This window comes from Flavimobilis sp. BM9, assembly GCF_058313055.1.
Genome location: NZ_JBZEMO010000003.1, coordinates 1 through 57671, shown reverse-complemented (window position 1 = coordinate 57671; position 57671 = coordinate 1). Strand labels below are relative to the sequence as shown.

Below are 57671 nucleotides of genomic sequence, written 5' to 3'. Positions count from 1 at the left end.
CGACTGGAAGCTCGACCTCCAGGACCCGGTCCGCCGGGACTTCGTCAACAAGGAGCAGTTCGAGGCGCTCCTGTCCGCGAAGGGCATCGGCAACGACGACACGGTCGTCCTCTACGGCGGCAACAACAACTGGTTCGCGGCCTACGCGTTCTGGTACTTCAAGCTCTACGGCCACCAGGACGTGCGGCTGATCGACGGCGGCCGCAAGAAGTGGGAGCTCGACGGCCGCCCGCTCAGCAGCGCCACCGTCACCCGGCCCGCCACGACGTACACCGCGACCGAGCAGGACCAGAGCCTGCGCGCCTTCCGCGACGAGGTCGTCGCGTCGATCGGCACGAAGAACCTCGTCGACGTCCGCTCGCCCGAGGAGTTCGCCGGCAAGATCCTCGGGCCGGCACACCTGCCACAGGAGCACTCGCAGCGTGGCGGCCACGTCCCCGGGGCGATCAACATCCCGTGGTCCAAGGCCGCGAACGACGACGGCACCTTCCGCAGCGACGAGGAGCTCGCTGCCCTCTACGGCTCGGCCGGCCTCGACACCGACCGCCCGACGATCGCGTACTGCCGCATCGGTGAGCGCTCGAGCCACACGTGGTTCGTCCTCTCCCAGCTCCTCGGGCAGAAGGACGTCAAGAACTACGACGGCTCGTGGGTCGAGTACGGCTCGCTCGTCGGCGTCCCGATCGAGGTCCCCGCGGCGGTCTGACCGCCCTCACCCACCTCCAGGAGGAGTCATGAGCACGTGCGGTGCACCCGCCCAGGGGGGCGACGTCGTCGTCGCGCCGGGCGCCACGGTCGTCGACGGCGTCGTCGCCCGCGAGGGCGAGCCGGTCCCGGGGGCGTACGTCCGTCTGCACGACGCCGACGGAGAGTTCACAGCCGAGGTCGTCACGGGCCCGGGGGGCGAGTTCGTCTTCTACGCGCGCCCGGCGCGCTGGGAGCTGCGGGTGCTGACCCGCACGGGCTCCACGTCACAGCACGTCGAGGCCGCGGTCGGCCGCACGAGCGTGACGCTCACCGTCTGACGGGCGGCGGGCCGCTCGATCGTCAGGGGACGACGAGCGGGCACACAGGGAACGACGAAGGTCCGCGACAGGTGTCGCGGACCTTTGTCGTGTCGTCGTGGGGCGTACGGGTCAGTAGACCGTGAGCCCACGCTTGCGGAAGCGAGCCCGGACCGCCTCGACCTCGTCGTTCGACGGCGGCTTCGTGTCGCCGAGCTGATAGTCGAGACCGAGCGAGTCCCACTTGTCCTTCCCCATCTGGTGGAAGGGCAGCACCTCGACACGCGACACGTTCGGCAACGTCGCCGCATACTCCGCGACCTTCTCGACGTTCTCCGGGTCGTCGGTGAGTCCGGGCACGAGCACGAACCGCAGCCACACCTCGACGCCCTTGTCCGCGAGACGCCGACCGAAGTCCAGCGTCGGCTGCAGCGCGCGACCGGTGACCTTCTTGTACGTCTCCGGGTCGCCCGACTTCACGTCGAGCAGGACCAGGTCGATGTTGTCGAGCATCTCGTCCGTGCACGCCGCACCGAGGAAGCCCGACGTGTCGATCGCCGTGTGGATGCCCATCTCCTTCGCCCCGGCGAGGATCGTCGCCGCGAACGCAGGCTGCATGAGCACCTCCCCACCCGAGAGCGTGAGTCCTCCGCCGGTCGCGCGGAACACCGAGCGGTAGCGGCGGATGCGCCGCAGCAGCTCGGTCGCCTCGACCGGGTCTCCCGAGCGCATCTGCATCGTGTCCGGGTTGTGGCAGTACAGGCACCGCAGCGGGCACCCGGACAAGAACACGGTCATGCGCGTCCCAGGGCCGTCGACCGCGGTGACGAGCTCCCAGGAGTGCACCGAGCCGAGGAGCCCGGAACGCATCTGTGCGAACCGTTCGGTGCGGTCGGCGTCGGACAGCTCGAGGGCTGCCGTGCCAGCGCCGACGGCGCGGCCCGCAGGCGCGTCGAAGCCCTGGTCACCGCTCGCCCCGCCGCCGACCACGGGGGCGGGAAGACTGATGGTCATCTCGTTGATCTCCGTTCTGTTCGGTCGGGGCGGGGCAGCGGTAGGGCTCAGGCGCTCTGGTGGAACGTCCGCGAGAGGACGTCGAGCTGCTGCTCACGAGTCAGCTTGACGAAGTTCACAGCGTATCCGGAGACACGGACCGTGAGCTGCGGGTACTTCTCGGGGTGCTCCATGGCGTCCTCGAGGGTGTCCTTGTTCAGGACGTTGATGTTGGCGTGGTACAGGCCCTTGACCCCGCCGTTGCAGTCCCGCGCCGCCTTCATGTCGGCGAGGCGCTCGTCGAACTTCTTGCCCATCGTCGTTTCCTTCCGTCGGTCCTACGAATGTGTCGGTCGGGTCAGTCCTGCGGGATGAAGCCGGCGTCGAGGATGCCGACCAGGTTGGCGACCTGCTCGTCCTTCGTGCGGCCGAGGCCCGAGGGGGTGATCGTGTTCGTCAGCGAGATGCCGTCGAGCGCGTCGTTGTAGTCGAGCTTGCCGACCGAGAGCATCGAGGCCACCATGCCGTGCGTGTCCGCGCCGTTCTCCGGGTTGGCACCCGGGGCGAACGGGGTGCCCTTCTCGTGGCCCGAGGGGAACGAGCCGGTCGCCTTGCCGTAGACCACGTTCGACGTGATCGTCAGGACCGACTGCGTCGGGATCGCGTCGCGGTACATCGGGATCGCCTTGATCTTCGACATGACCGTGTGCACGATCGTCGCCGCGATGTCGTCAGCGCGGTCGTCGTCGTTGCCGTACTTCGGGAAGTCGCCCTCGGTGACGTAGTCGACGACGAGACCGGTCTCGTCGCGCACCGGGGTGACCGTGGCGTACTTGATGGCCGAGAGCGAGTCCGCGACGATCGACAGGCCGGCGATGCCGCAGCCCATGGTGCGGATGATGTCGCTGTCGTGCAGCGCCATCTCCATCGCCTCGTAGGCGTACTTGTCGTGGCTGTAGTGGATGATGTTGAGCGCCTCGACGTAGGTGCCGACGACCCAGTCGAGCATGTCCTCGTACTTGGACCAGACCTCGTCGAAGTCGAGCGGCCCGTCACCCTTGACCGGCTCGTAGCCGGTAACGATCTGCTTGCCGCTGACCTCGTCACGTCCGCCGTTGATCGCGTACAGCAGCGACTTCGCGGCGTTGACACGCGCTCCGAAGAACTGCATCTGCTTGCCGACCTTCATCGGGGAGACGCAGCACGCGATGGCCGCGTCGTCGCCCCAGCGCTCACGGATCTGCTCGTCAGACTCGTACTGGATCGAGCTCGTCTCGATCGAGATCGCGGCGCAGAACTCCTTGTAGCCCTCCGGCAGCTCCTCGTCCCAGAAGATCGTGATGTTCGGCTCCGGGGCAGCGCCCAGGTTGCGCAGGGTCTGCAGCAGGCGGAACGAGGTCTTCGTGACGAGGGTGCGGCCGTCCTCAGCGATACCACCGTCGGACCAGGTGGCCCAGTACGGGTCGCCCGAGAAGATCTGGTCGTAGTCGATGGTCCGCAGGAAGCGCACGATGCGGAGCTTGATGACGAGAGCGTCGATCATCTCCTGGGCGTCCTGCTCCGTGATCGTGCCCTCGGCGAGGTCACGCTCGAAGTACGCGTCGAAGAAGGCGGAGAGGCGGCCGAACGACATCGCGGCGCCGTCCTGCGACTTCACGGACGCGAGGTAGCCGAAGTACGTCCACTGGACGGCTTCCTTCGAGTTCGCGGCAGGGCGGCCCAGGTCGAAGCCGTACTGCTCGCCGAGGTTCTTGAGCTTCTTGAGCGCGCGGATCTGCTCCGAGTGCTCCTCGCGGTAGCGGGCCCAGTGCTCGCTGAACGGCTGGTCCGCGACCTTGTCCTTGTCCTTCGCCTTCTCGGCGATGAGGAAGTCGACCCCGTAGAGGGCGACGCGGCGGTAGTCACCGATGATGCGGCCGCGGCCGTAGGCGTCGGGCAGGCCCGTGATGATGTGCGACGAGCGCGCGGCGCGGATGCGCGGCGTGTAGATGTCGAAGACGCCCTCGTTGTGCGTCTTGCGGTACTTGGTGAAGATCTCCTTGACCTGCGGGTCGGGCTCGAGGCCGGCCTCGCGGATCGCGGTCTCGACCATGCGCCACCCGCCGTTGGGCATCATCGCGCGCTTGAGCGGGGTGTCGGTCTGCAGGCCGACGACGACGTCGTCCTCAGCGCAGATGTAGCCGGCGGGGAAGGCGTCGACGTCGGCGGGGGTGTGCGTGTCGACGTCGAAGACGCGCTTCGCGCGCTCGACGGAGAGGTAGTCCTTCTCCAGGGTGTCCCAGACGGCCAGCGTCTTCGTCGTCGGGCCGGCGAGGAAGGACGCGTCTCCCTCGTAGGGGGTGTAGTTGCGCAGGATGAAGTCGCGCACGTCGACGGTCTCGGTCCAGGAACCCTTGTCGAAGTTGCGCCAAGCATCAATGGTGACGGTCTCGGGGGTACCCGTGGTTCCGTCTGCGGTCGTCGTCATCGCCGTCTCCTCGTGGATGGATCATCGTTCTGATCGTGGTTCCACCGTAGGGAGAAATTGGTGGGACGACTTGGGACCTATGGCTCTGCGATGCCCGATTTGTTGAGTCGTGCGTCACAGGTCGAAGAACCCTCAGGCGACAAGGCTCCCACAGGTCACGGGGTACGCGCCTGGGTCATCACCCCAGGAGCCGCAGCACGTCCGCCGTGATGTCGGGGACGGTGAGCCTGTTGCCCTCCGCGACCTGCTCGCGGCTCGCGTGCGGGAGGAACGCGGTGGGCAGCCCGACCGTGTGCACGGGAGTGCGCACCCCCGCCTCGGCGGCACGTTCACGCACGAGCGCGCCGACGCCCCCGTCTGCGAGCCCGTCCTCGATCGTGATGACCAGGTCGTGCTCTCCCGCCGACTTCACGAGGGCGCTGGGAACCGGCAGCACCCACGTCGGCGAGACGACCGTGCACCCGATGCCGAGCGCCGCGAGCTTCTCCCCCAGCCCGAGCGCGGTCTGCGCCATCGAGCCGATCCCCACGACGAGCACGCGTCGCTCCTCGCCGTCGCCCGGCTCGTGCCGCGCGAGGACGTCCACGCCGTCGAGCTCGTCGACAGCGACCAGGTCCGGACCGACAGAGCCCTTCGGGTAGCGCACGACCGTCGGGGCGTCGTCGACGTCCACCGCCGCGCGCAGTGCCGCGCGCAGCGTCGACTCGTCGCGCGGCGCCGCAAGGCGCAGCCCCGGCACGATACGCAGCATCGCCAGGTCCCACACGCCGTTGTGGCTCGCGCCGTCGTCTCCCGTGATGCCCGCGCGGTCGAGGACGAACGTGACCCCCGCACGGTGCAGGGCGACGTCCATGAGCACCTGGTCGAACGCACGGTTGAGGAACGTCGCGTACACCGCGACGACCGGGTGCATACCTGCGAAGGCCATCCCGGCCGCGGACGTGACCGCGTGCTGCTCGGCGATGCCGACGTCGAACGTGCGGTGCGGGAACTCCGCCTGGAAAGGCGCCAGCCCGACCGGGTTGAGCATCGCGGCCGTGATCGCGACGACGTCAGGCCGCCGTCGGCCGATCGCGACGATCTCGTCGGCGAACACCGACGTCCATCCGAAGCGCGACGGAGCGACCGGCAGTCCCGTCTCCGGGTGGATCTGCCCGACGGCGTGGAACCGGTCGGCGACGTCCTGCTCCGCGGGCGAGTATCCGCGCCCCTTCTCCGTCATCACGTGCACGAGCACAGGGCCACCGAACGCGCGCGCGGCGCTCAGGGAGCGCTCGAGCGCGGCGACGTCGTGGCCGTCGACCGGGCCGATGTACTTCAGCCCAAGGTCCTCGAACATGCCCTGCGGCGCGACGACGTCCTTGATGCCCTTCTTCAAGCCGTGCAGCGCGTCGTACGTGACGCGACCCGGCAGGCCGGACCGCTTGAGCGTGCGCTTGCCCCAGCTGAGCACCTGCTCGTACCCGCGCGTCGTGCGCAGCGTGTCGAGGTGGTGCGCGAGGCCGCCGATCGTCGGCGCATAGGACCTGCCATTGTCGTTCACGACGATCACGAGGCGCTCGTCGGTCGAACCGGCGATGTTGTTGATGGCTTCCCAGGCCATGCCGCCCGTGAGCGCGCCGTCGCCGATCACCGCGACGACGTGCCGGTCCAGCGCACCCTTGAGCGCGTTGGCCTTGGCGATCCCGTCCGCCCACGACAGGGCGGTCGAGGCGTGCGAGTTCTCGACGACGTCGTGCTCGGACTCGGCACGGCTCGGATATCCCGACAGGCCGTCGTGCCGGCGCAGCCTCGAGAAGTCCTGGCGCCCCGTCAGGAGCTTGTGCACGTAGGACTGATGGCCCGTGTCGAACACGAACGTGTCCGTCGGCGAGCTGAAGACGCGGTGCATCGCGATCGTCAGCTCCACGACGCCGAGGTTCGGGCCGAGGTGGCCTCCGGTCCGTGAGACCGCCTGCACCAGGAACTCGCGGATCTCGGCGGCAAGCTGCTCCGTCTGCGCGATCGTCAGCGTGCGCAGGCGCGCCGGTCCCGTGATCTGCTCGAGAAGCCCCATCGCGTCGTCCTCCAGGTCTCCGGCCCCGACCGGGTACCGGACGTCCGCCGGTCTCCCACTCTACGGGGCTACCGCACGTGCGCGCCGCGCGCGGCGTCGGCGACGGTGGAGCGTCCGCGAAGGTTCAGTGCCCGCCGGAGACGATCCAGACGATGCCCGCCGCGACCGCGGCGAGCACGACGCCGAAGCACGCGACCGCACGCACACGGCCCGCGGCTGTCATGCGATCGACCCCGTCAGGACCGGTCTCGACCATGGCGGTCGACCGGATGCCGATCGCGAAGATCGCCGGCAGGCCGGCGCCGAGCACGAGGCCTACTCCGATGACCTTGGCGAGGGAGATACCGAGCTCTGCAGCGTTCATGTCCAGTCCTCTCAGACCGTGGCCGGGACAGCGGGTGGCTCGACCGCGGCGCGGTCCTGCGGGCAGGCGGGTGACGCGACGTCGGTCACGCCTGCCATGGCCTCGTCGACGGCGTCGCCGAGGCTCGGCGTGGCGTCGTCCCACTCGTCGTTGACGTTGTCGGGGTTGATCGGTTCCTTGCGGGAGTGCCGCCACATCGCGAAGCAGGCCGCGACGAGGATCGCGAACACCACGAGGATGCCGGTCGCTCCACCGATCAGGTCGGCGAGGAACCAGCACGCAGCGCCCACGAGGCCCGAGGCGGGCAGCGTGATGAGCCACGCGACACCCATGCGGCCGGCGACGCCCCAGCGCACCTCGGCGCCCGGGCGGCCGACGCCCGAGCCGAGGATCGAGCCGGTCGCGACGTGCGTCGTCGAGAGCGGCAGGCCGAGGCTCGACGACGTGAGGATGATCGCGGCAGACGACGTCTCAGCAGCCATCCCCTGCGGGGACGAGATCTCCACGAGGCCCTTGCCGAGCGTGCGGATGACCCGCCAGCCGCCGAGGTACGTGCCGAGCGCGATCGCGATCGCGCACGCAGCGATGACCCAGAACGGGATGTGGTCGTCTGCGGTCACCGTGCCGTGCGCGACGAGCGCGAGGAAGATCACGCCCATCGTCTTCTGCGCGTCGTTCGTGCCGTGCGCGAGCGAGACGAGGGACGCCGAGCCGACCTGGCCCCAGCGGAAGCCGCGCTCCTGCGTCTTCTCCGGGACGCCCCGCACGATGCGGTGGACGACCCAAGTCCCGATCGCGGCGACGAGGCCGGCGACGACGGGCGCCAGCAGGGCTGGCAGGAGGATCTTGGCGACGACGCCGCCCCAGACGACTCCGCTCGTGCCGAGCGCGATGAGCGCGGCACCGATGAGGCCGCCGAACAGGGCGTGCGACGAGCTCGACGGCAGGCCGAGGAGCCACGTGAAGACGTTCCAGAGGATGCCGCCGACGAGGCCGGCGAAGACGATCGTCAGGAGGGCGTCCCCAGAGACGCCGTCGAGGTTGACGATGCCCTTGGCGACGGTGGCCGCGACGGCCACCGAGAGGAACGCGCCGACGAGGTTGAGGACCGCCGAGAGCGCGACCGCGGTGCGGGGCTTGAGGGCGCCCGTCGCGATCGAGGTCGCCATAGCGTTCCCGGTGTCGTGGAACCCGTTCGTGAAGTCGAATGCGAGGGCGGTGATGATCACCAGCGTGAGAATCAGGAGCTCTGCCACGTCCTCAATGATGGGGGCAGGAAAGGTGTTGTCCACCCCCTGGAGGTCCTGAACCGCGCCAGATCACGGCAGATCTGTGGACATTTCATTGCTCGTTCACCTGCCGTTCACCTAGGGGCCCGACCGGGCCCCGCGGACCGGGTCGGGCAGCCCTGGGTCCCGTCCCCGTGTCGCACGGCGCACCTAGACTCGAGGCATGAAGTTCCTCCAGGGCCAGGCCCCCACGACAGACCTCACCTACGGCGACGTCTTCCTCGTCCCGTCCCGCTCGGACGTCACGTCGCGGTTCGACGTCGACCTCGCGTCGCAGGACGGCACCGGGACGACGATCCCCCTCGTGGTCGCGAACATGACTGCGGTCGCCGGGCGCCGCATGGCGGAGACGGTCGCACGCCGCGGCGCGATCGCGGTCATCCCTCAGGACGTCCCCGTCGAGGTCGTCGCGAACGTCATCGCCGACGTCAAGACGAAGGACCCGGTCATCGAGTCGCCCGTGACGATCGCTCCGCACGACACGGTGCACACCGTGCTGACCCTCATGGGCAAGCGCGCGCACGGCGCTGCGATCGTCGTCGAGGACGACCGCGTCGTCGGGATCGTGACGCCTGAGGACTGCCGCGACGTCGACCGCTTCACCCAGGTGCGCCAGGTCATGTCGGCCGAGCCGGCGACGCTCGACGCGAGCGTCCTCGAGGGCGCCGACGGGCTGCGCCGCGCGTTCGACCAGCTGCACTCGGCACGCCGGAAGGTCGCGCCCGTCGTGCGCGACGGCCGCCTCGTCGGCGTCCTGACCCGCAAGGGCGCGCTGCGCTCGAGCCTCTACTCCCCCGCGCTCGACGGCTCCGGCCGCCTGCGCGTCGCGGGAGCGATCGGCATCAACGGCGACGTCCGGGCCAAGGCCGAGGGCCTGCTCGCGGCAGGTGCGGACGCGCTCGTCGTCGACACCGCGCACGGCCATCAGCAGAAGATGCTCGAGGCCCTCGCCGCGGTCCGCTCGGTCTCGCCGGGCGTGCCGGTCGTCGCGGGCAACGTCGTGACGGCGGACGGCGTGCGGGACCTCGTCGAGGCCGGCGCCGACATCGTCAAGGTCGGGGTGGGCCCGGGCGCGATGTGCACGACCCGCATGATGACCGGTGTCGGTCGCCCCCAGTTCTCCGCGGTCCTCGAGTGCGCCGCGGCGGCCCGCGAGCTCGGCAAGCACGTGTGGGCTGACGGCGGCGTGCGTCACCCGCGCGACGTCGCCCTCGCGATCGCGGCCGGCGCGAGCCAGGTCATGATCGGCTCGTGGTTCGCCGGGACGTACGAGAGCCCGGGCGACCTGCACGACGACGGCACGGGGCGCTTCTACAAGGAGAGCTTCGGCATGGCGTCGGCCCGCGCGGTCGCCGCACGCACGGCGTCCGGCTCCCCCTTCGACCGCGCCCGCAAGGCGCTGTACGAGGAGGGCATCTCGACGTCGCGCATGTACCTCCACCCCGCCCGTCCGAGCGTCGAGGACCTGATCGACGAGATCACGTCAGGCCTGCGCTCGTCGTGCACGTATGCCGGCGCGCGCTCTCTCGAGGAGTTCGCCGAGCGCGCGGTCGTCGGGATCCAGTCGGCCGCAGGCTACGAGGAAGGTCGCCCGCTGCCCGCAGGCTGGTGACGGGACGCGTCGGTTCACCCGTGCGCGGCCGCGACGTGCGTAGAGTCGTCCCCGTGGAGTTCAACGACGCACCCGTGCTGGTGCTGCAGCACGCAGCCTGGGAGGGCCCCGGCCTGATCGCTCGCGGTCTCGAGCAGCGCGACATCCCGTGGACGGTCCGGACGGTCCTCGACGAGCACGACCCGCACCTGCCCGACGTGAGCCGCCTCGGCGGCCTCGTCGTCATGGGTGGCGCGGCTGGTGCGCTCGACGACGACCAGCACCCGGGTCTCGTTGCGGAGCGCAACCTCCTCGTCGCGGCGGTCGAGGCCGACATCCCGGTGCTCGGTGTGTGCCTCGGTATGCAGCTCCTCGCGGTCGCGCACGGGGCTGCGCTCCACGCGGGCGCGCACCACGAGCTGGGATTCGGCCCGGTCGCGGTCACGGGCGACGGCATCCGTGACCCGTACCTCTACCCGCTCGTCGTGGACGCCCACGCCGACCCTGACGTGCTGCACTGGCACGAGGACGGCGTCGAGGCGCCCGACGGCGCGACGGTGCTCGCGTCGACGGACGTGACGCCCGTGCAGGCGTTCCGGCTGGGAAGCGCGACGGCGTTCCAGTTCCACCTCGAGGTCGACGCGCCGATGCTGGGCGCGTGGCTCGACGAGCCGGAGACCGCGGAGGAGCTGACCGCGGACCAGATCGCGGCGATCCGCGAGCAAGGCCGTGAACGACTGCCGAGCCTCGCACCGCGCGCGTTCGTGGGGCTGGGCACGTTCGCGGACGCCGTGAGGTATCGGCGCGGCTGACGTGGACGCTCTCGCGCAGCTGCGGGCTCTCGCCGCCGACGGTCTCGACTGGCGCGCGGCGATAGGCCGGCTGCCCAACGCGGACGCGTCCCGTCCCGCGGCGGTGCTCGTGCTGTTCGGGCGGCTCGACGACGTCCCCGCGGAGCACGCGAACGACGCGCCCGCTGTCCCGGCAGACCTGGACGTGCTGCTGGTGCGGCGCGCCTCGACGCTGCGCCACCATCCCGGTCAGGTGGCCTTCCCAGGCGGTCGGATGGACCCGACGGACGACGACCTCGTCGCGGCGGCGCTGCGCGAGGCCGAGGAGGAGACCGGGCTCGACACGACAGGAGTCGAGGTTCTCGGCACGCTCGGCGCGCTCCCCCTGCCGGTCAGCGACCACCTCGTCACCCCGGTCCTCGGCTGGTGGGCGCGCCCCACGGCGGTGCGCGTCGTCGACCACGGCGAGTCGGCCCAGGTCTTCCGCGCACCTGTCGCGGACCTCGTCTCGCCGTCGAACCGGGGCACGACCGCGCTCGAGCGTGGCGGCCGCACCTATCGCGGCCCGGCGTTCGAGGTCGCGGGCAACGTCGTGTGGGGCTTCACGGCGATCGTCCTGAGCGGGATCCTCGACGGGCTCGGCTGGTCGGTCCCGTGGGACCGCGGCCGCGCGGTCGAGATCCCGTGGTGATCCGGCAGCACTGTGCCCGACCGAGCGCATGAGACCTGGGACCCGCACGTGCGCGCCGCGCATCAGCGAGGATGGCTCCATGAGCAACGACGCCCACACCCCCGCCCCGTTCGGTTCCTGGCCCTCGCCGCTCACCGCGGCCGCCCTCACGACGGACGTCGTGCGGCTGAGCGAGCCCGCTGTCGACGGTGAGGACACCTACTGGCTCGAGGGGCGCCCGCAGGAGGGCGGGCGGCAGGTGCTCGTGCGACGCGCTGTGGACGGCACGCTCACGGACGTCATCCCGTCGACCCTGCCGGACGGCTCGACGTTCGACGTGCGCACCCGCGCCCACGAGTATGGCGGCGCGTCGTACACCGTCGTGCCGGGCGGCGTCGTCGTGTCGCGGGCGGAGGACGATCGCCTGTACCGCGTCGACCGTGACGGTGACGGCTTCGCGGCGCCCGCGCCGCTCACACCTGCCGACGGCCGCCGCTACGCGGACCTCGACGTCGTGCTCGGCTACGGCCTGCTCGTCGCCGTCTCGGAGGACCACGGCGCACCCGGCGCGCAGCTGACGAACCCGCCGGCTGCGATCGTCGCGGTCCCGCTCGACGGTTCCGCCTCCGACGACGGGTCGCTCGTGACCGTCCTCGTCGAAGGGCCGGACTTCCTCACGTCTCCGCGCGTGAGCCCGGACGGCGAGCTGCTCGCATGGCTGTCGTGGGACCACCCGGCCATGCCGTGGGACGGGACCGAGCTGCACGTCGGCGAGCTCGCGCGCGGGGTGCACGGCCTGCGCGTCCTGGAGCGCCGCACGATCGCCGGCGGCGCAGACGTCAGCGTGACAGAGCCCCTGTGGACGTCGACGGGCGAGCTGCTGCACGTCGACGACCGGACAGGTTGGTGGAACCTGTACCGCACCGAGCTGACCGGCGACACGCCCCGGACGCGCGCCGTGCGCCCGGCGGAGGTCGAGCTGTCGACCCCGCAGTGGGGCTTCGGCACCCGGACGTACGCGATGCTCGACGACGAGCTCGCGGTCGTCACGTGGTCCGACGCCGGGCACCGCCGCCTCGGCTCGGTGCGTGTCACGAACGGCCAGCTCGAGGTGTGGGACGGCGAGTGGGAGCCCGCCGGCGGCGTCGCCGCGACGGAGGGCCGCGTCGTCGTCATCGCCGAGCACCCGAGCCGGCCCGCGGCGCTCGTCGAGATCGATCTGGGCGCGCGGCGCGAGGGCGACGGCGTGCGCGTGCTGCTGGCGAGCGCGAGCCCGACCCTCGCTCCCGACGACGTGTCGGTCGCGGAGGCGGTCACGTGGCCGTCGGGCGACGGCGTCGCGCACGGCTTCTTCTACGCTCCGAGGTCCGCGGCGTACACGGGTGAGCCTGGCACGCTGCCGCCGCTCGTCGTGATGTCGCACGGCGGCCCGACGGCGGCGACGCTCCCCGGGTTCTCGCCGTCGGTCCAGTACTGGACGACGCGCGGGATCGCGGTGCTCGACGTCAACTACGGCGGCTCGACCGGCTACGGCCGCGCCTACCGAGAGCGGTTGCGCGGGCAGTGGGGCATCGTCGACGTCCGCGACTGCGAGACGGGCGCGCTCTGGCTCGCCGAGCAGGGCCGCGTCGACGGGAAGCGGCTCGCCATCCGGGGCGGCAGCGCGGGCGGCTTCACGACGCTCGCGGCCCTGACGTTCACCGACACGTTCGCGGTCGGCGCGAGCCTCTACGGCGTCGGCGACCTCGAAGCGCTCGCGCGTGAGACGCACAAGCACGAGTCGCACTACCTCGACTCGCTCGTGGGCCCGTACCCCGAGCGCCGCGACCTGTACGTCGAGCGGTCCCCGATCCACCACACCGACCGGCTGAGCGCTCCGATGATCCTGCTGCAGGGCACGGAAGACACGGTCGTCCCGCCGAACCAGGCCCAGACGATGGCCGACGCCGTCGCGGCGCGTGGCCTCGACGTCGAGTTGATCCTGTTCGAGGGCGAGCGGCACGGGTTCCGGAAGGCCGAGACGATCCAGCGAGCCTTCACCGCCGAGCTCGCGTTCTACGGCAAGGTCCTGGGCTTCACCCCGGCCGACGGCCCCGCGGCGAAATGACCGCCGCGGGGCCGCACAGTGGTTACGCCGTCGATGAACTCCTGCACTAGGCGCGCTTGTCCCCCGCATGGGGCGACGACACCGTGCGCGTCCCCCTCGAACTCGACTGGCACGGCGGCATCCTCAACGCCTACGCGGCCAGATTGTTCGGTCTCTTCGGGGAACCCCTGCGTCACAGGAAACGACGCCGGGGTCCTTCCTCGAGTAGACGGGTAGCGGCGCTCCATTCAGCCAGCCACCGAGAACCGTCGCGGTAGGTGAACTCTGCGCACACGCGAGCTGGCCATGTGTGATCGTCGGGGTCGTCGGGTCTACCAAAGTCCTCGTCGACACCAATCTGAAATGTACCGCCCGGCTTCAACTCGGCGACGCGGTGAGTTGTCGGCAGTGCCTTCGTGCGGGCCTCGTCCGCCACGAAGTTGATGTCGCGGATGGGGTACGGCGTCCCGTTGGACAGCGTGAACATCAGGCTGTAGTCGGTGTGACTCGCCGCAATCTTCACAGCCTGCACGTGCTCCATGCGCTGAGCATGATGCGCCATTCTTGAGCTCACCCGCGTCGACCAGAACGCCGCACCACCTAAGACGAGCGACCCAACACCATTCACCCAACCGAGCAAATCCATCTGCAGATCGTGTCATACGCGTCGGATCGGGCGCCTGTTCATGGCCGTGAAGCGCTCGCCGCGCGCGGTACTAGTGCGAGGCCGCGCACCGCACGCGGCCTCGACCCGGATCGCTTCGCACCGCACAATTGGGTCATGGCCGACTCACCGAAGACTGCGCCGACCGACGCCGACGTGTCCGCGTTCGTCGCCGCGGCGAAGAATCCTGTCCGGCGGCGCGACGCTGAGACGCTGCTCGAGATCCTGGGCCGGGTCACCGGCCTGCCGGCCGTGATGTGGGGGCCGTCGATCGTCGGCTTCGGCGAGTACCGCTACCGCTACGCGAGCGGCCGTGAGGGTGTCATGGCTCCGGCGGGCTTCTCACCACGTTCGACGTCGAGCACGGTGTACCTCGCGGACGGCTTCGAGCGCCATGCCGACCTGCTGGCGCGGCTCGGGCCGCACACGACGGGGGCGTCGTGCCTCTACCTCAAGGACCTGGCCAGGGTGGACCTCGCGGTGCTCGAGAAGCTCATCGCAGCGTCCTACGCAACAGTCACAGCACCGGGCTTCGGCACGAAGTAGCCAGTGGATACGACGGCGGGGCGCGCACCCGAAGGTGCGCGCCCCGCCGTCGTGAGTGCGTGCGTCAGGCCGCGACGAGCGACCGCAGGACGTACTGCAGGATGCCGCCGTTGCGGTAGTAGTCCGCCTCTCCGGGCGTGTCGATGCGGACGACCGCGTCGAACGCGACGGTGGCGCCGTCCGCCTTCGTGGCGGTCACGGCGACCGTGCGGGGCGTCGTGCCGTCGTTGAGCGCCGTGATGCCCGAGATCGCGAACGTCTCGGTGCCGTCGAGGCCGAGCGACTCGGCGTTCTCACCCTCGGGGAACTGCAGCGGGAGGACGCCCATCCCGATGAGGTTCGAGCGGTGGATCCGCTCGAAGCTCTCCGTGATGACGGCCTTGACGCCCAGGAGCGCCGTACCCTTCGCAGCCCAGTCGCGCGAGGAGCCGGAACCGTACTCCTTGCCACCGAGGATGACGAGCGGGGTGCCCGCCGCAGCGTAGTTCTGGGCCGCGTCGTAGATCGCGGCCTGCTCGCCGGTCGTGAAGTCGAGCGTGTACCCGCCCTCGACGTTGTCGAGGAGCTGGTTGCGCAGGCGGATGTTGGCGAACGTGCCGCGGATCATGACCTCGTGGTTGCCGCGGCGCGAGCCGTAGGAGTTGAAGTCACGACGCTCGACGCCGTTCTCCGCGAGGTAGCGGCCCGCGGGCGAGTCCGGCTTGATGGCACCGGCCGGGCTGATGTGGTCCGTCGTGACCGAGTCGCCGAGCTTCGCGAGGACGCGCGCGCCCGTGATGTCCTCGACGGGCGAGGGCGTCAGGCCCATGCCCTCGAAGTACGGGGGCTTGCGGACGTAGGTGGACTCGGAGTCCCACGCGAACGTGTCGCCCTCGGGGGTATTGAGCGCACGCCACTTGTCGTCTCCCGCGAAGACGTCCGCGTAGTCGGCGGTGAACATCTCGCGGTTGATCGACGAGTCGATCGTCGCCTGGACCTCTTCGGTGGACGGCCAGATGTCACGCAGAAAGATCGGGTGGCCCGACTCGTCACGGCCGAGCGGCTCGTGCTCGAAGTCGAACTCCATGGTCCCGGCGAGCGCGTACGCGATGACGAGGGGCGGGGACGCGAGGTAGTTCATCTTCACGTCGGGGTTGATGCGACCCTCGAAGTTGCGGTTGCCGGAGAGCACCGAGACGACGGCGAGGTCGTGCTCGTTGACAGCGGCGGAGACCTCGTCCGAGAGCGGGCCCGAGTTACCGATGCAGGTGGCGCAGCCGTAGCCGACGAGGTGGAAGCCGAGCTTCTCGAGGTACGGCCACAGGCCGGCCTTCTCGTAGTAGTTGGTGACGACCTGCGAGCCCGGCGCCATCGACGTCTTGACCCACGGCTTGGCCGTCAGGCCCTTCTCGACGGCCTTCTTCGCGAGGAGGCCGGCGGCGAGCATGACCGACGGGTTCGACGTGTTGGTGCACGACGTGATGGACGCGATCGCGACCGCGCCGTGGAACAGCTCGTACGTCGAGCCCTCGGGGCTCGTGACCTCGACCGTCTTGCGGACGGGCTCGGCGATCGCGGGCGAGTCGGACGCCGGGAAGGACTCCTTCTCGGCCTCGTCGATGCCGTTGAGGACCTCGGGCGCGTAGTTCGGCAGGTCGCGCGTGAACGCGCTCTTCGCGTGGGAGAGCTCGATGCGGTCCTGCGGGCGCTTCGGGCCGGCGATCGACGGGACGACCGTCGACAGGTCGAGCTCGAGGTACTCGGAGAAGACGGGCTCCTGGGCGGTGGCCGGGTCGAGCCACATGCCCTGCTCCTTGGCGTACGCCTCGACGAGCGCGACCTGCTCGTCGCTGCGGCCCGTGAGGCGCAGGTAGTCGAGCGTGACGTCGTCGATCGGGAAGATCGCGGCGGTCGAGCCGAACTCGGGGCTCATGTTGCCGATCGTCGCGCGGTTCGCGAGCGGCACCTGGGAGACGCCCTCGCCGTAGAACTCGACGAACTTGCCGACGACGCCGTGCTGGCGCAGCAGCTGCGTGATCGTGAGCACGACGTCGGTCGCCGTGACGCCGGTCGGGATCTGGCCGGACAGCTTGAAGCCGACGACGCGCGGGATGAGCATCGAGACCGGCTGACCGAGCATCGCGGCCTCGGCCTCGATGCCGCCGACGCCCCATCCGAGCACGCCCAGGCCGTTGACCATCGTCGTGTGCGAGTCGGTGCCGACGCACGTGTCGGGGTAGGCGCGCAGCGCACCGTCGACCTCGCGGGTCATGACGACGCGGGCGAGGTACTCGATGTTGACCTGGTGCACGATGCCGGTGCCCGGCGGGACGACCTTGAAGTCGTCGAACGCCGTCTGGCCCCAGCGGAGGAACTGGTAGCGCTCGTGGTTGCGCTCGTACTCGATCTCGACGTTGCGACGGAACGCGTCGGCACGGCCGGCGACGTCGATCTGCACGGAGTGGTCGATGACGAGCTCGGCGGGGGCGAGCGGGTTGATGCGCGACGGGTCGCCGCCGAGGTCCGCGACGGCCTCACGCATCGTGGCAAGGTCGACGACGCACGGGACACCGGTGAAGTCCTGCATGATCACGCGGGCGGGCGTGAACTGGATCTCCGTGTCCGGCTGGGCGTCCGGGTCCCACCCGGCCAGCGCGCGCACGTGGTCGGCGGTGATGTTCGCGCCGTCCTCGGTGCGAAGCAGGTTCTCGGCGAGGACCTTGAGCGAGTACGGCAGGCGGGCGAGCCCGTCGACCGCGGAGAGGCGGAAGATCTCGTAGGACGCGTCCCCCACCTCGAGGGTTCCCTTTGCACCGAACGTGTCGACACTGCTCACGATGGCTCCTTAACTCCAGCGTCGGCCGAGCCTCGACGACGTAGCGCGCAGCGCCCTCGCGTCGTCGCAGTGCTCGGGTGGTGATCAGACGGGGGCACTCCCCAGCCTAGGCGGGCATGAGCGCAGGAACACCTGCGCAACCACCTGCCAGCCTACCATTTATCTTGACGTCAAGATAAGTGAGTCACGCCTTGCATAATTGCCCGGCACCGCCTGCTGCACCCGCACGAGCGACGCCTATCCTGGTCCGATGACCTTGCGCGACATCCCCCTGACCACGATCGAGGGCCGGACGACCTCCCTCGCGGAGCACGCCGACGAGGTCGTGCTCGTCGTCAACGTCGCGTCCCGCTGCGGCCTCACACCGCAGTACGCGACCCTCGAGGAGCTCCAGCGCACGTACGGCCCTCGAGGGTTCACGGTGCTCGGATTCCCGTGCAACTCGTTCGCGGGCCAGGAGCCGGGCTCCGCCGAGAAGATCACCGAGTTCTGCTCGACGACCTACGGCGTGACGTTCCCGCTCATGGAGAAGACGAAGGTCAACGGCCGGCACAGCCACCCGCTCTACACGGAGCTGCGCAAGGTCCCCGACTCGAGCGGCCACGCAGGCCGCGTGAAGTGGAACTTCGAGAAGTTCGTCATCCTGCCGGACGACTCGGTGCACCGCTTCCGCCCGCAGACCCAGCCCGACGACGCCGCGATCGTCGCGGTCATCGAGCGCGGCCTGGCACAGCGTGACAGCGCTGCGGCCGGCGGCGCGTCGGCCTAGCGCGGTCCGGCGTCAGGAACGTTCGAGGACCGTCACGCACTCCACATGGTGCGTCATCGGGAACAGGTCGAACGCGCGCAGCGACCGCACCTCATAGCCGGACTCGCCGAAGAGACCGAGGTCGCGGGCGAGCGCAGCCGGGTCGCACGACACGAGCACGACGCGGTCAGGGGTGAGCGAGACGACCTGGTCGACGACCGCACGTCCGGCGCCGGCGCGCGGCGGGTCGAGCACGACGACGTCCGCTCCCCCGACCGCGCCGTGGCCCTCGTCGCGCAGGACACGCGCGACGTCGCCCGCCCACAGGTCGACATGGTCCGCCCCGTGCAGGTTGCGGCGGGCGGACGCGACCGCCCGCTCGTCACCCTCGACGGACACGACACGACCGACCGGTCCGGTCGCCACGGCGAGCGGTGCCGTGAAGAGCCCTGATCCCGCGAACAGGTCGACGACGGTCGCGTCGAGCACGTCGCCCACCGAGTCGAGCACGGTCTGCGCGAGGAGCGCGGGCGCTTCGCGGTGCACCTGCCAGAACCCGTCAGCCGCGACCCGGAACTGGTGCTCCGTGCCGCCGACCGTCACGGTCTCGACGACCGTGCGACGGGCGTTCGGGCGGCGGTCGACGCGCGTGCCACGCCAGGGCTCACCGTCGACGAGGAGGATCGGCTCAGCACCGCCCTCGGGCGCGACGACGTCCAGCCGAGCGCCTGCCGTCCAGCGGCCGCTGAACACGCCGAACGCATCGGCGGCCGCGGCGACCGACTCGGTCGCGAGCGGCATCGCGTCGAGCGCGACGACGTCGTGCGAACGGTGTCGGCGCATCCCGGCGCGGCCCTCGGCGTCGGCCACGAGCTCGATGCGCGTGCGGTAGGCGAGACCGCCGCGCTCGTCGTCGCCCGGGGCTGCCTCGACGACGACGGGGAGATCGAGGTGGGCGATGCGGCGCAGCTGCTCCTCGATGACCTGGCGCTTCCACTCGCGCTGCGCGTCGAGACGCACGTGCGCGAGCTCGGCTCCGCCGACCCCGCCCGGACCAGCGGCGGGCCATGCGGACGGGACCCGGTCCGGGCTCGACTCGAGCACCTCGACCGCGTCGCCGCGCCAGAACTTCGCGTCCGGCGCAGCCGCTGTCAGGCGGACGCGCACACGCTCGCCCGGAAGCGCGTGCCGCACGAAGATGACCCGGCCCTCGTGCCGAGCGACGCAGTGACCACCGTGCGCGACCGGCCCCACCTCGACCTCGACGAGCGGCATGTCGACGGGTGCGTCGACCTCAGCACCGGGCCGCGTGCGGCGGGCCGGCCGGGACGAGCCCGGACGGGGGCCGCGGGAGGAGGATCGGGCAGGACGTGCGGGGGGCTGGGTCATGGTGCCTTCGTGTCGTCAGGTTCGGTCGGCCTCGCGTAGAGCACCGGCTCGGTGCCGGCGGTCGTCGCAGTGGAGGCCAGACGCCAGGGTACCGAGGCCACGACGACTCCGGGCGTGAAGAGCAGGCGGCCCTTGAGCCGCAGGGCGCTCTGGTTGTGCAGCAGCTGCTCCCACCAGTGACCCACCACATACTCGGGCAGGTAGACGACGACGAGGTCGCGCGGGCTCTCACGGCGCACCGAGCGCACGTACGAGAGCACGGGCCGGGTGATCTCACGGAACGGCGAGTCGAGGACGCGCAGCGGCATCGGCAGGTCGAGGGACTCCCAGTGCTCGACGAGCCGCGCCGTCTCGTCGGCGTCGACCGAGACCGTGACCGCCTCGAGCACGGAGGGCCTGGTCGCGCGGGCGTACGAGAGTGCGCGCATCGCCGGCTTGTGCACCTTGGAGATCAGCACGATCGCGTGGACCCGGCTCGGCAGCGCACGCTCGGTCGCGACGTCCTCGTCGAGCTCGAGCTCCTCCGCGACCGCGTCGTAGTGCTTGCGGATCGCGCGCATCACCAGGAACACGCCCGCCATCGCGAGGAGCGCGATCCACGCCCCGTGCGTGAACTTCGTCGCGAGGACGACGACGAGGACGGTACCCGTCATCCCCAGCCCCACGACGTTGAGGACGCGAGACCGCTTCATCTTCGACCGCTGCACCGGGTCGTACGCGAGGCGCAGCGCCGTCGTCCAGTGCCGCACCATGCCGAGCTGCGAGAGCGTGAAGGACACGAACACGCCGACGATGTAGAGCTGGATCAGGCGGGTGACCTGCGCGTCGAACAGGACGACGAGCACGATCGCGGCGAACGCGAGGGACACGATGCCGTTCGAGAACGCGAGGCGGTCGCCGCGCTTGTGCAGCTGACGCGGCAGGAAGCCGTCGCGCGCGAGGATCGAGCCGAGCACCGGGAATCCGTTGAACGCCGTGTTCGCGGCGAGGACGAGGATGAGGCCCGTGACCGCCGAGACGACGTAGAACATCGGCGGGAACGACGCGAAGATCGTGTGCGCCAGCTGCGAGAGCACCGGCACCTGGACGTAGCCGACGGGCGCGTGGCCGTCGATCAGCAGGTCCGTCGCCGGGTCCTCGACGTAGACGACACCCGTCGCCGACGCGAGCAGCAGGATCGACATGATCATGAACATCGACGTCAGACCGAGCAGCGCGAGCGTCGTCGCAGCGTTGCGGGACTTCGGCTTCTTGAACGCGGGAACCCCGTTGGAGATCGCCTCGACGCCCGTCAGCGCGGCACAGCCCGACGCGAACGCTCGGGCGATGAGGAACGCCCCCGCGAGCCCCACGAGACCCTGGTCGAACGCGGACGACGGCACGACGTCGTACGACGCGCTCTCCGCCCGCCCCAGGTTCCCTGTGACGAACTGGACGAACCCGATGACCGCCGTCGCTCCGACCGCGGCCATGAACAGGTAGACCGGGATCGCGAACATCTTCCCGGACTCCTTGACGCCACGAAGGTTCGCGATCGTCAGCAGGATGATGAGCGCGACGGCGATCGGCAGCTCGTGGCCACGCAGCGCGGGGATCGCCGTCGCCGCGTACTGCGCACCCGACGAGATCGACACGGCGACCGTCAGGACGTAGTCGACGAGCAGCGCCGACGCGACCGTCAGGCCCGCGCGCGGGCTGATGTTCTCCGTCGCGATCTCATAGTCACCGCCGCCCGACGGGTACGCGTGCACGTTCTGCCGGTACGACGCGACCACGACGAGCAGCACGCCGACGACCGCGACGCCGATCCACGGCGACATCGTCGTCGCCGTGAACCCGGCGAGCGCGAGCGTCAGGAGGATCTCGTCCGGGGCGTACGCGACCGAGGACAGCGCGTCAGACGCGAAGACGGGGAGGGCGATGCGTTTGGGCAGCAGCGTGTGCCCCAGGCCGTCGCTCCGCATCGGCCTGCCGAGCACGAGCCGCTTCGCCGCATCCATGATGTCCGACACGTTGAGCAATGCTAGGCCTGTTCTGGCGGTGGTGGGCGCAACAAGGTCCCGGGAGGTATACCTTCAGGTCTGTGCACTTCGTGATCATGGGCTGCGGACGCGTCGGAGCGGCGCTCGCGCACTCGCTCGAGAAGAACGGCCACTCGGTGGCCATCATCGACCAGAACCCCGAGTCGTTCCGTCGCCTCGCCCCCACCTTCACCGGCAAGAAGGTCACCGGCCTGGGCTTCGACCGGGACACCCTCGAGCAGGCCGGCATCGACGAGGCGTACGCCTTCGCGGCCGTGTCCGACGGCGACAACTCGAACATCCTCGCCGCACGCGTCGTGCGCGAGACGTTCGGCGTCGACAACGTCGTCGCCCGCATCTACGACCCGCACCGCGCGGAGATCTACCAGCGGCTCGGCATCCCCACGGTCGCGACCGTGCGCTGGACGTCCGACCAGGTGATGCGGCGCCTGCTGCCGCTCGGCACCACGGACGACTACCGCGACCCGTCCGGCCAGGTGCGCCTGTGCCAGACGGACTTCCACCCTGGCTGGGTGGGCCGCTCGCTCACGGTCGTCGAAGAGGCGACCGGCGCGCGCGTCGCGTTCGTCACCCGGTTCGGCGCGGCCGAGCTGCCGCGCCCCGGCATGGCGCTCCAGGAGAACGACGTGCTGCACGTCCTCGTGCGCTCGGTCGACGTCGCCGACGTCGAACGGATCCTCACCCACGCCCCGACCGAGGAGGTCTGATGCGCGTCGTCATCGCCGGTGCCGGCTCCGTCGGCCGCTCGATCGCCCGCGAGCTGCTCGCCCACGACCACGAGGTCGTGCTCATCGACCGTCAGCCCACCGCGATGCGTGTCGCGTCGGTCGCCGAGGCGGACTGGCTCCTCGCGGACGCGTGCGAGCTGTCGACGCTCTCCGAGGCAAAGGTCGACGAGTGCGACGTCATCGTCGCTGCGACCGGCGACGACAAGGCGAACCTCGTCATCGCGCTGCTCGCGAAGACCGAGTTCGGCGTGCCCCGCGTGGTCGCGCGCGTCAACAACCCGAAGAACGAGTGGATGTTCGACGAGTCGTGGGGTGTCGACGTCGCGGTGTCGACGCCGCGCATCATGACGGCGATGGTCGAGGAGGCCGTCGCCGTCGGCGACCTCGTGCGGATCTTCACGTTCCACCAGTCCGGTGCAGGGATCCTCGAGCTCACGGTCCCGCCGGACTCGTGGCTCGTGGGCCGCACGGTCGGCTCCGTGCCGTGGCCGACGGACACGGTCCTCGCTGCGGTCGTCCGCGACGCTCAGCCGCTCGCGCCGACAGCCGACGACACGCTCGAGGCCGGCGACGAGCTGCTGCTCGTCAGTGGCCGGGACGCGGACGAGGCTGCTCTGTCCGACCTGCTGACTGGCGCACAAGGATCCACGTCCCCCACAGCGTGACCGCCCACAGCGGGATGCCCATCGCGAGCCTCGCGGTGCCCAGCCAGCCGACCTGCGACCCGACGTACAGCGGGACCTGCACGGCGAGCCGGATCGCGAACAGGCCGACCCACAGCCACGTCGCGAGCGTGTAGCGGCGCACGAGCGCGTGCGACGAGCGCCACGCGCTGAAGCCTGCGAACGGGTTGGCGGGCGTGTCGCCGGCGGCGGCCTCGTCCGCGTTGGACGGCCGCGCGCCCTTCGTCTCGGCGAATCCCAGCCGGAACAGCTCGACGACAACCCCGATCGCAGGCCACCGCACGACGATCGAGACGAGGCACGCCAGGAGGTAGGCGGCGTTCGTGAGCAGGCCCATGAGGAAGTAGTCGGAGGCCTCGCCCGAGCGCCACGCCCACACGACACCGATCGCGACGCCGAGCAGACCTGAGAACGCCTGTGTGACCGGGGTGCGCTGCACGAGCCGCACGAGCACGAGGAGCACGGCGATCCCGGCGGACGCGATGAGCGTGGGCGTCAGCTCGAACGTCAGCAGGTAGACGACGACGAACACGAGCCCGGGCGCGAGCGCCTCGATCACGCCACGTACCCCGCCGACCGCCTCCTGGAGCGAGAACTCGCTCGCCGTCAGGGCGCGCATGCCGCGCGCCTGCGCGACCTGGGCCTCCGTGGGCTCGGGCGCGTCGTCGTGCGGGGTGCTCTGGTCCACGTCCTGCTCTCTCCCAGCCCTCAAGGCTGCACGTCGGTCGACTGCGGCAGCAGCTCGTACCGCGGGTTGTAGATCACGGTGCGGCCGCGGTCGCTCGTGACGAACCCGGCGACGCGCACGCGCCTGCCAGGCTCGACACCCGCGAGACGACGACGCCCGAGCCACACGAGGTCGACCGAGCCAGAGCCGTCGAACAGCTCCGCCTCGACCGCCTGGACGCGGTCGGTCGGCCGCAGCACGACAGACCGCACGATGCCCGACACCTCGGCGGGGCGACGCTCGACGAGGTCGCTGATCGCCGTCGTGCCCTGCTTCGCAGAGCGGACCCGCTCCTCGGTCGCAGCAACCTCGTCCTGGCTCGCCAGGACGCGCCGCAGCGCCGTACGCAAAGACATGTCAGTCCCCTCAGGCCGTCCGGGCCGCCGCGCGTGCGGCGGTCACCGGATCTCGGTGATCTCGGGGCCGCGCTCGAGCGGGTTGAGGTCGGGGGCTGCGGCCTTCTCGGCCGGGGTCTCCGGCTCGGGCGCAGACTCGTCCACCTGCTTCATCTCGGGCTGGTCAGGAAGGTGCAACGGGAGCAGCTCGCGCGGGGCGCGCGCCACCTCGTCGCGCACGACGACGACCTGGGAGAACAGCGCCTCCATGAGGCCGGCAGCCTGCGGGTCGACCGTGGCCTTGCCGGTCAGGACGCCGCGCAGGAACCAGCGCGGGCCGTCGACCCCGAGGAAGCGGATGACGCGGACGACGTCCTTGCCCTCGCCGTCCTTCGCGGGGGCCTTGACGAACAGCTCACGACCGAACCGGCCGGGGATGTCGTCGACAGTCGCACCCTGCGTCGTGAGCGACTCACGGATCTCGTCGCGGATCTCGTCCCAGATGCCCGCGATGCGCGGAGCAGCGAACGCCTGGATCTGCAGGACAGAGCTGTCGACCATGACGGACACGCCCGTGACGGCCTGCGTGTTCTTGTCGAGCTCCATGCGCACCTGCATGCCCTGGACGCCCGGCAGGAGGATCGAGCCGAGGTCGACACGGCTCGCCCTCGCGTCGTCGACCTGGCTGACGTCCCACGGACCGTGGTCCGGGCGCGCCTCGGTCTCCTCGGCCGCGGTGGCCTCGGCGTCGGGCAGCTCTTCGCTCGGCTGTTCCTTCACACGCCGTCCAAACAGACCCACTGCGGTTCTCCTTCAGGAAAGTTGCCTTGCATGCCTGCGACGACGGCGTCGGGGCGACCCGGGCCGCAGGTTCTCGCGCGACGTTACCGTGCGCGGTCGTCCTACCACCCTATGCGCCGCGCGGGCTGATGTCGCCGACCTGCGGTGCGGACGCGCTGAGCGACGAGCAGACGCTCGTCAGCGGGCTGCGCCCGGGTCCCAGCCTCCGCTCGAGCCAAAGCCTCCCGAGCCGCGGTGCGAGCCGGGGAGCCGCTCGGCAGGGACGAAGCGCGCACGCTCGACCCGCTGGATGACGAGCTGGGCGATCCGGTCGCCGCGGCGCAGGTGCACGGCCTCGGACGCGTCGGTGTTGAGGAGCGTCACGGCGATCTCGCCGCGGTAGCCCGCGTCGACCGTGCCCGGCGCGTTGACGACCGTGACGCCGTGCTTCGCAGCGAGGCCCGAGCGCGGGTGCACGAACGCCGCAAAGCCGTCCGGCAGCGCGATCGCCACGCCCGTCGGGACGGTCGCACGCTCGCCGGGCGCGAGCGTGACGTCCGTGCGAGCGACCAGGTCGGCGCCGGCGTCACCCGGGTGGGCGTACGTCGGGTACGGCAGCTCCGGGTCGAGCATCTGGACGAGGACCTCGAGGCCGCGGTCGGCGGCAGGTGCGTGGTGTGTCACGGCGCGATCCTAGCCGCGACGGCGCGGACGACGTCGCCCGGCTGGCATGCTGGGGACATGCCGCACGTCGAGCCCACCCTGCCGTCCGATCCCGTCGACAGCCCTCGCCCCGCCACGACCGCGGCGTACAGCGAGCGGCTCTCCCCCGGCATCTGGACGTACGGCGCGATCGCGCTGTTCTGCGTGTTCGTCTTCGTGATGATCGTCATCGCGAGCCTCCCGATCGCGGCGGCCGTCTCGCTCGCCCTCCTCGCCGCGGGCAGCGTCTTCGCGTTCGTGACGTCCCCCGTCGTCACCGTCGCAGACGGCCAGCTCCAGGCAGGGCGCGCCCGCATCCCCGTGACGCTGCTCAGCGAGCCGCGCACGCTCGACCGCGCCGAGGTCAGCGCGATGATGGGCCCGTCCTTCGACCCGCGCGCGTACGCGTGCCTGCGCACGAGCACGGGCAGCGCCGTCGTCATGGACGTCCTCGACCCGCAGGACCCGACGCCGTGGTGGCTCGTGTCGACCCGTCACCCCGAGGAGCTCGCACGCGCCGTTCGCGAGGCCCAGGGCCGCTAGGCCGGGCCCCTGCGCGCCCGGCCGTCTCACGTCCTTCCCGGACCGATCGCTCTGATCCACACGTGAGGTGTGCACCCGGGCGATCCGTCGGGAGGTGGAGACGGCGACGAACCGTCTCAGGACGACAGCGGGGCCGCGAACCTCTCGGTTCGCGGCCCCGCTGGCTGTGGTGCAGGTGCGCTCAGGCGGCGCACTCGGTGCAGACGGGCTGGCCGTCCTTCTCGTAGGCGAGCTGGCTGCGGTGGTGGACCAGGAAGCAGCTCGAGCACGTGAACTCGTCCGCCTGACGCGGCAGGACTCGCACCGAGAGCTCTTCGCCCGAGAGGTCCGCGCCGGGGAGCTCGTAGCCCTCCGCCGCTTCCGTCTCGTCCTCGTCGACGACGCCGGAGCTCTTGTCGGACCGCCGCGCCTTGAGCTCCTCGAGGGAGTCCTCGGACAGGTCCTCCTCGGTCTTGCGGGGGGCGTCGTAGTCGGTTGCCATATGAGGTGTCACTCCAGATCGGTGAGAGGATCACGCGGATGTTCCAGCACACGACCGTGGGGCCGTGCGTTGCGGCGTCGGGGGCGTCGCGTCGCCTCGCTCGAGGACCGGTGACAGCCCGTTCCGCCGCGCGGGCGGACGTCTGTTCCGTGTCGATCAGGTTCGGCCATGGGATTGTGCATCATTTCTCCGGCAAGTGCACGCTACCGAAGCGGATATTTCGGACCGAGTGACGAAAGTCGCGATCACGTCGCACGTCTGGTCCGGAGGGTCAACGTGCTACCGGTCCGATCGGTTCCCGACTCCCGTGGGCGCGAGGATCGCCTCGAGCCGCGCGACCGTCTCGGGATGCCCCGCGAGGACGAGCGACCGTCCCGGCCGTCCGCCCTCGAGCCCGACGACGACGCCGCCAGCCTCCCGCACGATCAGCTCGCCGGCCGCGTGGTCCCACGGGCTCAGGCCCTCTTCGTAGTACGCGTCGACCTGCCGCCTGGCGACCCGGCACAGGTCGAGAGCAGCGGAACCCATGCGGCGGATGTCGCGGACGTGCTCGAGCAGCGTCGCGACGGAGCGGCCCTGGGCCGCTCGGAGCGCGTCGTCGTAGAAGAAGCCGGTCGCGACGAGCGTGAGGTCGAGCGGGACGGGCTCGGCGACCTCCAGGCGCGCACCCTCGTGGTGGGCGCCGCGGCCACGGGCCGCGGACGTCGTCGCGCCCGTCGTGATGTCCGTGACGGCGCCCGCCAGGACCTCCCAGCGGGCAGGGTCGGGCTCCCCCGCGACGACGGCGACGGACACGGAGGTCGACGGCAGCCCGTACAGATAGTTGACGGTGCCGTCGATCGGGTCGACGACCCAGGTCAGCCCCGAGGTCCCTGCCGTCGCACCGCCCTCCTCCCCCAGGATCGCGTCGTCGGGCCGCTCGGCGGCGAGGATCTCGCGGAGGAGACGCTCGGCGGCGAGGTCGGCAGCCGTCACGACGTCGGACGCGTTGAGCTTCGTCCGGTCGACCGTCACGGTCTCGGGGCGCTCGCGCCGGACCTGCTCGGCCGCCGTGCGGGCGAGCCGCTCGGCGAGCTCCCGGAGGGTCTCGAGCGTGGCGTCGTCGACGTGGGTGTTCGTCATGGTCATCTCCCTGTGCGTTGTCGGCCGAAGCCCTGCCACGGGCCTGGCGCCTGCCAGTTCATCTTGAGCGACACGAGGCGCATCGTCAGGATCGCGAACGCGATCGCGGCACCCACCCAGGGGCTGAAGACGTCGAAGTGCACGGTCGCCGCGGTCAGCATGGCGCCGAGGGTCGCCGGGATCGCGTAGAGCTCACGCTCGCGCAGCACGATCGGGGCCTCGTCGACGAGCAGGTCCCGGACGAGCCCACCGCCGATCCCGGTGAAGAGGCCGACGAACACCGACGCCAGCGGCCCGACGCCGTACTCCATCCCCTTGATCGTCCCGATGACGACGAACATGGCGAGCGCTCCGGCGTCGAACACGATGATGAGCCGCCGCAGGGCGGCGAGGCGCGGGTGCATGAAGTGCACGAGGATGCCTCCGGCGAGCGCGGTGAGCACGTACCGCCAGCTCGTGATGCCGACGGGCGGCACAGCGCCGATGAGGACGTCACGCATCAGCCCGCCACCTAGCCCGGTGACCCAGGCGAGCAGGAGCAGCGAGAAGATGTCGAAGTTCTTGCGCACCGCGGCGAGCGCTCCGGAGATCCCGGCGAAGAAGATGGCGGCGAGCTCGAGCCCGTACATCGCGTCCTGGAGGATCTCCACGGACATGATTCTGTCAGCCGCGCAGGGGTGCTGTGACGCATCCGCGAGCGGCACACCGGCGGGGATGTCGGCGTCCGGCGCGCAGAGGTGGCACTGTGGTGACAGACCACGCACTGGAGGGCACATGGCTGACCTGGAACTGATCGGGCTGGACGAGGACGGCGAGCACATCGTGCTGGCGTCCTCCGACGGCACACGTTTCAGGCTCCGCATCGACGAGCCGCTGCGTGCCGCGGTGCGACGCAACCGTCCGCAGCTCGAGCAGCTGCGCCAGACGGCGCCGGGCTCGCTCCCGCCGCGCGAGATCCAGGCGCAGGTGCGCGCGGGCCTCACCGCCGAGGAGGTCGCGCAGAACGCCGGCATCTCGGTCGAGCAGGTGCGCCGCTACGAGGGCCCTGTGCTCGCGGAGCGCGAGTACGTCGCCGAGCAGGCGCGTGCGACGCGTGTAGGCCGCGACGCGGGCTCCCCCAGCCTCGGCGACCTGGTCACCGACCGGCTCGCCGCTCGGCACGTCGACACCGAGGAGCTGCGCTGGGACGCCTGGCGCCCGGTCGGGTCACCGTGGGTGGTGGCCGTCAGCTACGAGGTGGGCGACGCCGAGCACCGTGCGGTGTGGGCCTTCGACCAGCAGGCGCGCACGCTGACCGCGACCGACAACGAGAGCCGGTGGATCTCGGAGACGCGGCTGCACGACGAGGTCGTGCCGCGCCGCCACCTCGCGCCCGTGCGCGGGGACGTGTTCGACGTCGAGGCGTCAGGTCCGATCGCGGATCCCACCCCCGCCGAGCCCGCTGCTGTCGCCGACGCGACGTCGGCGCTTCTCGACGACCTGTCCGCGCGCCGTGGCGTGCGCCAGGCCCTCGACGTGGACGTGCCGGACGAGGACGACGGCCTGTTCGGCCTCGCTGCCATGACCCAGGACGACGAGCCTGGTGACGACGCGGGGGCACCGCTCCCGGTCGAGTCGATCGGCCGGCTCTACTCGCTCGGCGACCGCTCGCCGCGCTCTGCTCGCTCGGCTGCTGAGGTCGGCGAGACGTCCGAGCTGCCGGTCGCCGAGGACGTCACCGAGGTGCCCGAGCCTGAGGCTCCCGCACCGGCACCTGCTCCCGAGGCTCCCGAAGGTGACGCGACTCCCCCGCCGCTCGAGCGTGCCGCTCGTGGCGGGCGCAAGGGCCGGCCGCAGGTGCCGAGCTGGGACGAGATCGTCTTCGGCGCACGCACGGACGACTGAGCACCGGCGTCGCAGCGCCCGAGGGTGCAGCAGCCGCCGCGCCCCGGCGCGACCAGCCCGGCCGCCTCAGGCGGTCGCGACGAGCAGCGGGACCTTCATCTCGTCGGGCGTGAGCGACCCGTGCACGCCGATGAGTCCCATCGACGCCGGCGTCTGGCTCGCGCTGTCCACGACGACCGAGTTCTTCGCCATGATCACGACGAGGTCGCCGACGTCTGGGAGCGCCCGCTCGTGCACGGGACCGAACAGTCCTGCGGCGACGGCGTCGTCCCGCAGCGCGACGACGGCGTGCGAGCCGAGCACGCCCTGCCACCGGGCCTGGACCTCGACCGGATCGACGCCCGGCTCCACGTAGAGGTGCGTCGCACGGGGCTCGCCCGCGACGACGGCGACGCCGCGCGCGAGCTCTGGCTCGTCGGCGACGTCCCAGCGGGCCCCGCCGGTGACGTCGACCATGCCGTGGTCGGCGGTGACGAGGACGAGCGTGCCGCGCGGGACGGACCGCACGAGGCGCCCGATCTCGAGGTCGACCTCGGCGAGCGCGTCGCCCCACTCGCCGGACTTCCATCCGTAGTGGTGGCCGGCCTTGTCGACCTCGCCGACGTACAGGTACGTGAGCCCCGGTGTGCGCAGCGAGTCGACGGCCTGGTCGATGCGCGCGGAGAGCGTCGGCCCTGCGGCGTAGCGGGCGCCGCGCAGAGCGGCGCGCGTCATGCCGGACGTCTCGAAGCGGGCGAGGCCGACGGCGGTCGCACGGGCACCTGCGGCGACGGCCGCCTCGAGGATGGTCGGCTCCTGCTGCACCTGCTCCGGCTCGGGGAGGTTGGTCCAGGACAGCATGTTGGCGAGCTGCCCGGTCGCTGAGCTGCGGATCGAGTAGCCGAGCAGGCCGGTGCGGCCGGGGCTCGTTCCGGTGCCGAGCACGCCGAGCGCGGCGGCCGTCGTCGACGGGAAGGGCGCGGAGAGCGTGCGGGCGCTGGGGAGCAGGTCGCGCAGGGTGCGGGCGTGCCCGCGCCGCTCCGTGAGGAGCCGCATGCCGAGCCCGTCGACGAGGACGACACACACGCGCTTCGCAGCCGGCAGGCCGAGGGCCTTCATCGAGCCCGTCGACGTCTCGCCGTCGACGGTCGTGACGGGGACGCCGAGGGCGCCTGCAGCGCCGAGCATGACGGCGCCGAGGCCCGCGGTGCCGTAGGCGGGGCGGCGCAGCCCGCGACGGTCGAGGTCGGCCTGGAGGGCCGCGACCGTCATGCGCGGCTGCCTGTCGCCGCGGACAGCTGCCCCGCGAAGGCGAGGGCCGCGCGCACGGCCTCTTCACCCTCGGCTTGTGCGCTCACGCGCACGATCATGTCGTCGGGCGTCATGGTGCCGGTGAGGCCGTGGTCGGCGTCACAGTTCGGGTCGGGGCACGTTGCGGGCTCGAGGTCGATGCGGTTGACCGCTCCCCACCCGATCGCGATCGTCACCTCGTACGGCAGCGTCCCGGGCACGTGCTGCGCGGGCGCGGCGACGAACTGGGTGACGGCGACGGAGCGGACGGCGCCGAGCGGCAGGACCTCGGTCGTCGCGGCGGCGGACGCGACGGGGTGGTGCTCGTCGGCAGGCTCGTCGTCGACGTGCGCGGACACGAGCCGTGTCGGCGTCAGGACGAGCGCGGTGACGTGGCGGCGCACCTCAGCCGTCGCGAAGGTGGTCTCGGCGTGCACGAGGTGCGCGACGACCTCCTCGCCTGCGAGCGCGCCGTCGAGCACGTCCATGACGAGCTCGGGGTAGTAGCCGGCGCGGTGCAGCTCGGAGCGCAGGACGTCACGGCGGTCGGAGTGGGCGTGGGTGGAAGCAGACACCCGTCCATCTTCCCATCCCGTGCGGGGTGGCTCGTGGATCACCCGGGCATCGCGCGTCTGGACTCGTCAGGACGCTGCCCGTGGGCGAGCACCGCGCGGGCGGCGAGGACGTGCGCGCCGTGCGGGGAGACGACGACGGGGTACAGCTCGAGCGAGCGCAGCTCGGGGACGTCGTCGGCGAGCCGGGCGACGCGGGCGAGGACGTCCTCGATCGCGGGGACGTCCATGGGGCCGATGCCGCGATACCCGAACAGGCGTGGGGCGGCGCGCAGGGAGCGGACCATGTCGGCGACGTCGCGGTCGGTCAGCGGCGGGATGCCGTAGGAGACGTCCGCGAGGAGGTCGGTCGCGTCGCCTGCGAGGCCGAACGAGACGACGGGGCCGAAGAGCGGGTCCTCGGTCGACCGGACGACGCACGCGACTCCCCCGGTCACCATGGTCTGGACGTCGAGGGGCGCGGCCTCGCCGAGGAGCCGTGCGGTCTCGGCGGCCATGGCGGCGTAGGCGGTGCGCAGCTCGGCGGGGTCGGTGATGCCGAGGCGGACGCCGCCGAGGTCGGCACGGTGCCGCAGCGCCTCGGCGGTGCTCTTGAGCGCGACGGGCCAGCCGAGCGCGTCGGCGGCGGTGACGGCCTCGTCGGCCGACCCGACGGTGCGCACGGGCACGACGGTCAGGCCGTAGCAGGCGAGCAGCTCGTCGACACGGTCGGGGGCGAGCGGGAGGTCGACGTCCGGTGTGGCGTCTGCGAGCCACGTGTCGACGAGGGTCTGCGCACGGTCCGTGTCGGCGTCGGGCTGGGCGAACGTGCCGAACCCGTCGCGCCGCCACGCGGCGTACCGGGCGACGGCGCCGAGGGCGCGCACGGCGTCCTCGGGGGTCGCGTAGGCGGGGACGTGGACGGTCGTGCCGTCGGGGGCGGTCGCGGCGAGCTCGTCGACGAGGCCGTGCCGGCCGAGCACGCTCGCGACGGTCGTGCGCCCCGTGCGGGCGGCAGCCTGGGCAGCGGCGCGGGCGAGCGGGCGCTGCGCTCCCCCGAGCACGGGGATCTCGACGACCACGACGGCGTCGCAGTCGGCGTCGAACACCTCGTCGACGACGCGCGCGGCCTGCGCCGCGTCGTCGCTCTCCGCGACGACACCCGTGCGCGGGAGGACGGTGAGGCCGTTCGCGGCGGCGGCCTCGGCGACGAGGGCCGCGAGCGCGACCGAGGACGCGACGACGCCGACGCGCCTGCCTGCGGGCAGGGGCTGGGTGTCGAGGAGCTGGGCGACGTCCATCATCTCGTGCGTGTTCTCGGCGCGGATGACGCCGGACTGGCGGAGCATCTCGTCGAGCGTGCGCCGCGGCGCGAGGGTGGGGCGGACGGCATGGCCGGGCGGGACGACCTGTCCCGAGCGTCCGGCGGTCACGACGACGACGGGCTTGCGGGTTGCGAGGCGCCGGGCGATGCGGGAGAACTTGCGCGGGTTGCCGATGGACTCGAGGTAGAGGCACGCGACGTGCGTGTCGTCGTCCTCGTGCCAGTACTGCATGAGGTCGTTGCCGGAGACGTCGGCGCGGTTGCCGGCGGACAGGAAGCTCGACAGGCCGAGGCCGCGTCGGGCGATCGTCGCGAGGAGCGTGACGGCGGTGGGTGCGGACTGGCAGAACACGCCGATGCGTCCGGGCGGGGGCGGGGCGGTCGCGAGGGTCGCGTTGATCGTCACGTCGGCGTTGGCGCGCAGGAGGCCGTAGGAGCCGGGCCCGACGACGCGCATCCCGGCGGTGCGGGCGGCGCGCAGCAGGGCGCGCTGGCGTTCGAGGCCCTCGGGACCGACCTCGGCGAAGCCTTCCGAGAAGAGCAGCAGGGCGTGCGTGCGCAGGCGTGCGAGACCGGGAACGGCGGCGACGGCCTCCTCGGGCGGAGCGGCGAGCACGGCGAGGGGGCCGCGCCCGTCATCGGGCGCGTTGCCCTCGCGGGCGTCCGCGAGCGCGGCGAGAGTCTCGTGATAGCTGACCTCGTCGGTCGACCAGAGCCGTGCGGCAGGCGGCAGGCCGACGACGTCGATGCGGGGCCGCTGCGGCCCGTCACCCTCGGTCCCGCGCTCGGTGAGGGCGCGCGACGCGACGAGCGCCTCGATCGCCCGCTCGATCATCTGCGCGTCCGCCGACCCGGGCCGCGTCGTCGGCGACGCGACGACCACGACCGACGCGACGTCGAACAGCGTCTGGATGCTGCGCGCCTCCGCGCGTCGCTCCCGCTCCGCCATCACGGACCTCGAGCGCTCGGTCGGGTCGAGGTCGATCGTCACCATGTACACCTCGTCCTCGAGGCGCTGGGTGAGGTCGTAGCCCGCCTCGCGGAACACGGCGAGCATGCGCGTGTTCTGCGGGAGGACCTCGGCGGAGAAGTGGCGGATGCCGCGCTCGCGGGCTGCCGCCGCGATGTGCTCGAGGAGCACGGAGCCCAGGCCGCGCCCTTGGACGTTGTCGGCGATGTTGAACGCGACCTCGGCGCTGTCGGCGCCCGTGCGGTCGTAGCGTGCGACGCCGATGATCCGCTCCCCCGTGTCCTCGCCGCCCAGCGGGGCGGCGACCGCGACGAGCGCGGCACGGTCGACGTGGTCGACGTGCGTGAACCGCGCGAGGTCCTTCTCGGGGAGCCTGGGCAGGGGCGCGAAGAAGCGGAAGTAGATGGACCGCTCCGACTGGGCGACGTGGAACGCCTGCAGCGCGTCCGCATCCTCGGGCCGGATGGGACGCACGTGCGTCGTCGAGCCGTCCCGCAGGATGACGTCGGCCTCCCAGGCGAGCGGGTAGGCGCTCGCGGGGACGTCGTGCGCGTCGTCGGTCACAGTCCCAGGCTAGGGCGTGCGGCGCCCGCGCGGCGCGGCGGTGCTGTCTCGGCGTGGCTGTGCCGGAGCATCGGCGTGCGGCGGCGACAATGGACCCGATCCCCTGTCCCGCGAGATACCCGGAGCGCATCGCCCCATGGCACGCAAGACCGCGACCCTCGACGCCGCCGACGACTTCACCGAGAAGATCGTCGACATCGACGTCACGGCGGAGATGGAGGGCTCGTTCCTCGAGTACGCCTACTCCGTCATCTACGCGCGCGCCCTGCCGGACGCTCGCGACGGTCTCAAGCCAGTGCAGCGGCGCATCCTGTTCCAGATGGCTGATATGGGGCTGCGCCCCGACCGGCCGTACGTGAAGTCGGCGCGCGTCGTCGGCGAGGTGATGGGAAAGCTGCACCCGCACGGTGACTCGGCGATCTATGACGCGCTCGTGCGTCTGACGCAGGACTTCACGCTGCGCCTGCCGCTCGTGGACGGGCACGGGAACTTCGGCTCGCTCGACGACGGCCCTGCGGCCGCCCGGTACACGGAGGCGCGTCTCGCGACCGCTGCGATGGCGATGACGACGGACCTCGGCGAGGACGTCGTCGACTTCGTGCCGAACTACGACAACAAGCTGCAGCAGCCCGAGGTGCTGCCGGCGTCGATCCCGAACCTGCTCGTCAACGGGTCGTCGGGCATCGCCGTCGGTATGGCGACGAACATGGCACCGCACAACCTCGTCGAGGTCATCACGGCGGCGCGGCACCTCATCAAGCACCCGGACGCGGACCTCGAGGAGCTCATGCGCTTCGTGCCGGGGCCGGACCTGCCGGGCGGCGGCAAGATCGTCGGTCTCGACGGGGTCCGCGACGCGTACCGCACGGGTCGCGGCTCGTTCAAGACGCGCGCGACGGTGCGCATCGAGAACGTGACGCCGCGCCGCAAGGGCATCGTCGTGACCGAGCTGCCGTACCTCGTGGGGCCCGAGAAGGTCATCGAGAAGATCAAGGAGGGCGTGCAGTCCAAGAAGCTCTCCGGCATCACCTCGGTGCTGGACCTGACGGACCGCACGCACGGCCTGCGCCTCGTCATCGAGGTGAAGAACGGGTTCAACCCGGAGGCGGTGCTCGAGCAGCTGTACAAGTTCACGCCGATGGAGGACTCGTTCGGCATCAACAACGTCGCGCTCGTCGACGGGCAGCCGCGCACACTCGGGCTGCGCGAGCTGCTGCGCGTGTGGGTGGATCACCGGGTCGACGTCGTGCGGCGTCGCTGCACGTACCGGCTGGCGCGGCGCCAGGAGCGCCTGCACCTCGTCGACGGTCTGCTCATCGCGATCCTCGACATCGACGAGGTCATCCAGGTCATCCGCTCCTCAGACGACTCGGAGGTGGCGCGTGCGCGGCTGCGCACGGTGTTCGACCTGTCGGAGCCGCAGGCGGAGTACATCCTCGAGCTGCGGCTGCGTCGCCTGACGAAGTTCTCGCGCGTCGAGCTCGAGACCGAGCAGGCGGCGCTGCGCGCGGAGATCGCGGAGCTCGAGGAGATCCTCGCGAGCGAGACGCGCCTGCTGAACGTCGTCTCGGACGAGATGGCGGCCGTCGCGAAGGCGTACGGCACGCCGCGCCGCACGGTCCTGCTCGAGTCCGCGGGCGGTACCGCGCTCACGGGTGCGAAGGGTGCGCCGTCGTCGGCTGTGCCGCTCGAGGTCGAGGACTCGCCGTGCTGGGTGCTGCTCTCGGGTACGGACCTGCTCGCGCGGACCGCGACGGGCGACGAGCCGGTGCGTGACGACGAGCGCCGCGCCCACGACGCGCTGTCCGCCGCAGTCGCGTGCACGGCGCGCGGTCAGGTCGGCGCCGTGACGAACCTCGGTCGGGTCGTCCGCGTGGACGTGCTCGACCTGCCGACGCTCCCGCCGACCGACGGCGCGCCGTCCCTCTCGGGTGGTGTGCCCGTCTCCGAGATCGTGGACCTCGCGTCGGGCGAGCGTGTGCTCACGCTCGTGTCGCTCGACTCGTTCGCGCCGACGATCGTGGTCGGTACGCGCGACGGCGTGGTCAAGCGCGTCGCGCGTGACGACGCGCCGAACCGCGACTCGTGGGAGGTCATCACGCTCAAGGACGGCGACGAGGTCATCGGTGCGGGCGCCTGCACGGACGACGACGACCTCGTGTTCGTCTCGACCGACGCGTCCCTCCTGCACTTCTCCGCGTCCCTCGTGCGCCCGCAGGGCCGCGCGGCCGGCGGCATGGCCGGCATCCGACTCGACGACGGCGCCCAGGTGCGGTTCTTCGGCGTCGTGCCCGCGGGCCTCGCGCCGACGACCGCCGTGGTCACCGTGTCGGGTGCATCCTCCGCGCTGCCCGGTACCGAGGCCGGCGCCGCGAAGGTCACGCCCTACACCGCGTACCCGTCCAAGGGCCGCGCGACGGGAGGGGTGCGCTCGCACCGCTTCCTCAAGGGCGAGGACACGCTCCTCGTGGCGTGGGTCGGGCCGCAGCCGCCGCACGCCGTCGGCTCCGGCGGGCAGGCGCTCACGCTGCCGGACGTCGACGAGCGCCGCGACGGATCCGGGACGCCGCTCCCGGCCCCGATCCACGCGATCGGCTGAGAAGGGACCCGACCCGGGGGCCCGGGACCTCCGGGTCCCGGGTCCTCCCGACTCTCCCGGTCCCCGATCCCCGACCCCCGACCCTTCGGGCCGAGAAAGCGCACTATCTGTCGCTCTGGGCGACAGATAGTGCGCTTTCTTGGTCGTAGGGGTGATTCGGGACCGTGCGGAACGGGGGGACGAACGCCCGGAGAGCGGTCGCGAGCACGATCACCGGCACGCTGAGGAGCACCGACAGCCAGAAGTTCGACAGGAACGCGTCGCGGTCGGTGCCGAGCATCGTCGCGCTCGCGACGGCGACGAGCGCCGCCCACGTGAAGAACGCGGAGACCGGCAGGGAGATGACGCCGCGGAGGCGCGTGACGAGCACGTGACCGAGGAGCGTGACGACAGCGAGGGCTCCGACGATCTCGCCCCAGCCTCGGAGCGACTCGGCGGTCGGCACGAGCGCCTCTCCCCCGGTCATCGCCACGATCGCGCCGGTCAGCGGCGTCCCAGGGCCTTACAGACGGGGCACGGGCGTTCGTGCGACGTCCGGCGTCGTCCCGTGGACACCCCGTCTCAAGTCCGCGACGCGGTCCTAGACTCGCCGCATGCTGACCGCGCGCGCCCAGTCCTTGAAGTCCGCCCTCGCCAGCCGGGTCGTCGTGGCCGACGGCGCGATGGGCACGATGCTCCAGGCTGCGGACCTCACGCTCGCGGACTTCGAAGACCTTGAGGGCTGCAACGAGATCCTCAACGTGACGCGCCCCGACGTCGTCGAGTCGGTGCACGACGCGTACTTCGCGGTCGGCGTGGACTGCGTCGAGACGAACACGTTCGGCGCGAACTGGTCCAACCTGTCGGACTACGACATCGACGACCGCATCACCGAGCTCGCTGAGGCGGGCGCGGTGATCGCGCGGCGCAGCGCGGAGAAGCACACGGCTGCGGACGGGCGGGAGCGCTGGGTGCTCGGCTCGATGGGCCCAGGCACGAAGCTGCCGAGCCTCGGCCACACGACGTACGCGCACCTCAAGGACACGTTCTCCCTCCAGGCGGAGGGCCTCGTCCGCGGCGGTGCGGACGCGCTGCTCATCGAGACGGCGCAGGACCTGCTGCAGGCGAAGGCCGCGATCAACGGTGCGAAGGCCGCGATGGAGCGCCTCGGGACGCACGTGCTGATCTTCGCGCAGGTGACCGTCGAGACGACGGGCACGATGCTCATGGGCTCCGAGATCGGTGCGGCGGTCACGACGCTGCGCGTGCTCGGCGTCGACGCGATCGGCCTGAACTGCGCGACGGGCCCGGCGGAGATGAGCGAGCACCTGCGCCACCTGTCGAAGCACTCCCCCGTGCCCGTGACCTGCATGCCGAACGCGGGCCTGCCGGTGCTCGGCAAGAACGGCGCGGAGTACCCGCTCTCCCCGGCGGAGCTCGCGGCGGCGCACAAGCAGTTCGTCGGCGAGTTCGGCCTGTCTCTTGTGGGCGGCTGTTGCGGTACGACGCCGGAGCACCTGCGCGCTGTCGTCGACGCGGTGGGCGGGGCGCCCGTCGTCGCGCGCGACCCGAAGCCTGAGCAGGGCGTGGCGAGCCTGTACTCGCACGTGGACTTCGACCAGGACGCGAGCTTCCTCGCGATCGGTGAGCGGACGAACGCGAACGGGTCGAAGGCGTTCCGGGAGGCGATGCTCGCGGGCGAGTGGGACGAGTGCGTGCGCATCGCACGCGACCAGACGCGCGACGGCGCGCACCTGCTCGACGTGTGCGTCGACTATGTGGGCCGCGACGGATCAGCGGACGCGCGGGAGGTCGTGTCGCGGCTCGCGTCGGCGTCGACGCTGCCGCTCGTGCTCGACTCCACGGAGCCGGAGGTGCTGCGGGCGGGGCTCGAGCTGGTGGGTGGGCGCGCCGTCGTGAACTCGGTGAACTTCGAGGACGGCGACGGCCCTGCGTCGCGCTATGGGCGGATCATGCCGCTCGTGAAGGAGCACGGTGCGGCGGTGATCGCGCTGACGATCGACGAGGAGGGCCAAGCCCGCACCGCGGACCACAAGGTCGCGATCGCCTCCCGGCTCATCGACGACCTGGTCGGCACGTGGGGCATGGCGGTCGAGGACATCATCGTCGACACGCTCACGTTCCCGATCGCGACGGGTCAGGAGGAGACGCGCCGGGACGCCATCGAGACGATCGAGGCGATCCGCGCGCTCAAGGCGAAGTACCCGGGCGTGCACACGACGCTCGGCGTCTCGAACGTGTCCTTCGGCCTCAACCCGGCCGCGCGCACGGTCCTCAACTCGGTGTTCCTCCACGAGGCAGTCGAGGCGGGGCTGGACTCGGCGATCGTGCACGCGGCGAAGATCCTCCCGCTCGCGAAGATCCCGACCGAGCAGCGCGAGGCCGCGCTCGACCTCGTCTGGGACCGGCGGCGGTACGACGACGCGGGGAACCTCGTGCATGACCCGCTCGCACACCTGCTCGACCTGTTCTCCGGCGTCGACGCCGCGTCGATGAAGGACCAGCGCGCTGCCGAGCTCGCGGCGCTGCCGCTCGGTGAGCGCCTCGCGCGTCGCATCGTCGACGGCGAGCTCAAGGGCCTGTCCCACGACCTGGACGCGGCGCTCGCGGAGGGGTGGAAGGCGCTCGACATCGTCAACGACCACCTGCTCGAGGGCATGAAGGTGGTCGGTGAGCTGTTCGGCAAGGGTGAGATGCAGCTGCCGTTCGTGCTGCAGTCCGCGGAGACGATGAAGACGGCGGTCGCGTACCTCGAGCCGCACATGGAGAAGGTCGTGGACGCGTCGGGGGCGTCGGCGAGCAAGGGCACGATCGTGCTGGCGACGGTGCGCGGAGACGTGCACGACATCGGCAAGAACCTCGTCGACATCATCTTGACGAACAACGGCTACACGGTGATCAACATCGGCATCAAGCAGTCGATCTCCGCGATGATCGACGCCGCCGAGCAGCACGGCGCCGACGTGATCGGGATGTCCGGGCTGCTGGTGAAGTCGACGCTCGTGATGAAGGAGAACCTGCTTGAGCTCAACGCTCGCGGGCTCGCGGGCAAGTACCCGGTGATCCTCGGCGGCGCGGCGCTCACGCGCACGTATGTCGAGGACGACCTCGCGGACCTGTACGAGGGCGAGGTGCGGTACGCGAAGGACGCGTTCGAGGGGCTGCGGCTCATGGAGCCGCTCGTGCGCGTGGCGCGCGGTGAGGCGCGCGACGCCGTCGGGCTGCCGCCGCTGAAGAAGCGTCGCCACGCGGTGGTGACGCCGACGTTCACGGACGACGCCGACCTGCCGGCGCGCTCCGACGTCGCGCTAGACAACCCGGTGCCGACGCCGCCGTTCTGGGGCACGCGCGTCGTCAAGGGCGTGCGCCTCGCGGACTATGCGGCGTTCCTGGACGAGCGGGCGACGTTCATGGGTCAGTGGGGGCTCAAGCCGTCGCGGGCCGACGACGCGCTCTCGTACGCGGAGCTCGTTGAGACGGAGGGGCGGCCGCGTCTGCGGGCGTGGCTGGACCGGATCGTCGCGGAGGAGATGTTCGAGCCGACGGTGCTGTACGGGTACTTCCCCGCGTACTCGGAGGGCAACGACGTGGTGGTGCTGCACCACGACGGGCCCGACGGCGGGTCGGGCGGCGAGCCGGGCACGGAGCGGATGCGGTTCACGTTCCCGCGGCAGCGGCGCGACCGGCACCTGTGCCTGGCCGACTTTGTGCGGCCGCGGTCGTCGGGCGAGGTGGACGTGCTGGGCGTGCAGCTCGTGACGATCGGCGCGCGCGTGAACGACTTTACGGCGGCGCTGTTCGCGGAGAACAAGTACCGCGAGTACATGGAGCTGCACGGGCTGTCGGTGCAGCTGACCGAGTCGCTCGCGGAGTACTGGCACTCACGAGTGCGTGAGGAGCTGGGGTTCGGGGCGGAGGACCCCGCTTCTTTGGACGGGATGTTCAAGGTCGAGTACCGGGGTGCGCGCTATTCGCTCGGGTACCCGGCGTGCCCGGACATGGAGGACCGGCGGAAGGTCGTCGAGCTGCTGCGGGCTGAGCGGGCTGGGGTGGTGCTGTCAGACGAGCTGCAGCTGCACCCCGAGCAGTCGACGGACGCGTTCGTGTTCCACCACCCCGAGGCCAAGTACTTCTCGGTGTAGCGCTACCGCAGCTCGCTGCCGCCAGCCCTACCTCACCGCCATCGCCGAAGAGCTCAACGAACCGCCCCGAGCGAGCCTGGGCTTCCTGACCCCACGCGAAGCCTTCGAGAGGCGCCTCGTTGCCTCGAGACCTTGACGCCGCCCCCCCCGACTCCGCCGGGAATGGGCCCCCGCCCGCTAGTCAACGCCGTGAACTCCAGCGGTAGAGGGGCGTGGGGACCGACGTCTCGGCGCAGAGGGCCTTCAGCGACTTGTTCCATTCGCGGATCGCAGGCTTCCAGATCTCGTCGTACCGCTCTAGCGATGACTGCTTTGTCGGGCCATAGGCGGTCGATAGCGTCTGGCAAGCCCGATTGATCGCGTCGGCGGCCGCCTGGAGTCTCTCAAACTCCGCGTCGAGTTGGATCTCAGCACCTGGAGCCCCCACAGCCAATCCGTCGACGAGAGCAGCCCCCAGGTCCATCACCGAGTCAGCGCCAAGTTGGCACTCCCAACTTTCGGAGCCCACTTCGCGTGCGACGGCAACGTAGTCCTCGATCGTGCCGATCATCTGGCCTGGGACTGGCAGCGCAGGGTCCAGGTGCTCGATGCAAGTCTGACTTGCTACGGCAAGGTTCGCCACTTCCGCTTCCGCTCGAAGCACTGCTTCCGCAGCCGCCGCCTGCTCTTGGCGCTCTTCCTCCGCCTTACGCTCCGCAGCTTTGCACGCCTCGGCGGCTTCGCGCTCCGGTGTTCCCTCGGGCAGACGGAGTTCCTACATCTGCGTCGTCCTTCTTCATCGCGAGAAGGACAGCCTCCGCGTCGGCAGGAACGCCGGGGCTCGACACCGACTCCTGTCCGACGACCACCCAATTGAAGTCCATGAAAATTACACGGTCTTCGAGGCCATCCCGCGACACCACCTTGTCGAATCCTGCATCACGCACAGCCATGGCTCTCGCGTCGCGAAACTTCGCCTAGAGCGGCAATCGAAGTCGGCATGCCCTCCCGCTAGGACATTTCCCGAAGACTCCCCGCTGCCATGAGGTCAGCGAACCGTCGGACGATCTGACTCGCAACAGAAGGGTCCTGCACCAGGAGACCGGCCTCAAGGTTCTGCTCAACGGCCGCATACGACAGGTTGGCGCTGGTCACGAGGGCCAACCGCCCGTCGATGACCAGAACCTTCGAGTGCTGCATCCGTGGCAGCCCCGTATCGGCGTCGTAGAAGCCGAGAACCCTTGCTCGAGGCACAGCACCGCTGATGGCGTCCGCGCAGTCCGTTCGCTGGCTTACGTCGGCGACGACAGTGATCGCGACCTTGCGTTGAGCGGCTCGTACGAGTGCCTGGACGAACGGCGCGGTCGCCGAGCCCGAGTACGTGGACGCCAATACCGATTCCTCCGACTCGTCGATCAGGCGGACGATCGCGGAGGTCGTGCGGATCGAGTCCCCCGGCAGCTGTGGTCCGCTCCAGACGAGAGTCGGCGGGTCCGGGACACGTTCGGCGGTCGCGGCCATCGCTCGCAGGGTGGCGGCGACGGCCCGCCGGCTACCGAATGCCCCGAGCACGTCCCGTACCAGGACCTCGGCATGCTCTCGCTTTTCTGTCGCCAGGCTCCGAACGGCCCGACGGGGCACGCCGTCGATCACGAGGCTGTCGGCCACCCGGCGCAGCTCAGTGGGGGCGAGCAGCGCACCGAGCGGCTCCAGCTGCGCAAGACCCGAGTCCGTCATGCCGTGATGCCAGCCATGAGCCCTTGGACGCCTGACGACGCAGGCTGATCTGGATAGAGGGTCAGGATGAATCGGCGGTCGAGGAAACGGTTCGCGTTGTCGCACGAGGTCTCGGACAGGAACGTGCAGAAGTGGCAGGCCGCTCCGTGGAGGAAGTCCTCCTGCCCGCGAGGTACGCGGTGCGAGCACACAGGGTCAGAGGAGCACCTCGATGCCCGCGCGAGTGCGCGCGAGACAAGTTTGGCCATGGCCTCGGGTGATGCCTGCTCGACCAACCCGCCGAGGGTTCCGTCGCTGTCGGGCGAGGTCGTCGAGATGAGGAATCCGGCTGCGGGCTCGTGGTCACCATCCCCTCGCCATGCGTAGATGCGCTCGGAGAGCGACGCGGACCCGTACCCGGCGTCCAGCGCCATCTGCCTGATCACCAGATGGGCGAGGGTGTGGACAGCCCAGTATCGAGGCTGCTCGAGTCTTGAATCCACATCGACGACTGCGGCGGAGGTGCTCGTGCGGCGCAGGACGTTCCGCCGATGAGCCTCGCGATGGGCGTCCCAGAGGCCGGAGTCGAGCACGGCGTCCTCCCAGGGGCCGACGACGTCCTCACGTAGCCGGACGAACACGCCTTCCCCGTGGTCCTCCGTCGCGGGAACCCACGTGGGCCGCTTCCGCGCCAGTGGGGCGAGGCGCTCTGGAGCGTCGCCGATGCGTTCGAACGCATCAACCCGGGTAAAGCCGACGAAGGCGTTGACCTTCTTCAGCCGGTCGACCGCCGCCACGGTCTCGATGACCGGCGACAGGCCTGCGGGCACCTGCACGTCCCTGATCCGGAAGTCGCTCTCGCGTGCGTGCTTGGCGAAGTCGGCTGGACGGATGAGCGTGCGCCACTCGGGGGCGCGGAGCTCGACAGGGCTGTATGGCGTTGTGCGACCGGAATCGGCGGCGCCGCTCGCCGCAGCGAGCGCAATGGCCTCCCAGACCATCGCGTCGGGCACATCGCTCAGGTCGAGCCCGTTGTTCCGCACGAACATCTTGAACATCGGAATCGCGCTCTCGGTTGTCACCATCGCGCGGACTTCGGCAGACACCCCCAACAGGCGTTGGGCCACATCGGCCACGCCGAGCTCCCGGCTCTCGGGCACGACCAACAGGCTGATGGTCGCGGGGAACCACTGGTTGGCCGCCCCGAGGAGCATGAGCTTGGTCTCCGCCCCGCACTTCTCAAATGTGCCGAGGTGGGGGTGCCGGCCGCGGCAATGCGGCATCCGCTCGGCCCCCGCCGTGCCGGTGAGCTCGCGCATGCTCCTGGTCTGCCCGCACGCGACACACGTGACGCGGACCTCAGGTCCGATGTTGCTGCGCCACTCCAGCATCCGCAGCTTGGTCGCGGGGTTGCTCACCCCGGGTGCCTTGTCGCACGTCCAGCTCCCGCCGTGGGACCGGTGAACGAACGCGGTGTAGGGGAACTCGTCGAGATGCCCGTTGAGGCATGCCACGAGGTAACGCGCGGGGACTGCCACGCTCTCTCGGGGTTTGCCCGCGTTGTTCCGGCCCTTGCACTGCTTGTGAACGAAGCGCGCCTGGTCCGGTCTCATCCCGATCGTGTTGAGGAACGTGAACGCTCCACCCTCGCCCTCGAAGGGCGCCAGCAGGTCGCAGCCGGTGCAGCGCAGCCACCGCGGGAACGCCGTCGCAGGCACCCCGACTCGGGGCACCTCGCGTGGGCCGACCACTTGACGGGGCGGCTTGCGGAGCTCGCGGACCTGGCGGCCGAGCTGCGCCTTGACGGCTTCGACGAGTCGGGGCTCGAAGACCTGAAGAGCACCGCCCATCTGGGCGTACGCGCGCTCCCAGGAGTCGAGTCCCTGCGGCATGACCGCGATGTGGGGCAGGTCGACGGAGGCTCCGATACCGGCGGTAAAGAGCAGTGCGGTGGGACGCAACGACCCGACCCGTCCGAAGTTCTTGGGCTTGACCTCGTCGGAGTGTTCGAACGGATCGACGACGTCCGCGGTGGCCACGTACGACGTCTCGTCATCCGGCTCGCTCGACCCACCGGCCGGCGCAGCCGCGTCCGCGGCCTCACTCATGCGTCCACCTCCGAGTCGAACACCCAACCTGGGGCGCCCGGGGGGTCGGTCTCGGCGATCCGGTCGCCGTAGGAACGCACCACGAGGCTGATCTCGGGCTGGACCTCGCGCATCGAGTTCGCCACGCGGAGGTAGACGTTGTCGCCGAACGCCGGACCGTCCTCCGGACTCCTGAGCAGGGTGTCGCCTTTCCCGGTGTAGGTGATTGCCGGGACAGCCTTCGCTTTCCTGTACCAGGCGTCGAGGCGACGGGTGAGCTTGTCCCTGATCTCCTGGACACGGTCGTCAGCACCCGAGCTGGCGGCTCGCCGCGCGATCACGTCGACCAGGTGCTCCAGGGTCGCGAATCGCGAGGTGATGCTCCACGCTCCTTCCTGGGGCGAGAAGGAGTTCGGGTGCCCCACATCGAGCACCCTTGCGATGGAGACGAGCACGCCGGTCAGGCCTCGTTCCAGGGAGCTGTCCGAGTAGGGGGTGACGGACAGGGCTTCGACATGCGCGTAGAACGTCCGGTGATCGTGTTCGAACTGCTCGTAGTGCGCCATGTCGCGGGGGCGGGACCGGTTCGCGAGCGTCACGACGAGTCCGGGCTTCGCCGAGACACGGCCGACGCGCGACGAGGCCTGGATGTACTCGGCGGTGTTCTTCGGCTGGCCGACGACGAGCATGAGCCCGAGGCGTCCGACGTCGACCCCGACCTGGAGCATCGAGGTGGCCAGGACGACGTCGTAGGGCCGATTACCCGCCCGTTTGCGGACGGTCTCCCCGGCCTTGCGAAGCGCTACCTGCTCGCTGTGCGCCTGCGTGGTGTCCCACGCCGGGTCGAACGGCACCGACAGTCGATCGAGGGTCTTGGTGATCTCCATCGACGAGACGCGCGAGGTGAGCTCACCGATTTCGAGACCCCAGGTACCTCGCCGGGGGTAGCCGCTGGCGTTGTCGGGGTTGGTGATCCGGGTGGTGACGTCGTCATCGAGGTAGCGGCGCATTCCCGCGAGCTCGCGTGTGGCGCTGAAGTACCCGACGAGCGTCATGTACGGGTCCGCCGCCTCGCCGTGGGCATCGACGAGCTTCTGGCCGGCGAGGAGCAGGATCTCGCTCACCCTGATCTCCGCGAGGGTCAGCTTGGCACCGTGCGCGCACACCCCGAGGTAACGCCGACCCGGGTGCTCTGCGGAGATCGGCACCTCCTTGGAGAAGTACGTGTCCGAGATGTCGAGCACCTGCGGGGGGAAGATCTCGATACCGCGCCCGTAGAGCCGTCGCACCTGCGCCTCGGCATTGCGGCTCGTCGCGGTGGACGCCACCACGAGCGGACGGACCGGCGTGGCGGGCGCGAGGTCGGTGCCGGACTGCCAGCTGCAGAGCGTGTCGACGGCGACCTCGAAGAGGCCGACGGCAGTCCCGAGGGCGCCGGTGATGAGGTGCAGCTCGTCCTGGATAATCAGGTCGGGTGGGCGCAGACGGCCCGTCTTCTGGATGCTGACCTTGGGGAGGGCGCCGGCCGCCTTGTGACTGCTACCTGTGCATACGGCCGTCGGTGTGTCCGGGTGCCGGTAGCCGTGGCGCGGGCAGCGCTCGGCCACGTGTCCGAAGAGACTGGCGGCCTGACCCTCGCGCGCGATCCGGGCGAACTTGTCCACCGTGGCCAGCAGATACGTCGGGGGATGGCGGTAGATCTCCTCGTCGACGGTGAGTACGGGGAGCCCGTCCTCGACGGCGCCTCCTTCGGCAAAAGGGCATTCACTGCCCAGCTTGGCCCCGCAGTGGACGAGGATGCGACGACGCGCCTTGTGGAGACGGATGTGCTGCTTGGGCGAGATGGGTGACCCGCACCAGGGGCAGCGCTGGAGCTGCAGGACCGTGACCCCGTAGGGGCGCCCCTCCGTCGCCAGCGCCGCGGTGATCTGCTCCTCGGCCTCGGTGAAGGACTTCGGGCTGACGTTGCTACCCACCCACAGCCCGATCCGGAAGGGCTCCGTGCCCCACGTCGCCGGATCCTCGCGGCGGACGATCTCGGCGGCACACACCAGTGCCGTAGCCCGCTGGAACTGCTGCGTCGTCAGCAGGCGCAGGGTGTAGCGCATGAGCACCGCGACCCCGTCGCGGCCGTCCAGCGCTCCGTCGGGGGTGGTGACGACTCCCTGAAGACGACGGATCGCGAACGTGTAAGCCGCGAGGCCCAGGTAGGCCTCTGTCTTGCCGCCACCGGTCGGGAAGAAGAGCAGCTCTGCGCGCGCGTCATCGCTGCTGCGTCGCAGGGAAGTCGGATCGGTGAGAGCCGGGAGCTGCATGAGGATGAAGCCGATCTGAAAGTGCCGCCAGGACGCCGCGCTCTCGCCCTTCTCCGTGACCCGTTGGAGGGCAGCAGTGATGCCCAGGCTCGCGTCCTCGGAGCGCGTCTGGGCGACCTGGCTGTGGACGCGCTGGTCCGCCATGACCCGGTTCATGAACTGGAACGCCCGGAACGCGTCCGGATCCGAACCGAGAAGTGCGAGGCCCTCATCGAGTCGATCTGCGGCGAGGCCTGCGTCCTCGATGGCCACCTCGGCCACGACGCGCAGGTGCTGCGGCAGTCTCGTGGCATCGGCTGCACGTTCGGTGAGCCACTTCCGGTAGCCGGCGATCAGTGGCGTGAGGCCCTCGACCACCTCCGGCTGGGATGCCGCGGCGAGCCGTTCCATCGAGAGCAGCGTGCCGCTGACGCCCGACGCGATCGTCTGCGGGACCTCCGCCTCCGGCACCCAGGTGGTACGAACGCGGTTCGCGGTCCGCGCGCCCTCGACGAGGTCAAGACGCCAGAGTCCGGCACTCTGGGGATCCACGGTTGTCCAGGTCGCGGAGCAGGTGCGGCCCATCACGAACTCGAGCCGGTCGCGGTACAGCAGCTCGAGTCTCTCCTCCTCCTCGTCCAGCCCCGGCGGCAGTCCGTCGAGCGGGTCGTGGATGGGGAGGAAGATGTTGCTCCCGTCGACCGCAGCCACCTCGAGCTCCGCCTGGAAGAGCCACTCACGAGGCGGGAGGTTCCCGTCGGTGACCCTCCGGTTCTGCAGGGCGACCTCGACGATGAGGGTTCCGTCCCCGTCGGGCAGCACCTCGACGCTCACCGAGACCTCGACAGCGCCGTCGCGTTCGAGGACCGGCAGGTCGAGAGTGGCCCCTGGCTCCAGGCTGCCGCTGGGGACGACGACCGAGGGCTCGTGCGGGGTGCGGTCGTAATAGGTCCTCGTGCGTCCGTCGTCGTCCGTCTCGCGGCGGGGGCCATACTCGCCCCACCGAGCAGTGAGTGCGAGGCCCGGGCCGCCCCGAGCGACCCGGAACCGCAGTCCCATCGACGACGGGGCAATGAGCTTGGACGTGGGGCCCTTGTCGTCAGCCTCCGCTGGGTCGTCGGACTCGGCCACCTCGACATCAGAGGCTTCCGGAACGCCGGCGCTCGACTCGTCAACGGGTGTCAGCAGCGGCGCGTCGGCGGAGCGCATGTCCGCCACATCGGTGCCGCTGAAGGCCACCGAGCTCTCGACCGGGGCGGCCGGATCGACCTTGACGGGGGCGAGCGCACCGGCGAGATAGCGACCGCGGGGATTTCCCACGACGGCTTCGGACGGCCCGTCCCAGGGCCCGACCAGGTCAGCAACCAGCAGCCTGTGCAGCTCGTCCCGGACGTCAGCCGACGTCGCAGCGGCCTCGCTCATGCGTCCTCACCTTCGGTGTCCTCCAGGTCATCCGCACCATCGCCGGACGCACCCACGTTGCCCTGACGCGCCGCCCGCCGATGGTTCTCCTCGAGTAGTCGGTCGAGAAGCTCAACCCGCGCCGCCGGGCTGATGGTGAAGCGCTCCATCTGACGGTAGGTGTGGAAACCGTGACCAAGCGAGATGTCAGACCAGCCATAGGCGTCCGCGACCGCCTCGTCAAGCTCGACCTGTATGGACCGGAGGCGTGCAACGTCGGGATCGTCGACAGCGGAGTCATTGACGAAGCCGTAAAGTTTGGTTAGGCCAAGCCGTCGCCGCCCCATAATCTCGGCGCGCTCGCGATCGAGCGCATGACCAGCGCCCTCAAGCCGCTCCGTGATCGAAGGACGCGGAAAAGTCTCGAAAACGTCGGATATCGTGTAGCGAGTTGCGGCGTCGAGACTAGAACCCCAACGCATTGCCCAGGACTGATGCAAAGACGAAGAGAGCAGGGCTAACGAACCCCAGTCGCGCAATAAAAACACACCGATCGAGTTGCTGAATACGGCATTCGCACTCAGCCGGACGGGCGCAAGAGTGTCGCTTGTCAGGACGATACATATGACAAAGTCTAGGTCCTTAAGTCCAGCATAGAGTCCCCGACCCCTTTCGGCGAAAAGCCACCATCGCTCGCGGTACTGCTTCTTCTTCCCCCCATCCCGAGCCGGCTTCACCATTCGCTCAACCCGTTCAAGAGCGGCAGGGTACCGTCGCGCCTCGATTAGGCTCATGTCGCGAAAGTCAATGACCTGAGACGAGGGACCAGGCTGTGGCGCCTGGTTTATATCAGACCCTCTGACGTACGGCCTGCAAACCTGGGCAGAGTGCGGATCCCGACGAATCATTTCCCCAAACTCGGCTTCCGATAAGACGAATCCTTGCCCCGACAGAATGGAGCCCATAAAGCTGAGGTTGGCATTCTCGGCGAGTTGAGCTGGAGCGCCGTGAATGCGGCTCCGCGGCTCAAGGCTTGAGTTTATGCTTGAGACGATACGTCCGTCGCAAACGCGTACAGCGGTCTTTGAGACACTCGATCGAGTGGCCCAGAGAATGGAAACATGCACACTTGCCTTGGTCGGCCACTTGCGCCGTTTCTGCGCCCTCACGATCTCGACTCCGTCGGAAAGCAGCGGCTCCAAAACCACTCTGCGCGCCTCGCCCTCCGAGAGCGACTCGGAGGCTATTAAACCGAATGTGCCGGAGTGCCTCAAGAGCCCCACCGCGCGAAGGACGAAGTAGCCGACCAGGTCGGCTTCCCCTTTTCGAGCATTTGCGATCGTGTTAACGATGAATTCTCTAAACTCGCTGCCGTTTACTCCAGAGATCTTCTTGCCACCTAGGAAGGGAGGATTCCCGACGATCGCATCGAACCCCCCGTGCTCGATCAAGACATCGGGCACGTCGATCACCCAGTGCAACGGCTTCCACCGGTCGTAGTCAGTCTCGACGCTCGGCGTAAGCCCGCGGTCGATGACACCGTCGAGCATGGCGCGATCACCGAGGTCCGCACGCATTAGCGCGAACGAGAGGTGCTCGTATGCCTCATCTAGCGCCCGACCTTTCTTGCCGCTGAGCGCCAGTCCAGCCGCGATGACGCCGTCGGCGACGGTACGAAGCTCGGCCAGGTTGTCGTCGAGCTGCTTCATGAGTTGGCGCTTCGCGCGTGTCGAGCGCATGGCGTCGCGCTCTGACACAGGCGAACTCAACTGGTGCCGTACATCGGTCGCACGTTGGATCGCGAGGTCGACATCCACTGTAAAGCCAGGGTTGCGCAGCCGCGCAGGCGTCGGATCGATGTGCAGGCCTCGGAGCTGACGCAGTTCGGTCAGACCGAGCAAAGAGTTGCCACAGAAGATCTTGTCATCGACGAACGAGAACGGTCGGTCCGGATCGAGAGACACCAACCAGAGCGAGAGCTTGCACATCTCGACGGCCATCTGGTTGATGTCCGCGCCGTACAGACAGTGGGCGATGACCTCCCTGCGCGCTTCGGTCTTCCGACGCCGGCGCAGCTCGGCGGACGCCTCGTGCCGCGTGATGTCCTCGTCGTCCCACGCCTCGAGCAGCCGCGCGCCCAGGTACCGCGCAGCTGCGACGAGGAAAGCGCCCGAACCCACGGCAATGTCCGCGACCTTGAGGTCGAGGATCTGCGAGGAGGAGATGAGCCTCCACTGGGTCGTGTCGTCGGTCTGGAGCGGACCCGGCGCGTAGACGAGCGGCTCAAGCGCATGGAGCACCACTTCCTCCGCGAGCGAGCGGGGCGTGTAGTGCGCACCGGACGTCGACCGCGAGCGCGTCTCGATCACAACGAGGCCGCCGGCCGGCACGACGTACGGCAGCCCCCGGGAGTCGAGCCGCATGAGCTTGTAGTAGCCCACCAGCTCCTCGACGATCGGATCATCGCCAACGACGGGCCGCAGCCGGCGGCGGCCCTCGTCCTGGGTCGTCGTCTCACCGCTCTCGGCATAGGCCTTGGCAAGCTGGCGCGCCGTGCGCGTCTTCGCCCCCGGCTGGTCGTCCTTGACCCACGCGATGAGACGCTTAGCAAAGTCGTCGGCGTCCTCGTCGGCCAGGTCGTTGAGCTCGTGGAGGACGTCGAGCGCCACCTCCGGCTCGGATCCGGACGGGCCGTCGAGGCCCACGAGGATCTCGTCCGTGTAGCGGGCTGAATAGCCGAGCAAGCCCTCGTACACGTAGCCGATCTGCTCGACGTCGAGCTCTCGGAATGAGACCTGACGATCCTCCCCACTCACCTGGGCGTGCTGGACGGAGCGCAGCACGTAGAACATCACGCGATCGTCGACGAGCACCTGGAGGCCGCCGTCGCTCTCGTTGACGGCGGTGAGCCACGGGAACCGGTCCGGATCGAAGAGTGACCCCCCGTAGGCGGGCATGCGCAGGTCCTCGAACGTCGCGCCCTCGTACAGCGCGCGGCTCGTCGCGAGCAGGCGGTGCCACGTGTCGTAGGACGCGCCCAGCGCCTCGTCGCCCTCGACGCCCACGGCGTAGCGGCGCCGTTCGTCCAGTCGGTCGAACACGTCCGAGATGGCGTAGGCCTCCCGGTAGAGCTGCTCGGTCGGGAGCAGCTCGTTCGCCTCCGCGAAGAGCAGGAAGATGATCCGCATCATCGAGGTGACCGCGGCGTCGTAGACCTGGTGCCCGTCAGCCGGTAGCGGTGAGACCACACCGTCGGCGAGGGCTCGCAGGTGCGACGCCGAGAAGGACTGCACCAGAAGCTCGACAGACGCGCGAACCTGGTTGCCCAGGGCGTCGGTGATCTCTTCGGCGCTGGCAACGCTCGCCTCAAGGAGCTTCGGCAGGCGCCGGTCGGTCGCACCGCCAGCGAGGGACGTCAGGCGCGCTAGCGCCCAGAAGGCGTCACGGAGGTCGGGTTCCTCACGGAACAGCGCCCCGTCGAAGACCCCCGAGCCCGTGCTCCCCTGGGCGCTCTGCCAGACGAGCGCCCACCAGCGCCCATCGGTGACGACCGCGACCGGTACGCGTTCAGCGCCGGCCTCGCCTGACGCACGGAGAAGGGCGGCCGCGCGGTCGATCGAACTAGCTGCCCATCCGTCAGCGCCGGGAGCGGCGAGATCCTCCGTGGGATCGACCACCAGCAGCAACGCTGCCCTGGTCCCGCCCACCGCGAGCAGTCCCGTGCTCGGCACCGTCACCGTGTGGTCGAGGTTCGATGCGTCGACCCTGGCGTCGGTGCTCAGGTAGTCACCCCATTCGAGGACATCGGTGAGCATGGTGCTCACCCAGGTGTCGCGCGCGTCGAGGTAGCTGGCGAGCGGAGCACCCTGCGTCCGATTCGCGGTGCGCATCCACGTCGTCCAGGACTTCTCCCAGTCGCCGAAGCCCAGACGGAAGGCTGACCGCACGTCATCGACCGAGCTGTCTGGACGCGGGAGCCCGGATGGGAACTGCGCCTTCAGTGCCGGGCGCGCGAGGAACGGGCCCTCCGTCTCGACGAGCTCGAGCCAACCGAAGAAGTCCTCGGCTCGGCGGTGGGGGCGGCGTGGTTTCACGGGGCGACCTTCTCGGCATCGGCAGGAGTGAGGGCGAGGATCAGAGCCCCGTTGAACACATACGGCGTGGGGCGGGCGTAACGGGTGGCGACGGCGTCCCGCTCCCGGGTGCGCTCCTCAGCGAGGACGTCGAGCCGGCGCTGCACCTCGCGGATGTCTCGGCGACGCTGAGCCGCACTTCCCTCCGGCTCGAAGAGCGTCTCCTCCGCCTCCCGGGCCTCTCGCTCCATGCGGGCCAGTGACCTCGAGAGCGTCTCTGCGAAGCGATCGAACGTCCCGTCCACACGTGCCAGATCTGCCTCGAGCCGGGCGTCGAGGTCAGCAGCCAGCTCTCGCAGGCGCCGCTCCTTGCGAGCCTCGACGGCGTGCTCGACGCGGGCCCGGAGCCCGTCAGCCTCCTCGGCCTCGGCGTTCCACCGCTCGACGATCGGCCGCAAGGTGTCCAGCGCGACGGGCACCAGGTCATCACCGTCGAGGGTGGCGGCGAGCAGGTCCTCGGAGAGCTCGCCTCCGAGCTCCTGACGGCGGCGAAGGCGCGTCCCCGCGAGGAAGACCTCTTCGTGCAGGCGCGTACCGCTGGCACCGACGAGCACGAGTCGCGCGACCGCAGCCACGAACGAGTCGCGCAGATCGGGTACGACCACGGCCGTGACGCGATGGATCGACGGTCGCGGCTGCCACAGCTCCTGCCGCAACGTGCGGGTAGCCAGCTGGACCAGCGGGTGGCCGAGGTGGGCGTGGACAACGTCGGTACGCCCGTTCGCCACCGACTCCGGCGCGAAACTGATCGGTCGACGGCTGCCGGTCAGCGGGTCGTCCAGGTCCGAGGTCACCAACTGCCAGCTGGGTCCAACGCTGCGCGGGACCGAGTAGACCGGCGCGTCGGTGCGGTCGTCGCCCACCTCGTCTAGCCGTGGCTGGTTCTGCAGCTCCAGCGCGGTGTCGACAGCTCGTCGCACGTTGGCCGGGTGCAAGTGAAGGCGATTCCGTGCGGAACCAAGCTCCTCCACGATGCGAGTCAGCTCACCAGAGAGGCGACGCTCGCCCCCGAGCATCTCGTTGACGGCTCTCTGGGACGTGTCCGATGACGCACGTGCGGGCCGGGCCGTCCGACCGAGCAGCTGCCGCTCGATGTCGGGCGCGAGGACCGGGTTGGCCGAGCCCAGGTCCGCACGGACGCTCTGCATCTTGTCCGTGAGGCGACGGAGGAGGTCCATGTCCTTCGCGAGTGCGGACGTCCCCGACTGATCGGCAGCGAAGTGCCAGGCCACGGGCGTCTGCGTCTGGCCGTAGCGGTCTATCCGCCCGATGCGCTGCTCGAGCCTGTTCGGGTTGAACGGCACATCGAAGTTGATCAGCCGGTGGCAGTAGCGCTGCAGGTCGATCCCCTCACCGGCTGCGTCCGTGGCGAGCAGGATCCGCACGGGGTGCTCGGCCGGGTCCGCATTGAATCGGCGGCGGATGTCCTCGCGCTCCTCCTGCGGGGTCTGCCCATGGATCACCGCCAGACGCTTCGAGTCGTACCCCGCGCCGGCGAGCACGGACTGGATCCACTCGAGTGTGTCGACGTACTCCGTGAACACGACGACGCGCTCGTTCAACCACTCACCGTTCGCACGGACGGTGGCGTCGAGGAATGTCATGAGCTCACGCAGGCGGGAGTCGGGTGCCGCCTCGTACCTCTCCCCCCATGCGATGAGCGCTTCCAGCTCTGCGACATCCTGGGCAGGCATCTCGGGCAGGACACGGCGTGTGTCGAGCAGGGCGTCCTGCTCGGGCTGCGTGTCGCGACCCTCCTCGTCATCGGCCGCGTTCTCGCCCAGCACGTCGTCGTAGTCGGGAAGCGTTGGGTCCCGGCCGTCCCGCCGCGCCTCGAGGTACGCGCTCGCTGTCTTGGCGAACGACCACGGCGAGGACAGAAAGCGCTTCTTGAGCAGCAGGGCTGCGATATCCGACGCGTTCCCGTCACCGGCGCGCGCGGCGCGCTCTCGCCGTCGGATGAGCTCGACGAGCTGGTCGTAGGCGACGGCCTCGTCGTCAGACGGCGTGTACGACAGCACCTTGACCTGCCGCTCGCGGAAGCGACCGTCCTTGAGGTCAGTCTTCAGGCGTCGGACGGCGACCTCACCCAAGGCGACCGGGTCGATCTCGGCGCCGCGGGCAAAGCGGTGCTCGTCCACCATCTCGAGGAGTGCAGTGAAGGACTCCTGGTACCCGTTGTGCGGGGTGGCGCTCAGGAACAGGCGATGCTCCGACATGCGCGAGAGCTCTCGCACGGCAAGGGTCCGCTGCGAGTCGACGGCGTAGACGCGCTTCTCCGACGTCCGCTGCGGAGCCGATGGCGCGACGTGGTGCGCCTCGTCGACCACGAGCACGTCAAAGGCGAAGCCGTCCGTCGAGGGCCGGCGTCGCGCGACGTCGAAGGCAGCCTGGAGCAGGCGTTGCGCCCGCGCCGTGGGGAGCCAAGACATCGACACGATCACCCGCGGGAACAGGACGAACGGGTTGGCGTGGACGCCGTACCGACGGCGCACCTCACGCATGGTGTCGGAACTGATGACCTCGAAGGAGAGCCCGAACTTCTCCGCCATCTCGTCGCGCCACTTGAGCACCAGCCCCGCAGGGCAGACCACGATCACCGAGCGCGCGCGATGACGGAGCAAGAGCTCCTGCACGACCAGGCCGGCCTCGATCGTCTTGCCGAGTCCCACGTCGTCAGCGAGCAGCAGGTTCGTCCGCGGCGAGGCCAGGGCGCGACGCAAGGGCTCCAGCTGGTACGGCTCGACGGTCGCGCCGCTGCGGAAGGGTGCCTGGTACGCGGTCGGGTCTGCGGACGTGACGGCACCCCAGCGCAGCGCGTCGACGAACGCCGCGAGCGTCGCCGGGTCGTCGATCTGCTCGGCGTCCAGCGTGTGCGGGAGACCCCGCTCCGGAACGAGGTTGGTCCCGGCCTCGATCTCCCAGACGACCCGAAGCTCATCGCCGAACCGGTCGTCACCCATGGCCTGCAGGGTCACGGCATGCTGGATCGTGGATGCGCCGTCGTCGGCGGAGGACCTGGGAAGGCCCTGAGCTGTGACGTCGCTGACCACCCAGCGAGCGCCCCGGGCATCGACGAGCTGACCGACCTCTGGTAATGCTGATCGCACGGCATCTGGTCCTTCGTCGGATTGGCTTTCGACCCAGACCCTAGTGCTCCTCGGCACGTCCAGGGAACACCGACACATCGAAAGAAGGGAAATCACCCTGCGAGGACGTGCGCCTAGTCCACAGCCGAGATGAGGCTCGACAGACCAGAAACCAAGTCCCGTGCGTTCAAGTCCCCAATGTCACGGGGCCTGCAGAGCGATGTGATCATTCAACGCGCTGAGGAAGTCTTGTCGGTAGCGGAGACGGCTGCGTACGAGTCGATCCCTGAATCCTCGCGTCGCACGGTAGGAGAGAGGCTCCGCCCCGTACAGGCTCAGGACTTCGGCTAGGTCCTGCTGCTGGTTGGGCGAGGGCCGCCGGGGAAATTCTGAGACAGCGGCTGCCCATCGCGCGCCCTCCGCGCCGCGAGCTGCGGTCGGCCATGACTGCCCATCTCGGAAGGGGGCCTCGTCCCAGCCCCCTGGCTCAGCTTCGTCGCGTCGGGCGAGCTGGTGGCCCACCCACTCAGATACGCGCGTGCTGACGGCGTTGCCCACGAGCTTCCACCGATCACGCTCCGGAGCGGCGGCAGTCCACCCGGGATCGAACCCCTGAAGCACCTCCGCAGCCTCGATGCTCGGTCGCACGATTCGCGCGCCGTGAGGTGAATCCTGTAGCCATACCGCTGGTGGACTTGGCACTCGCGCAGTGGAGCCACCCTTCAAGGTGGGCACCGCACCGACGGCCCATCCCAACCCGGAGTTACCCTCGGTCCACGAGAAGCCGTACGCACTCGCATCAGATGGCCATACCGGCGCCCCGGCGTCCTCTGAGAAAAGTAGCGGCGAAGGGTCATGCGTCGCCGAGGCGACCAGGATCACCCGCCGGCGCCTCTGAGCAAGACCGGTGAATCGAGAATCGAGCACACGATAGGCCCACGCGTAGTCCGCCGCCTCAAGCTCCTCGACGATCCGCTCCATCGCGCGACCGCCGCTGAGATGCAGCATATTTGGGACATTCTCGAGCATCACCCAGGCAGGACGATGCTCTCGCACGCGCCGGAGCACGTCGAGCACGAGGCCCGACTGGAGACCATCAAGTCCACGCATCGTTCCGGCCTGACTCAGGTCGGTGCAGGGGAAACCCGCGGTAAGCAAGTCAGCGCCGCCAAAGCCAGTGAGCGTACGGACGTCGTCGTGAAGTGGGACGTCAGGGTGGTGGGCCTGTAGGACGTCGCGTGCCGGACCCCAATGTTCGCAGAGCGATTCCACGCTCGCAGCGCCAGCTCGGGCGAGGCCAAGCTCGATACCGCCGATCCCGCTGAAGAGAGAGGCAGTCGAGAGCACACGCGCTCTGGTGACGATCTGGGCTGGCATGTGTTGGATCTCGCGAGTATCTCGATGGTGAGGTGGACAGGTCTGACGTGCGGAGGACCCGAGGCTCGGCCGCGGGGCCAAGCGGATCAGCCTCGACTCGGCATCTCCGGTCGCCGCGGGGTGCCCTGTCAGGTTAGCCGAGCGTACGGCGTCACGATGCGGGGAAGCCACCGCGCCTTCTGTAGCCGCGGCCCGAAGTTCCCGGCATCAACTAATGGGCGAGGCTGCGAAACCGAAGAGGCGCACCGAGAGCGCCTGAGTCGGACGTTGCCCTGTGTGGGCCGCTGCTCGACCGGCAGTTCGCAGAACGCGATCACGTCGGCGGGGCGCTACTTGAGGGCCGGCCGAGATCGTGAGCTCGCGTAGCGCGACCGAGGACGGCGAACGACGCGTGCAGGCGTGCCGCTCCGCGGTCAGTCGGCAGGTGAGCCCCACGTCGGCGTCCGGGCGACGCCATCGGCGCCGCACTATCGACAGAACGCCTCATCCACGTGCGCGCCCACCCGGCACTCCTGCACCGGATGGGGGCTCATCGCATTTGAGGGTGTAGTAGGGGTCTGAAGCCGCCGGCTTCGAGCAGTGATCGAGCGATGTAGTTCGTGAGGTTGCGGAAGCCGAGGGCTGAGCCGCGTAGGTGTTCGAGTCGGCCGTTGAATCTCCTATGTCTGTCAAGACC

General features: G+C 70.1%; 40 protein-coding genes and 2 pseudogenes (1 of these 42 running past the window's edge). 15 read left to right on the top strand and 27 right to left on the bottom strand.

The genetic code is table 11. The annotated features are described in order from the left end of the window. Both AC4F3Q_RS06315 and AC4F3Q_RS06310 read left to right on the top strand, forming a co-directional pair. Nucleotides 1-706, top strand: partial view of a sulfurtransferase gene (locus AC4F3Q_RS06315; RefSeq protein ID WP_491039223.1) — the 3' portion only. It extends 134 nt beyond the left edge of the window; only the last 706 of its 840 coding nucleotides appear in the window; its start codon lies beyond the left edge, outside the window; it ends in the stop codon at nt 704-706. A gap of 28 nt (nt 707-734) precedes the next feature. Next, a complete protein-coding gene (locus AC4F3Q_RS06310) occupies nt 735-1025 on the top strand; it encodes a DUF1416 domain-containing protein (RefSeq protein ID WP_168447303.1) in 291 nt (96 codons plus the stop codon). Between the two features lie 111 nt (nt 1026-1136). Here the strand turns inward: AC4F3Q_RS06310 and pflA are convergent, their stop codons facing one another. From pflA to AC4F3Q_RS06285, 5 genes and pseudogenes are all read right to left on the bottom strand, one after another. Continuing rightward, a complete protein-coding gene (gene pflA, locus AC4F3Q_RS06305; RefSeq protein ID WP_168447302.1) occupies nt 1137-2018 on the bottom strand; it encodes a pyruvate formate-lyase-activating protein in 882 nt (293 codons plus the stop codon). Nucleotides 2019-2065: 47 nt separating this feature from the next. Beyond that, nucleotides 2066-4464 (bottom strand): annotated as a pseudogene (gene pflB / locus AC4F3Q_RS06300) (formate C-acetyltransferase). Between the two features lie 178 nt (nt 4465-4642). Beyond that, on the bottom strand, nt 4643-6520 hold the full coding sequence (dxs, locus tag AC4F3Q_RS06295; protein ID WP_491039222.1) for a 1-deoxy-D-xylulose-5-phosphate synthase: 1878 nt from the start codon (nt 6518-6520) through the stop codon (nt 4643-4645). A 124-nt stretch (nt 6521-6644) separates the two neighbouring features. Beyond that, nucleotides 6645-6884, bottom strand: a complete 240-nt coding sequence (locus tag AC4F3Q_RS06290; RefSeq protein ID WP_491039221.1) for a hypothetical protein — start codon at nt 6882-6884, stop codon at nt 6645-6647. Between the two features lie 11 nt (nt 6885-6895). Then, entirely contained in the window at nt 6896-8140 is a 1245-nt protein-coding gene (locus AC4F3Q_RS06285) for an inorganic phosphate transporter (protein ID WP_491039220.1), read from the bottom strand. Between the two features lie 196 nt (nt 8141-8336). On the opposite strand from AC4F3Q_RS06285, the gene guaB1 reads away from it, so the two are divergent. From guaB1 to AC4F3Q_RS06265, 4 genes are all read left to right on the top strand, one after another. Further along, nucleotides 8337-9785 carry a GMP reductase gene (guaB1, locus tag AC4F3Q_RS06280; RefSeq protein ID WP_491039219.1) on the top strand — a complete coding sequence of 483 codons (1449 nt, stop codon included), beginning with the start codon at nt 8337-8339 and terminating at the stop codon, nt 9783-9785. A gap of 53 nt (nt 9786-9838) precedes the next feature. Beyond that, nucleotides 9839-10576 (top strand): type 1 glutamine amidotransferase, encoded by a 738-nt coding sequence (locus AC4F3Q_RS06275; RefSeq protein WP_491039218.1) that lies wholly within the window; start codon nt 9839-9841, stop codon nt 10574-10576. Between the two features lies 1 nt (nt 10577). Then, entirely contained in the window at nt 10578-11246 is a 669-nt protein-coding gene (locus tag AC4F3Q_RS06270) for an NUDIX hydrolase (protein ID WP_491039217.1), read from the top strand. Between the two features lie 79 nt (nt 11247-11325). Further along, a complete protein-coding gene (locus AC4F3Q_RS06265; protein WP_491039216.1) occupies nt 11326-13332 on the top strand; it encodes a S9 family peptidase in 2007 nt (668 codons plus the stop codon). Nucleotides 13333-13504: 172 nt separating this feature from the next. Here AC4F3Q_RS06265 and AC4F3Q_RS06260 read toward each other — a convergent pair whose 3' ends face one another. After that, nucleotides 13505-13957, bottom strand: a complete 453-nt coding sequence (locus AC4F3Q_RS06260; protein WP_491039215.1) for a hypothetical protein — start codon at nt 13955-13957, stop codon at nt 13505-13507. A 135-nt stretch (nt 13958-14092) separates the two neighbouring features. On the opposite strand from AC4F3Q_RS06260, the gene AC4F3Q_RS06255 reads away from it, so the two are divergent. Then, entirely contained in the window at nt 14093-14521 is a 429-nt protein-coding gene (locus AC4F3Q_RS06255; RefSeq protein WP_491039214.1) for a DUF1801 domain-containing protein, read from the top strand. Between the two features lie 64 nt (nt 14522-14585). On the opposite strand, the gene acnA is transcribed toward AC4F3Q_RS06255, so the two are convergent. After that, nucleotides 14586-17336, bottom strand: coding sequence for an aconitate hydratase AcnA (gene acnA, locus AC4F3Q_RS06250; protein WP_491039213.1), 2751 nt, complete (start codon nt 17334-17336; stop codon nt 14586-14588). A gap of 250 nt (nt 17337-17586) precedes the next feature. Between acnA and AC4F3Q_RS06245 the strand changes: the two genes are divergently transcribed. Further along, nucleotides 17587-18105 (top strand): glutathione peroxidase, encoded by a 519-nt coding sequence (locus AC4F3Q_RS06245; RefSeq protein WP_491039212.1) that lies wholly within the window; start codon nt 17587-17589, stop codon nt 18103-18105. A 12-nt stretch (nt 18106-18117) separates the two neighbouring features. Here the strand turns inward: AC4F3Q_RS06245 and AC4F3Q_RS06240 are convergent, their stop codons facing one another. Together AC4F3Q_RS06240 and AC4F3Q_RS06235 are read right to left on the bottom strand one after the other, a co-directional pair. After that, entirely contained in the window at nt 18118-19473 is a 1356-nt protein-coding gene (locus AC4F3Q_RS06240; RefSeq protein ID WP_491039211.1) for a class I SAM-dependent RNA methyltransferase, read from the bottom strand. Next, nucleotides 19470-21485: an APC family permease gene (locus tag AC4F3Q_RS06235; protein WP_491039210.1), complete on the bottom strand. Its 2016-nt coding sequence runs from the start codon at nt 21483-21485 to the stop codon at nt 19470-19472. The genes AC4F3Q_RS06240 and AC4F3Q_RS06235 overlap by 4 nt, the downstream gene beginning before the upstream one ends. Nucleotides 21486-21571: 86 nt before the next feature. On the opposite strand from AC4F3Q_RS06235, the gene AC4F3Q_RS06230 reads away from it, so the two are divergent. Both AC4F3Q_RS06230 and AC4F3Q_RS06225 read left to right on the top strand, forming a co-directional pair. Further along, complete coding sequence (locus AC4F3Q_RS06230) at nt 21572-22222, top strand: potassium channel family protein (RefSeq protein ID WP_168447583.1); 651 nt, start codon at nt 21572-21574, stop codon at nt 22220-22222. Further along, complete coding sequence (locus tag AC4F3Q_RS06225) at nt 22222-22908, top strand: potassium channel family protein (RefSeq protein WP_168447290.1); 687 nt, start codon at nt 22222-22224, stop codon at nt 22906-22908. The genes AC4F3Q_RS06230 and AC4F3Q_RS06225 overlap by 1 nt, the downstream gene beginning before the upstream one ends. Here the strand turns inward: AC4F3Q_RS06225 and AC4F3Q_RS06220 are convergent. From AC4F3Q_RS06220 to dut, 4 genes are all read right to left on the bottom strand, one after another. Beyond that, nucleotides 22829-23614 (bottom strand): DUF3159 domain-containing protein, encoded by a 786-nt coding sequence (locus AC4F3Q_RS06220; protein ID WP_491039209.1) that lies wholly within the window; start codon nt 23612-23614, stop codon nt 22829-22831. The two genes, AC4F3Q_RS06225 and AC4F3Q_RS06220, sit on opposite strands and share 80 nt — an antisense overlap. 20 nt (nt 23615-23634) lie before the next feature. After that, entirely contained in the window at nt 23635-24009 is a 375-nt protein-coding gene (locus AC4F3Q_RS06215) for an OB-fold nucleic acid binding domain-containing protein (protein WP_168447289.1), read from the bottom strand. 42 nt (nt 24010-24051) lie between these two features. Continuing rightward, nucleotides 24052-24789 (bottom strand): DUF3710 domain-containing protein, encoded by a 738-nt coding sequence (locus AC4F3Q_RS06210; protein WP_168447288.1) that lies wholly within the window; start codon nt 24787-24789, stop codon nt 24052-24054. A gap of 177 nt (nt 24790-24966) precedes the next feature. Beyond that, nucleotides 24967-25452 (bottom strand): dUTP diphosphatase, encoded by a 486-nt coding sequence (dut, locus tag AC4F3Q_RS06205; RefSeq protein ID WP_491039208.1) that lies wholly within the window; start codon nt 25450-25452, stop codon nt 24967-24969. A 57-nt stretch (nt 25453-25509) separates the two neighbouring features. On the opposite strand from dut, the gene AC4F3Q_RS06200 reads away from it, so the two are divergent. After that, complete coding sequence (locus AC4F3Q_RS06200; RefSeq protein WP_491039207.1) at nt 25510-26013, top strand: DUF3093 domain-containing protein; 504 nt, start codon at nt 25510-25512, stop codon at nt 26011-26013. Between the two features lie 181 nt (nt 26014-26194). On the opposite strand, the gene AC4F3Q_RS06195 is transcribed toward AC4F3Q_RS06200, so the two are convergent. The 3 genes from AC4F3Q_RS06195 to AC4F3Q_RS06185 form a co-directional block, all read right to left on the bottom strand. After that, on the bottom strand, nt 26195-26494 hold the full coding sequence (locus tag AC4F3Q_RS06195) for a DUF4193 domain-containing protein (RefSeq protein ID WP_098456800.1): 300 nt from the start codon (nt 26492-26494) through the stop codon (nt 26195-26197). Nucleotides 26495-26773: 279 nt separating this feature from the next. Continuing rightward, a complete protein-coding gene (locus tag AC4F3Q_RS06190) occupies nt 26774-27616 on the bottom strand; it encodes an inositol monophosphatase family protein (protein ID WP_491039206.1) in 843 nt (280 codons plus the stop codon). A gap of 2 nt (nt 27617-27618) precedes the next feature. Continuing rightward, nucleotides 27619-28266: a trimeric intracellular cation channel family protein gene (locus AC4F3Q_RS06185; RefSeq protein WP_350308785.1), complete on the bottom strand. Its 648-nt coding sequence runs from the start codon at nt 28264-28266 to the stop codon at nt 27619-27621. Between the two features lie 124 nt (nt 28267-28390). Between AC4F3Q_RS06185 and sepH the strand changes: the two genes are divergently transcribed. Beyond that, nucleotides 28391-29500, top strand: coding sequence for a septation protein SepH (gene sepH, locus AC4F3Q_RS06180; protein WP_491039205.1), 1110 nt, complete (start codon nt 28391-28393; stop codon nt 29498-29500). Nucleotides 29501-29566: 66 nt separating this feature from the next. Here the strand turns inward: sepH and AC4F3Q_RS06175 are convergent, their stop codons facing one another. From AC4F3Q_RS06175 to AC4F3Q_RS06165, 3 genes are read right to left on the bottom strand one after another with little or no spacing between them, the layout of a single operon-like run. Next, complete coding sequence (locus AC4F3Q_RS06175; protein ID WP_491039204.1) at nt 29567-30751, bottom strand: alkaline phosphatase family protein; 1185 nt, start codon at nt 30749-30751, stop codon at nt 29567-29569. Continuing rightward, a complete protein-coding gene (locus tag AC4F3Q_RS06170) occupies nt 30748-31344 on the bottom strand; it encodes a DUF5998 family protein (protein WP_168447283.1) in 597 nt (198 codons plus the stop codon). The genes AC4F3Q_RS06175 and AC4F3Q_RS06170 overlap by 4 nt, the downstream gene beginning before the upstream one ends. Before the next feature lie 38 nt (nt 31345-31382). Continuing rightward, nucleotides 31383-34178 (bottom strand): bifunctional acetate--CoA ligase family protein/GNAT family N-acetyltransferase, encoded by a 2796-nt coding sequence (locus AC4F3Q_RS06165; RefSeq protein ID WP_491039203.1) that lies wholly within the window; start codon nt 34176-34178, stop codon nt 31383-31385. A 136-nt stretch (nt 34179-34314) separates the two neighbouring features. On the opposite strand from AC4F3Q_RS06165, the gene AC4F3Q_RS06160 reads away from it, so the two are divergent. After that, the gene (locus AC4F3Q_RS06160) at nt 34315-36777 is read left to right on the top strand and encodes a DNA gyrase/topoisomerase IV subunit A (protein WP_491039202.1); all 2463 of its coding nucleotides are present in this window, start codon (nt 34315-34317) and stop codon (nt 36775-36777) included. A 103-nt stretch (nt 36778-36880) separates the two neighbouring features. On the opposite strand, the gene AC4F3Q_RS06155 is transcribed toward AC4F3Q_RS06160, so the two are convergent. After that, entirely contained in the window at nt 36881-37243 is a 363-nt protein-coding gene (locus AC4F3Q_RS06155; RefSeq protein ID WP_491039201.1) for a hypothetical protein, read from the bottom strand. A gap of 127 nt (nt 37244-37370) precedes the next feature. On the opposite strand from AC4F3Q_RS06155, the gene metH reads away from it, so the two are divergent. Both metH and AC4F3Q_RS06145 read left to right on the top strand, forming a co-directional pair. After that, on the top strand, nt 37371-40919 hold the full coding sequence (gene metH, locus AC4F3Q_RS06150; protein ID WP_491039200.1) for a methionine synthase: 3549 nt from the start codon (nt 37371-37373) through the stop codon (nt 40917-40919). Between the two features lie 22 nt (nt 40920-40941). Further along, nucleotides 40942-41055: pseudogene (locus AC4F3Q_RS06145) on the top strand (IS30 family transposase); the annotation flags it as partial. Between the two features lie 45 nt (nt 41056-41100). Here AC4F3Q_RS06145 and AC4F3Q_RS06140 read toward each other — a convergent pair. The 7 genes from AC4F3Q_RS06140 to AC4F3Q_RS06110 form a co-directional block, all read right to left on the bottom strand. Then, the gene (locus AC4F3Q_RS06140; RefSeq protein ID WP_491039199.1) at nt 41101-41469 is read right to left on the bottom strand and encodes a hypothetical protein; all 369 of its coding nucleotides are present in this window, start codon (nt 41467-41469) and stop codon (nt 41101-41103) included. Between the two features lie 440 nt (nt 41470-41909). Further along, the gene (gene drmC / locus AC4F3Q_RS06135) at nt 41910-42635 is read right to left on the bottom strand and encodes a DISARM system phospholipase D-like protein DrmC (RefSeq protein WP_491039198.1); all 726 of its coding nucleotides are present in this window, start codon (nt 42633-42635) and stop codon (nt 41910-41912) included. Beyond that, nucleotides 42632-44722, bottom strand: a complete 2091-nt coding sequence (gene drmB / locus AC4F3Q_RS06130; RefSeq protein ID WP_491039197.1) for a DrmB family protein — start codon at nt 44720-44722, stop codon at nt 42632-42634. The genes drmC and drmB overlap by 4 nt, the downstream gene beginning before the upstream one ends. Beyond that, a complete protein-coding gene (gene drmA / locus AC4F3Q_RS06125) occupies nt 44719-48417 on the bottom strand; it encodes a DISARM system helicase DrmA (protein WP_491039196.1) in 3699 nt (1232 codons plus the stop codon). Before drmA ends, drmB begins: the two co-directional genes overlap by 4 nt. Then, nucleotides 48414-52490, bottom strand: coding sequence for an Eco57I restriction-modification methylase domain-containing protein (locus tag AC4F3Q_RS06120; RefSeq protein ID WP_491039195.1), 4077 nt, complete (start codon nt 52488-52490; stop codon nt 48414-48416). Before AC4F3Q_RS06120 ends, drmA begins: the two co-directional genes overlap by 4 nt. Beyond that, nucleotides 52487-55639 carry a DISARM system SNF2-like helicase DrmD gene (drmD, locus tag AC4F3Q_RS06115; protein WP_491039194.1) on the bottom strand — a complete coding sequence of 1051 codons (3153 nt, stop codon included), beginning with the start codon at nt 55637-55639 and terminating at the stop codon, nt 52487-52489. Before drmD ends, AC4F3Q_RS06120 begins: the two co-directional genes overlap by 4 nt. Before the next feature lie 180 nt (nt 55640-55819). Further along, the gene (locus AC4F3Q_RS06110; RefSeq protein WP_491039193.1) at nt 55820-56995 is read right to left on the bottom strand and encodes a DNA cytosine methyltransferase; all 1176 of its coding nucleotides are present in this window, start codon (nt 56993-56995) and stop codon (nt 55820-55822) included. Nucleotides 56996-57671 lie beyond the last annotated feature (676 nt).

What these genes read in the sequence shown, in the direction of transcription:
- AC4F3Q_RS06310 (WP_168447303.1), top strand. Translation starts at nt 735, where the DNA reads ATGAGCACGTGCGGTGCACCCGCCCAGGGGGGCGACGTCGTCGTCGCG.
- pflA (WP_168447302.1), bottom strand. Translation starts at nt 2,018, where the DNA reads ATGACCATCAGTCTTCCCGCCCCCGTGGTCGGCGGCGGGGCGAGCGGT.
- dxs (WP_491039222.1), bottom strand. Translation starts at nt 6,520, where the DNA reads ATGGGGCTTCTCGAGCAGATCACGGGACCGGCGCGCCTGCGCACGCTG.
- AC4F3Q_RS06290 (WP_491039221.1), bottom strand. Translation starts at nt 6,884, where the DNA reads ATGAACGCTGCAGAGCTCGGTATCTCCCTCGCCAAGGTCATCGGAGTA.
- guaB1 (WP_491039219.1), top strand. Translation starts at nt 8,337, where the DNA reads ATGAAGTTCCTCCAGGGCCAGGCCCCCACGACAGACCTCACCTACGGC.
- AC4F3Q_RS06265 (WP_491039216.1), top strand. Translation starts at nt 11,326, where the DNA reads ATGAGCAACGACGCCCACACCCCCGCCCCGTTCGGTTCCTGGCCCTCG.
- AC4F3Q_RS06260 (WP_491039215.1), bottom strand. Translation starts at nt 13,957, where the DNA reads ATGGATTTGCTCGGTTGGGTGAATGGTGTTGGGTCGCTCGTCTTAGGT.
- AC4F3Q_RS06255 (WP_491039214.1), top strand. Translation starts at nt 14,093, where the DNA reads ATGGCCGACTCACCGAAGACTGCGCCGACCGACGCCGACGTGTCCGCG.
- AC4F3Q_RS06245 (WP_491039212.1), top strand. Translation starts at nt 17,587, where the DNA reads ATGACCTTGCGCGACATCCCCCTGACCACGATCGAGGGCCGGACGACC.
- AC4F3Q_RS06240 (WP_491039211.1), bottom strand. Translation starts at nt 19,473, where the DNA reads ATGACCCAGCCCCCCGCACGTCCTGCCCGATCCTCCTCCCGCGGCCCC.
- AC4F3Q_RS06230 (WP_168447583.1), top strand. Translation starts at nt 21,572, where the DNA reads ATGGGCTGCGGACGCGTCGGAGCGGCGCTCGCGCACTCGCTCGAGAAG.
- AC4F3Q_RS06225 (WP_168447290.1), top strand. Translation starts at nt 22,222, where the DNA reads ATGCGCGTCGTCATCGCCGGTGCCGGCTCCGTCGGCCGCTCGATCGCC.
- AC4F3Q_RS06215 (WP_168447289.1), bottom strand. Translation starts at nt 24,009, where the DNA reads ATGTCTTTGCGTACGGCGCTGCGGCGCGTCCTGGCGAGCCAGGACGAG.
- AC4F3Q_RS06200 (WP_491039207.1), top strand. Translation starts at nt 25,510, where the DNA reads ATGCCGCACGTCGAGCCCACCCTGCCGTCCGATCCCGTCGACAGCCCT.
- AC4F3Q_RS06195 (WP_098456800.1), bottom strand. Translation starts at nt 26,494, where the DNA reads ATGGCAACCGACTACGACGCCCCCCGCAAGACCGAGGAGGACCTGTCC.
- AC4F3Q_RS06190 (WP_491039206.1), bottom strand. Translation starts at nt 27,616, where the DNA reads ATGACGAACACCCACGTCGACGACGCCACGCTCGAGACCCTCCGGGAG.
- sepH (WP_491039205.1), top strand. Translation starts at nt 28,391, where the DNA reads ATGGCTGACCTGGAACTGATCGGGCTGGACGAGGACGGCGAGCACATC.
- AC4F3Q_RS06175 (WP_491039204.1), bottom strand. Translation starts at nt 30,751, where the DNA reads ATGACGGTCGCGGCCCTCCAGGCCGACCTCGACCGTCGCGGGCTGCGC.
- AC4F3Q_RS06160 (WP_491039202.1), top strand. Translation starts at nt 34,315, where the DNA reads ATGGCACGCAAGACCGCGACCCTCGACGCCGCCGACGACTTCACCGAG.
- AC4F3Q_RS06155 (WP_491039201.1), bottom strand. Translation starts at nt 37,243, where the DNA reads ATGACCGGGGGAGAGGCGCTCGTGCCGACCGCCGAGTCGCTCCGAGGC.
- metH (WP_491039200.1), top strand. Translation starts at nt 37,371, where the DNA reads ATGCTGACCGCGCGCGCCCAGTCCTTGAAGTCCGCCCTCGCCAGCCGG.
- AC4F3Q_RS06140 (WP_491039199.1), bottom strand. Translation starts at nt 41,469, where the DNA reads ATGATCGGCACGATCGAGGACTACGTTGCCGTCGCACGCGAAGTGGGC.
- drmC (WP_491039198.1), bottom strand. Translation starts at nt 42,635, where the DNA reads ATGACGGACTCGGGTCTTGCGCAGCTGGAGCCGCTCGGTGCGCTGCTC.
- drmB (WP_491039197.1), bottom strand. Translation starts at nt 44,722, where the DNA reads ATGAGTGAGGCCGCGGACGCGGCTGCGCCGGCCGGTGGGTCGAGCGAG.
- drmA (WP_491039196.1), bottom strand. Translation starts at nt 48,417, where the DNA reads ATGAGCGAGGCCGCTGCGACGTCGGCTGACGTCCGGGACGAGCTGCAC.
- AC4F3Q_RS06110 (WP_491039193.1), bottom strand. Translation starts at nt 56,995, where the DNA reads ATGCCAGCCCAGATCGTCACCAGAGCGCGTGTGCTCTCGACTGCCTCT.